This is a genomic window from Mycolicibacterium arcueilense (assembly GCF_058536225.1).
This window is the reverse complement of sequence record NZ_JBZTYL010000020.1, coordinates 1-50,214: the sequence shown is the minus strand read 5'-3', so window position 1 is coordinate 50,214 and position 50,214 is coordinate 1. Positions and strand designations below refer to the sequence as shown.

At 65.4% G+C, this 50,214-nt stretch carries 49 protein-coding genes and 1 pseudogene; 28 read left to right on the top strand and 22 right to left on the bottom strand.

All coding sequences use genetic code 11. The features are described from left to right. The first annotated feature begins 132 nt into the window (after positions 1-132). The 7 genes from eccD (at position 133) to AC4LGL_RS21030 (ending at position 5,949) form a co-directional block, all read left to right on the top strand. A complete protein-coding gene (eccD, locus tag AC4LGL_RS21060) occupies positions 133-1,665 on the top strand; it encodes a type VII secretion integral membrane protein EccD (protein ID WP_491840476.1) in 1,533 nt (510 codons plus the stop codon). A gap of 81 nt (positions 1,666-1,746) precedes the next feature. Further along, positions 1,747-2,529: a hypothetical protein gene (locus AC4LGL_RS21055; protein WP_491840475.1), complete on the top strand. Its 783-nt coding sequence runs from the start codon at positions 1,747-1,749 to the stop codon at positions 2,527-2,529. 201 nt (positions 2,530-2,730) lie between these two features. Continuing rightward, on the top strand, positions 2,731-3,051 hold the full coding sequence (locus tag AC4LGL_RS21050) for a WXG100 family type VII secretion target (protein WP_491840474.1): 321 nt from the start codon (positions 2,731-2,733) through the stop codon (positions 3,049-3,051). A 3-nt stretch (positions 3,052-3,054) separates the two neighbouring features. Beyond that, the gene (locus AC4LGL_RS21045) at positions 3,055-4,314 is read left to right on the top strand and encodes an Rv0964c family protein (protein ID WP_491840473.1); all 1,260 of its coding nucleotides are present in this window, start codon (positions 3,055-3,057) and stop codon (positions 4,312-4,314) included. Between the two features lie 9 nt (positions 4,315-4,323). Then, on the top strand, positions 4,324-5,085 hold the full coding sequence (locus tag AC4LGL_RS21040; protein WP_491840472.1) for a DUF4333 domain-containing protein: 762 nt from the start codon (positions 4,324-4,326) through the stop codon (positions 5,083-5,085). A gap of 30 nt (positions 5,086-5,115) precedes the next feature. Beyond that, positions 5,116-5,454: a DUF4333 domain-containing protein gene (locus tag AC4LGL_RS21035; RefSeq protein ID WP_491840471.1), complete on the top strand. Its 339-nt coding sequence runs from the start codon at positions 5,116-5,118 to the stop codon at positions 5,452-5,454. A gap of 9 nt (positions 5,455-5,463) precedes the next feature. After that, a complete protein-coding gene (locus AC4LGL_RS21030; protein ID WP_491840470.1) occupies positions 5,464-5,949 on the top strand; it encodes a hypothetical protein in 486 nt (161 codons plus the stop codon). Positions 5,950-6,021: 72 nt separating this feature from the next. On the opposite strand, the gene AC4LGL_RS21025 is transcribed toward AC4LGL_RS21030, so the two are convergent. Further along, on the bottom strand, positions 6,022-6,522 hold the full coding sequence (locus tag AC4LGL_RS21025; protein WP_491840469.1) for a hypothetical protein: 501 nt from the start codon (positions 6,520-6,522) through the stop codon (positions 6,022-6,024). Positions 6,523-6,770: 248 nt separating this feature from the next. Further along, positions 6,771-7,217, bottom strand: a complete 447-nt coding sequence (locus tag AC4LGL_RS21020; protein WP_491840468.1) for a DUF4333 domain-containing protein — start codon at positions 7,215-7,217, stop codon at positions 6,771-6,773. Between the two features lie 1,036 nt (positions 7,218-8,253). Here AC4LGL_RS21020 and AC4LGL_RS21015 point away from each other — a divergent pair. Together AC4LGL_RS21015 and AC4LGL_RS21010 are read left to right on the top strand one after the other, a co-directional pair. Next, on the top strand, positions 8,254-9,054 hold the full coding sequence (locus AC4LGL_RS21015; RefSeq protein WP_491840467.1) for a hypothetical protein: 801 nt from the start codon (positions 8,254-8,256) through the stop codon (positions 9,052-9,054). Between the two features lie 301 nt (positions 9,055-9,355). Next, positions 9,356-10,309: an ESX-1 system-associated protein gene (locus tag AC4LGL_RS21010; protein WP_491840466.1), complete on the top strand. Its 954-nt coding sequence runs from the start codon at positions 9,356-9,358 to the stop codon at positions 10,307-10,309. 309 nt (positions 10,310-10,618) lie between these two features. Here AC4LGL_RS21010 and AC4LGL_RS21005 read toward each other — a convergent pair whose 3' ends face one another. Further along, the gene (locus tag AC4LGL_RS21005; RefSeq protein ID WP_491840465.1) at positions 10,619-10,876 is read right to left on the bottom strand and encodes a hypothetical protein; all 258 of its coding nucleotides are present in this window, start codon (positions 10,874-10,876) and stop codon (positions 10,619-10,621) included. 530 nt (positions 10,877-11,406) lie between these two features. Next, positions 11,407-11,889 carry a hypothetical protein gene (locus tag AC4LGL_RS21000; RefSeq protein ID WP_491840464.1) on the bottom strand — a complete coding sequence of 161 codons (483 nt, stop codon included), beginning with the start codon at positions 11,887-11,889 and terminating at the stop codon, positions 11,407-11,409. 16 nt (positions 11,890-11,905) lie between these two features. Between AC4LGL_RS21000 and AC4LGL_RS20995 the strand changes: the two genes are divergently transcribed. Both AC4LGL_RS20995 and AC4LGL_RS20990 read left to right on the top strand, forming a co-directional pair. Next, positions 11,906-12,568, top strand: a complete 663-nt coding sequence (locus AC4LGL_RS20995; RefSeq protein ID WP_491840463.1) for an EspK C-terminal domain-containing protein — start codon at positions 11,906-11,908, stop codon at positions 12,566-12,568. Between the two features lie 132 nt (positions 12,569-12,700). Beyond that, positions 12,701-14,254: a PPE domain-containing protein gene (locus AC4LGL_RS20990; RefSeq protein ID WP_491840462.1), complete on the top strand. Its 1,554-nt coding sequence runs from the start codon at positions 12,701-12,703 to the stop codon at positions 14,252-14,254. A gap of 957 nt (positions 14,255-15,211) precedes the next feature. Here AC4LGL_RS20990 and AC4LGL_RS20985 read toward each other — a convergent pair. The 3 genes from AC4LGL_RS20985 to mycP form a co-directional block, all read right to left on the bottom strand. Continuing rightward, complete coding sequence (locus AC4LGL_RS20985; RefSeq protein WP_491840461.1) at positions 15,212-15,541, bottom strand: YbaB/EbfC family nucleoid-associated protein; 330 nt, start codon at positions 15,539-15,541, stop codon at positions 15,212-15,214. Between the two features lie 100 nt (positions 15,542-15,641). After that, positions 15,642-17,039: a type VII secretion protein EccE gene (eccE, locus tag AC4LGL_RS20980; RefSeq protein WP_491840460.1), complete on the bottom strand. Its 1,398-nt coding sequence runs from the start codon at positions 17,037-17,039 to the stop codon at positions 15,642-15,644. Further along, positions 17,036-18,385: a type VII secretion-associated serine protease mycosin gene (gene mycP / locus AC4LGL_RS20975; protein ID WP_491840459.1), complete on the bottom strand. Its 1,350-nt coding sequence runs from the start codon at positions 18,383-18,385 to the stop codon at positions 17,036-17,038. Before mycP ends, eccE begins: the two co-directional genes overlap by 4 nt. 491 nt (positions 18,386-18,876) lie before the next feature. Here mycP and AC4LGL_RS20970 point away from each other — a divergent pair. After that, positions 18,877-19,149: pseudogene (locus AC4LGL_RS20970) on the top strand (type VII secretion target); the annotation flags it as partial. Positions 19,150-19,200: 51 nt separating this feature from the next. On the opposite strand, the gene AC4LGL_RS20965 reads toward AC4LGL_RS20970, so the two are convergent. After that, positions 19,201-19,398 (bottom strand): hypothetical protein, encoded by a 198-nt coding sequence (locus tag AC4LGL_RS20965; protein ID WP_491840477.1) that lies wholly within the window; start codon positions 19,396-19,398, stop codon positions 19,201-19,203. Between the two features lie 460 nt (positions 19,399-19,858). Here AC4LGL_RS20965 and AC4LGL_RS20960 point away from each other — a divergent pair, with 460 nt between their 5' ends. After that, positions 19,859-22,186 carry a TPR repeat domain-containing protein gene (locus tag AC4LGL_RS20960; RefSeq protein ID WP_491840458.1) on the top strand — a complete coding sequence of 776 codons (2,328 nt, stop codon included), beginning with the start codon at positions 19,859-19,861 and terminating at the stop codon, positions 22,184-22,186. A 982-nt stretch (positions 22,187-23,168) separates the two neighbouring features. Here AC4LGL_RS20960 and AC4LGL_RS20955 read toward each other — a convergent pair. The 4 genes from AC4LGL_RS20955 to AC4LGL_RS20940 are packed head-to-tail and all read right to left on the bottom strand — an operon-like array spanning position 23,169 to position 27,204. Beyond that, the gene (locus tag AC4LGL_RS20955) at positions 23,169-23,426 is read right to left on the bottom strand and encodes an HPr family phosphocarrier protein (RefSeq protein WP_491840457.1); all 258 of its coding nucleotides are present in this window, start codon (positions 23,424-23,426) and stop codon (positions 23,169-23,171) included. 36 nt (positions 23,427-23,462) lie between these two features. Then, a complete protein-coding gene (locus tag AC4LGL_RS20950; RefSeq protein WP_491840456.1) occupies positions 23,463-25,475 on the bottom strand; it encodes a PTS fructose transporter subunit IIABC in 2,013 nt (670 codons plus the stop codon). Continuing rightward, positions 25,472-26,440: a 1-phosphofructokinase family hexose kinase gene (locus AC4LGL_RS20945; protein WP_491840455.1), complete on the bottom strand. Its 969-nt coding sequence runs from the start codon at positions 26,438-26,440 to the stop codon at positions 25,472-25,474. The genes AC4LGL_RS20950 and AC4LGL_RS20945 overlap by 4 nt, the downstream gene beginning before the upstream one ends. Further along, positions 26,437-27,204: a DeoR/GlpR family DNA-binding transcription regulator gene (locus tag AC4LGL_RS20940; protein WP_491840454.1), complete on the bottom strand. Its 768-nt coding sequence runs from the start codon at positions 27,202-27,204 to the stop codon at positions 26,437-26,439. Before AC4LGL_RS20940 ends, AC4LGL_RS20945 begins: the two co-directional genes overlap by 4 nt. A gap of 102 nt (positions 27,205-27,306) precedes the next feature. Between AC4LGL_RS20940 and ptsP the strand changes: the two genes are divergently transcribed. Beyond that, complete coding sequence (gene ptsP / locus AC4LGL_RS20935; protein ID WP_491840453.1) at positions 27,307-28,989, top strand: phosphoenolpyruvate--protein phosphotransferase; 1,683 nt, start codon at positions 27,307-27,309, stop codon at positions 28,987-28,989. A 65-nt stretch (positions 28,990-29,054) separates the two neighbouring features. Continuing rightward, positions 29,055-30,029, top strand: coding sequence for a pirin family protein (locus AC4LGL_RS20930; RefSeq protein ID WP_491840452.1), 975 nt, complete (start codon positions 29,055-29,057; stop codon positions 30,027-30,029). Between the two features lie 4 nt (positions 30,030-30,033). Here AC4LGL_RS20930 and AC4LGL_RS20925 read toward each other — a convergent pair whose 3' ends face one another. Together AC4LGL_RS20925 and AC4LGL_RS20920 are read right to left on the bottom strand one after the other, a co-directional pair. Then, entirely contained in the window at positions 30,034-32,178 is a 2,145-nt protein-coding gene (locus AC4LGL_RS20925; RefSeq protein ID WP_491840451.1) for an FUSC family protein, read from the bottom strand. Positions 32,179-32,189: 11 nt separating this feature from the next. After that, positions 32,190-32,765 carry a TetR/AcrR family transcriptional regulator gene (locus AC4LGL_RS20920; protein ID WP_491840450.1) on the bottom strand — a complete coding sequence of 192 codons (576 nt, stop codon included), beginning with the start codon at positions 32,763-32,765 and terminating at the stop codon, positions 32,190-32,192. Between the two features lie 123 nt (positions 32,766-32,888). Between AC4LGL_RS20920 and AC4LGL_RS20915 the strand changes: the two genes are divergently transcribed. The 3 genes from AC4LGL_RS20915 to AC4LGL_RS20905 all read left to right on the top strand — a co-directional run bounded on the left by AC4LGL_RS20915 (position 32,889) and on the right by AC4LGL_RS20905 (position 35,487). Then, positions 32,889-33,524 carry a TetR/AcrR family transcriptional regulator gene (locus AC4LGL_RS20915; protein WP_491840449.1) on the top strand — a complete coding sequence of 212 codons (636 nt, stop codon included), beginning with the start codon at positions 32,889-32,891 and terminating at the stop codon, positions 33,522-33,524. A gap of 71 nt (positions 33,525-33,595) precedes the next feature. Further along, positions 33,596-34,558, top strand: a complete 963-nt coding sequence (locus AC4LGL_RS20910) for an SAM-dependent methyltransferase (RefSeq protein WP_491840448.1) — start codon at positions 33,596-33,598, stop codon at positions 34,556-34,558. Further along, positions 34,555-35,487: a class I SAM-dependent methyltransferase gene (locus tag AC4LGL_RS20905; RefSeq protein WP_491840447.1), complete on the top strand. Its 933-nt coding sequence runs from the start codon at positions 34,555-34,557 to the stop codon at positions 35,485-35,487. The genes AC4LGL_RS20910 and AC4LGL_RS20905 overlap by 4 nt, the downstream gene beginning before the upstream one ends. A gap of 63 nt (positions 35,488-35,550) precedes the next feature. Here the strand turns inward: AC4LGL_RS20905 and AC4LGL_RS20900 are convergent, their stop codons facing one another. Further along, positions 35,551-35,748 (bottom strand): hypothetical protein, encoded by a 198-nt coding sequence (locus AC4LGL_RS20900; protein WP_055119351.1) that lies wholly within the window; start codon positions 35,746-35,748, stop codon positions 35,551-35,553. A gap of 159 nt (positions 35,749-35,907) precedes the next feature. After that, on the bottom strand, positions 35,908-36,087 hold the full coding sequence (locus AC4LGL_RS20895; protein ID WP_491840446.1) for a hypothetical protein: 180 nt from the start codon (positions 36,085-36,087) through the stop codon (positions 35,908-35,910). Between the two features lie 230 nt (positions 36,088-36,317). Here AC4LGL_RS20895 and AC4LGL_RS20890 point away from each other — a divergent pair, with 230 nt between their 5' ends. The 6 genes from AC4LGL_RS20890 to AC4LGL_RS20865 are packed head-to-tail and all read left to right on the top strand — an operon-like array spanning position 36,318 to position 40,627. Next, the gene (locus AC4LGL_RS20890) at positions 36,318-37,181 is read left to right on the top strand and encodes an SDR family oxidoreductase (RefSeq protein ID WP_055119353.1); all 864 of its coding nucleotides are present in this window, start codon (positions 36,318-36,320) and stop codon (positions 37,179-37,181) included. A gap of 5 nt (positions 37,182-37,186) precedes the next feature. Then, positions 37,187-38,152, top strand: a complete 966-nt coding sequence (locus tag AC4LGL_RS20885; RefSeq protein WP_491840445.1) for an NADPH:quinone oxidoreductase family protein — start codon at positions 37,187-37,189, stop codon at positions 38,150-38,152. 2 nt (positions 38,153-38,154) lie between these two features. Beyond that, complete coding sequence (locus tag AC4LGL_RS20880; RefSeq protein ID WP_491840444.1) at positions 38,155-38,850, top strand: haloacid dehalogenase type II; 696 nt, start codon at positions 38,155-38,157, stop codon at positions 38,848-38,850. 9 nt (positions 38,851-38,859) lie between these two features. Beyond that, entirely contained in the window at positions 38,860-39,582 is a 723-nt protein-coding gene (locus AC4LGL_RS20875) for a class I SAM-dependent methyltransferase (protein ID WP_491840443.1), read from the top strand. Continuing rightward, complete coding sequence (locus AC4LGL_RS20870; protein ID WP_491840442.1) at positions 39,579-40,082, top strand: DUF456 domain-containing protein; 504 nt, start codon at positions 39,579-39,581, stop codon at positions 40,080-40,082. Before AC4LGL_RS20875 ends, AC4LGL_RS20870 begins: the two co-directional genes overlap by 4 nt. Next, positions 40,079-40,627: a YceI family protein gene (locus AC4LGL_RS20865; protein WP_491840441.1), complete on the top strand. Its 549-nt coding sequence runs from the start codon at positions 40,079-40,081 to the stop codon at positions 40,625-40,627. Before AC4LGL_RS20870 ends, AC4LGL_RS20865 begins: the two co-directional genes overlap by 4 nt. A gap of 64 nt (positions 40,628-40,691) precedes the next feature. Here AC4LGL_RS20865 and AC4LGL_RS20860 read toward each other — a convergent pair whose 3' ends face one another. Continuing rightward, entirely contained in the window at positions 40,692-41,492 is an 801-nt protein-coding gene (locus AC4LGL_RS20860; protein WP_491840440.1) for a tyrosine-protein phosphatase, read from the bottom strand. After that, a complete protein-coding gene (locus AC4LGL_RS20855; protein WP_491840439.1) occupies positions 41,492-42,742 on the bottom strand; it encodes an acyl-CoA dehydrogenase family protein in 1,251 nt (416 codons plus the stop codon). The genes AC4LGL_RS20860 and AC4LGL_RS20855 overlap by 1 nt, the downstream gene beginning before the upstream one ends. Before the next feature lie 43 nt (positions 42,743-42,785). On the opposite strand from AC4LGL_RS20855, the gene AC4LGL_RS20850 reads away from it, so the two are divergent. Further along, entirely contained in the window at positions 42,786-43,247 is a 462-nt protein-coding gene (locus AC4LGL_RS20850) for a DUF1348 family protein (RefSeq protein ID WP_491840438.1), read from the top strand. On the opposite strand, the gene AC4LGL_RS20845 is transcribed toward AC4LGL_RS20850, so the two are convergent. Further along, a complete protein-coding gene (locus tag AC4LGL_RS20845; RefSeq protein ID WP_491840437.1) occupies positions 43,193-44,443 on the bottom strand; it encodes an MFS transporter in 1,251 nt (416 codons plus the stop codon). The two genes, AC4LGL_RS20850 and AC4LGL_RS20845, sit on opposite strands and share 55 nt — an antisense overlap. A 46-nt stretch (positions 44,444-44,489) precedes the next feature. Then, positions 44,490-45,371 carry a LysR family transcriptional regulator gene (locus AC4LGL_RS20840; RefSeq protein WP_491840436.1) on the bottom strand — a complete coding sequence of 294 codons (882 nt, stop codon included), beginning with the start codon at positions 45,369-45,371 and terminating at the stop codon, positions 44,490-44,492. A 54-nt stretch (positions 45,372-45,425) separates the two neighbouring features. Here AC4LGL_RS20840 and AC4LGL_RS20835 point away from each other — a divergent pair, with 54 nt between their 5' ends. Both AC4LGL_RS20835 and AC4LGL_RS20830 read left to right on the top strand, forming a co-directional pair. Further along, on the top strand, positions 45,426-46,064 hold the full coding sequence (locus tag AC4LGL_RS20835; protein WP_272868659.1) for a response regulator: 639 nt from the start codon (positions 45,426-45,428) through the stop codon (positions 46,062-46,064). 1 nt (position 46,065) lies between these two features. Next, the gene (locus AC4LGL_RS20830) at positions 46,066-47,232 is read left to right on the top strand and encodes a sensor histidine kinase (protein ID WP_491840435.1); all 1,167 of its coding nucleotides are present in this window, start codon (positions 46,066-46,068) and stop codon (positions 47,230-47,232) included. 6 nt (positions 47,233-47,238) lie between these two features. Here the strand turns inward: AC4LGL_RS20830 and AC4LGL_RS20825 are convergent, their stop codons facing one another. Then, on the bottom strand, positions 47,239-48,852 hold the full coding sequence (locus AC4LGL_RS20825; protein WP_491840434.1) for an LCP family protein: 1,614 nt from the start codon (positions 48,850-48,852) through the stop codon (positions 47,239-47,241). Between the two features lie 91 nt (positions 48,853-48,943). Between AC4LGL_RS20825 and AC4LGL_RS20820 the strand changes: the two genes are divergently transcribed. Beyond that, positions 48,944-49,858, top strand: a complete 915-nt coding sequence (locus AC4LGL_RS20820) for an alpha/beta fold hydrolase (RefSeq protein ID WP_491840433.1) — start codon at positions 48,944-48,946, stop codon at positions 49,856-49,858. On the opposite strand, the gene AC4LGL_RS20815 is transcribed toward AC4LGL_RS20820, so the two are convergent. Then, positions 49,833-50,214: acyl-CoA dehydrogenase family protein (locus AC4LGL_RS20815; RefSeq protein WP_491840432.1), on the bottom strand; the 382-nt coding region annotated here is incomplete at its 5' end. The two genes, AC4LGL_RS20820 and AC4LGL_RS20815, sit on opposite strands and share 26 nt — an antisense overlap.

Genomic DNA, 50,214 nt, shown 5'->3' with positions numbered 1-50,214 from the left:
ACGGTCGCAAACACCATCCCGATCACCGTCAGCGACAGTCGAGGACACCCGCAACCGACCTACAGATAACCAGCGGCGCATCACCGAGCTGGCCGCTGCCCTGTCCGACGATTTCGACAGGCTTGAACGGCGTTGACCGCGACCGCAGCTGCTGCTGACACATCGAGCTCGACGCCCGGCCGGCCGTCCACCACCCGCGTCACCATCCTCACTGGTAAGCGGATGACGGATCTGGTGTTGCCGGCCACGGCGGCGATCGAGACCTACATCGACGAAACCGTGAGTGTTCTGGGCGAATTGCTCGAGGACACCCCCAAAGACACCCTCGCCGGTTTCGATTTCTCCGAGCAGGGCATGTGGGCATTCGCCCGCCCGGGTGCCCCGCCACTGAAGGCCGACGAATCCCTGGATGATGCCGGGGTGGTCGACGGCTCGTTGCTGACCTTGGTTTCGGTCAGCCGCACCGAACGGTACCGCCCGCTCGTCGAGGACGTGATCGATGCGATCGCGGTGCTCGATGAATCACCGGTCTTCGACCGCACGGCACTGAATCGCTTTGTCGGCATTGCCATTCCGGTGGTCGCCACGGTCATCACCGTCATGTCGTTGGTGTCCTGGGACGGGGCCGGCCAGGGCTGGTGGTGGGCGTTGGCGCTGGGGCTGTTCGGTCTGGGTCTGCTCGGCGGAAGCTTCGCCGCGCAGAGCCGCTACCAGAACCTGGATTTGGCCGAGAGCCTGCTGCTCGCAGCGACGATCGTGCTGGGCGGTGCCGCGGCGCTGGCCGTGCCGTTGCCCTACGACGCCGATTCGCTCGGCGCGCCGCAGCTGGCCGGAGCGGGTGCGGTGGTGCTGTTGTTGACTTTGGCGACCCGTGGCGGGCCACGCGGTCGGGCTGACGTGGCCTCATTCGCGGCGGTGATGGCGATCGCCATCACCGGTGCGGCGATCGCCGTCGGTTACGACGGCGGCACTTGGGTACCGGCCGGAGCCATCGCGTTCGGGTTGATCGTGGTGACCAACGCCGCCAAACTCACTGTCGCCGTGGCCCGTATCGCCCTGCCGCCCATCCCGGCGCCCGGTGAGTCGGTGTCCAACGACGAGCTGCTCGACCCGGTCATCACTCCCGACGAGGTCGACGAGGCCTCGCCCACCTGGAAGGCGATCATCGCCTCGGTGCCGGAATCGGCGGCACGGCTGCAGGAGCGCAGCCTCCTTACCCGCCAGCTCTTGATCGGGTTCCTTTCGGCCGGTGCTCTGGTGCTGTCGGTCGGCGCGATTGCCGTTGTGGTGCAAGGACACTTCTTCGTACACAGCATGATCGTGGCCGCCCTGGTGGCTGTGATCTGTGGCTTCCGGTCGCGGCTCTATGCCGAGCGGTGGTGCTCCTGGGCGCTGCTCGCGGCAGCGGTCGCTGTGCCCACTGGTGTGATGGTTCGGTTGTGCCTGTGGAATCCCGGCAGCGCGTGGCTGGTGCTGGCGATCTACACGGCACTCGGGTTGGTCGCGGTGATCACGATCGGTGCCACCGACGGTGTGCGCCGCGTGTCACCGGTGACCAAGCGGATCCTGGAACTGGGTGACGGCCTGGCCATTGCCGCGGTGATTCCGTTGCTGCTGTGGATCGCCGGAGTCTACGACCTGCTGCGAAACCTGCGGTTGCACTGAGGTTACGGATGTGACGGCCGGATCTCGGTGCTACACCGGCGAAGCTCCTGGCTGTTGAAGCCCCGTCATTAGTAAGGACCTGTGACGAAACCGAATATCGGCAGATTTGCCGTGGTGCTTGCGCTTCTGCTGAGTGTCGGGTGCGCGCCAGACAGGTCGGCGCCAGCGCCAGCAGGCTGGCCGCCGGGCTACGAGAACTTCACGATTGTGTGGAGCGGCACGAAAGATGTCGATCTCGTTACTGACCCGGCGGTCGCTGTCCGGGCTTACATCGAGTCGTTTCTGCTCGTCGAGTTGACCGGCGACGAGAAATACTTATACCCGGGTTTCGGCAAGGCAGTTGCGGATGAGTGGTGGCCCGGCACCGGAGTTCCCACCCCGAAAGGGCCATGGATCGGTACGGCCACGAATCACCTACTGTCGCTGTCGCGGAACGAGCTGGGCGCCTCGGCGATCGGTTGTATGTACACCTATGGCTCGGCCTCACAGGCTGACAACGGAGAGTACTCAGCGCATGGTGCCCCTGTGGGTACGCCCGAGGCCGGGATCAGTGCATTCAAGGTGACTCTGGCCGAGAACACGCGGTCGGAGGAGTCACTGCCACCTCAGTTCGGCTCCGCGCGTACACCTTTCAACGATGTATTCGAGGGTTACCGAGTCACCGGCTATTGGGGCGGCTACTACTCAGCGGACAACATGTACAACTGGAACTGGCCTGAGCGACGACAGGCAACCGACGAGTGCATCGCTAAGGCGTCGGTTCCGTTGGAGCGGCGGGACTATGTGTTTGCGAATTACCTGCCGGCAAGCGATTTTCCGACGCTCGCTGCGAAGCCGGGTTGGCCTAGTCCGTCGCACAGCTAAGAGTGAAGAACATCGCACCTTGACCAGAATGCTGAGGGGGCGGTGTGGGCGATGCTGTTTGATAGCTGAGTACTCACCGATGCGAGTCGCGGTTCGTAGGTCCGAAACTTCTGCACCTGAGGCCTGTGACCGCGGGTTAGGCTAGCTACTCGTGAGAGGCCGCGCATGGCGGACTGTTTGAGCATTGGTAGAGGGGGGCCGATGAGCCAACTACGTGTGGATGCGGCGGCTGTGCACGAATCGGGCAAGCAGGTAGGCGAGCTTGCTGCAACGTTGCGGGGTGAACTTGCCTCCTCGAGCCAGCAGCTCGCGGCAGCGCAGTCCGGGTGGATCGGTAAGTCGGCTGCAGCCTTGGCGGCAAAGTTGGCCGAATGGGACGAGGAGGCCGAGATTCATCACCACAATATTTCTGGGCACGGGGAGCGTTTCGTTGCCGCTGCGGCGATGTACGGCCACACCGATGAATCCGAGGCGGAGTCGGTGAAATCAGCCGGCGACGCATTCGATTCCGGCGCGGTTTAATCCGTGGGCCTCAACGTAGCCGATATCGATCGGTGGGATTCTGCTGCAATCAATGCGGTCAGCCAGTCAAGTGCGGTCCGAGCTGAAGCTGCCTCTCGGGTCAGTGGCTCGCTCGGGAGTCTGACTGCGTTCCAAAGCTGGTCGGGCCAGGGGTCCGCGGCGGCGCTGCAACAGACACAGGCTCGCGCAAGCGATCTGCTCACCCATGTCCAGGATTCCACGGGCGTCTCCACCGCCGCGCGGACCGCGGCGAACGAGGTAAGTCAGGTCAAATCCCAACTGGCGGCGCTTCGTTCAACGGCGGGGGCTTACGGGATCGTGATCGACGCGGCGACTAGCAAGGTGATAGCGCCTTCGGTCGAATCGCTTCAGGCGGCGAGCAAAAAGCTCGTAGAGACGATGGTGAAGAACACCCAGTCGGCCGTCGACAAGCTGCTGCAGGCGGCGGATAAGGCGGATGACCTGCTGGCGAAGGCCTTCGAGCCGGGTGAGAAGAAAAAGATCCTGGAGAAGTCGAAGGAATTCGATCCGAAGAATAAGAAAGAGCGTGACTTCGGGTCCCGAAAAGACGAGAAAAAAGATGGCAAAGACAAAGACGGCAAGGATAAAGACGGTAAAGACGGCAAGAACGGCGACGATAAGTCCAAAAAAGGCCCCGGCGTAAAGCTCTACGAGAAAGAAGTCACCAGCGGAAAGGCTTCGGTCTATTCGAAGGAGACTCCCGAGGGCAAGCACACGTTTGACAACGGCGTTGAGGTCAAGGGCACTGCGGGTGTCGATGTCCTCAGTGCTGAGGCGAAGGCCAATGTAGAGGTCACCTCAGACGGTATCTCGGCAGGTGCCAACGCCAATGCGACCTTGGTTGGTGCTGAGGCGAAGGGTTCGGCAACCTACGGCATCGCCGAGGCCGAGGGCGAGGTACGCGCCGCCGTTGAAGCCGACGCCACCGCCAATGCGTCCATCGGCGCTGATGGTGTGAATTTGGAGGCCGAAGCGTTTGCCGGCGCACGTCTGACCGGGGACGCCAGCGTCGATGTGGGCGGCGTGGGTGTCGGGGCCCATGGAGAGTTGCAGGCTGGGATCGGAATCTCGGGCGATCTGGATGCCGGCTTCCACGATGGCAAGCTCAAGATTGGCGGATCGTTCGGTGCTGCACTAGGAATCGGCGGCAAGGTGGGCTTCGACGTCGAGATTGACCCCGGTAAGGTCACCGACACCATCAAGGACGGGGCCAAGAAGGTCGGCAAGTGGTTCGGATTCTAAGGGGGACATGTGGCTACTCAGGGTATTGAGCTGACAGGCGACGTACCCGATGGCTGGGTGTCTGTCGAACCCCAGGTTGTGAACGAGGACGCCGCATCAATCGTCTTACTGCGCAGAGCTGATCTTGATGCGCCATTCACGACGAACATCACGGTCACCGAACAACTCATGGGGCCCACTGGCGACCTCGCTGAGCGCGCTGCTGCGTACCGCCAGAGACTGGCGGGCCGGACCACGGACCTGACATTGGTGCGGGAGGGGATGATGTCGGAATCCCCACCCGACCAGTACGCCCAGGAACTTCAATTCACCGTCAATCTCGACGGCCGAGCCATAGATATCAAGCAGTCCCAGTTTCTTTTCGAAATACCGACTGAAGAACCGTCCAAATTGGTTCTGCTGCAGCTGCTGTACAGCGCGCCGGCAGAGGCCTATGAGTCCGGTCAATCCGCGGTTGTGCAGTTCATGGAATCCATCCAAGCGCGACGTGAGCCCAGTGAAACCGGTGATGCACCTCCCGGTCCTGCGGGGCGTCCTGGATTGGGTAAAGCGCATCTGGAATCGCGGGTTAAGGAACTTCTGGAGCGCTCGGCCGGGAAGAAGGCTGACGCCGTTATCTGTAACGGTGACCTTCCGGCAGAGATTGGCGCTGTCCAGCGATGTGCGTTAGTAGTTGGTGAAACCAAACTGGGCGTCACAGTTACTGTGACCGGCGTCGAAAATGCCGATGTCAAGTTCGATATACAGGTTGATCGTAATCCAATGGTGTAGTTGAGAAGCATTTCAGAAGGGGAATTGACAATGCTAAATACGAAGCTTGATACGCGCCGAATGCTGGCAGCTTCAATGCTCGTGGTGGCTGGACTCCTTGGCGCCTGTTCGGCCAACGTACATGTCGGCAGCACCGGAACGCCGAAAGACCAGTTGGCCAAAACGGTCAAGGAGAAGTTGGAAGCCCAGGCGGGTAAGAAGGCGGATTCGGTGACCTGCGACGGTGACCTTGAAGCCAAGGTGGGGGCGACGCAGCGATGTGTGTTGACCGTCAAGGGCACGAAATTGGGTGTGACTGTCACCGCGACATCGGTGAGTGACGAAAACATCAAGTTCGATGCCAAGGTCGACGACAAGCCGATGTCCTGAGCGGCAATCGTGGGTTTCTCTGATTTCTTCGGCAGCGGGAGCCGCAAGCCGGAGCCAGATGTCATTGCGGTGTCCCCTCAAGAGCTGTGGCAGCGGTTGATGCGGTTGAACAATGCTGCAGCGCCGTGGCGAGTGCGACAAGGCACACCCGAAGAAGGGGTTGACCTTGTTGCGGAGTGGAGGACGGGCGATCCGCGGTGGCAGCCGATCTTCGACGAGATCAACATCAACGAGAGCTTCATGATCCACATGCGGTTGGATCCGGAGAAGTCTGAATTGCGAGCCAAAGACCAGATGTGGGAGTGGCGCCGCGACGACAACGATCGGTTCCGCCAGATCCGGGTCGATTCCAGCGGCAATCTGCAGGTGACGGCGTCCGGCACCGTCAATGGTTACGACTACCGATTCGACACGAACGATATGAAGAATCCGTTGCGAGATACCGTGAGTGCTTCGGGGTGGGCGTACAAAGGACTGCTGTACAGGAGCGTGTGAGACTCGAGTCGGCCGCAGGCCCCTGAAGCTCATCCCAGCGCGGGCAAGGCCTGCATAGGTCGGAACGCAGGTCTACTGGCCGAGGTGTCGTGTTATGAGCGCGCGTTCGGCGTCGTCGGACTGCTCCGGAGTTGCGTACGGCATGTTCGTCTCGACGAAGTAGCGAGCTTCGCGGACGTCCATTCCATGCTCTACAAGCATGTTCACGGCGTCGCTGTGAAGCACGGCGGTCGCGCGTTTAGCGGCCACTCCGGCCACGAAACAGATTTCATCCGCTAGTTGGGCTTCGGTGAGTCTGACGACCTTCGGATCCAGGTCGACCTTGGCGATCGAGCCGTTGAGGTAGGCGCTGACGGCAACGGTGCCAGGCGGATTGATGGCCTGTACCACCGGGATCTGTTCTGTCTCTTCGGGCTCAGCTTCGTCGTTGATGGCACCGAAGCCGTCGACCTCGGTCTCCTCGGGCGCCTGGTAGAGATAGTCGCTTGCCGCGTCGAAGCCCTCGCCGTGGTCAAATTCCTGACCGCTGTGGTGGTCTGGCAAGGCGTCGAGGCCGGAATCGTCATCGAACACCGGGGCTCCGAATTCGAGCGCGTCGAGGACATTGTCGTCGTTGTCATCCCAGTCGTTCGAACCGTAAGGTGCCATGTGCCTGTCATCCCCCTTGGCGGCCGGCTGCTCGGCTGCCAGTTACGTTCACGGCGAATCTCCCGCCCCGAGGTCTGCTCCGCCTGACTATTCATCTGGTCGCCCCACGATGCAAGCGAAGTTCGGATGATCCCCGGTTATTTCTGCTGTTCGGCGCGCTGATTGACGGTGTGTCAGTTCACAGGACTCGGTGACGAGTCGTCAGAGCCCGATGAGTCGCCCGACTTGCCCTGGCCGGGCGGAATCGAAATGTGGAAGTCGACGTTCGTGCCGTTGACCTCCGTGGCCGTCACGGTTGCCTGATAGGTGTCTTCACCGACGGTCACGGTGCACGTCTGGGTCGCATTCACCTTTGCGGGCAGACCACCGTCGCAGTCAACGGAGTCGATTGGGACGTCGATTTTCGGTTGAAGTTGCTTCATTGCGGCGGACTCCAACGCCTTCTTGCTCACCTCGGGCACCGCGGGTGCGCTTGAAGTGGGAGACGACGAAGACGCGGGCGACGAGGATGGAGACGACGACATCGTGCCGACCTCGAAGCTGCCGGAGCATCCGGCCAAAGCTCCGATCACCGGGAATGCCCCAACGGCCATCCAACGCGTCATCGATTGCAAAGCCACATCTGCCCCCTGAATCCACTCCGCCCGCGGCGATCTCCGCAAGCGTTCCGACAGAGTATGGCAGGCTGCCGACTCAGGTCGGATGAATGCCCGCCCTTGCCTGGCGCAAATCACGGTAGCCGGAGCGCTCGAAGAAGAACGACGCTGAAGGCAGTGGTGGACTTGACGTACGTCGTGCCACTGGACGCCCACGTGCGTTTCGCACGCGATGGCCAATGCGGCGACACCTTCGATCACGCCTAGGACCGGTCCGACCGCGGTGACATCACGGCCGAGTTGGAATGGCGATAGCGTGCGCCGGATCGGGGCCGGCCAGATGCCAGGACGCAGCGGGTTGTCGGGGCCTTTTTGATTAGCGTGGTGATTGGGTTGCGGCGCAGGGCGAATCCGGTCATGGCACCGCGGCGACGGGTAGTGCGGGCAGCCAGTCGGGTTCAGACGCCGACCACAGCAACGCACCATATCCCGGCCGGTGCATCCCATTCCGCCAGGCCGGCGCCGCCGGAGCCCAGCTCCTCGGCGGAACACTCGATCTTCGAACAGTCCCCGCGAAGGCAGAGTCTCGCATCGCGGGGAACATCGGTAAACCATCTTGGGAAGGTCTCGTCGGACGCATGAGGTCCTGAGTCATCGTCGGGAATTCCGCACAACCGTCGACGGCCGAGCGGCAGCAAACTGCGCCTCGAAACGTTAGGTCGGACTATCCCGGTGAGATCGGGGCAACGAGTTGGGATTTGGTCACTACCGAACTGGGGCGCGGCCGGTGCGGACCGAGTGGGCGAAGAAGTTGTTCGGCTCCGGTGGAGTTGTCCGGAAGACGTGGCCTCAAGCAGACGGGTTCGCTGCTTCTAGCCCTGGTTGCAAAGCGCGGGCTCGCACCCCGACAGACTTGCCCTGGGTACGGGCTTTGCTTGAAGCTCGGACCGGTGTAGCCGCTGGAGATTGGCGCATACGACGGGAACGAACGGCCGTTAAGCTGGCAGGTGCTATGCCTGCGTTGGTGGGTCTGCCGTGGGTCGTACGAGGGGAATTGCGGATGGGGTATCCCGGTATTCGGGTTGATGAGACGAAGCTTGCCTGGGATCCGGCTGAGGTAACGGTACCGGCAGCCCCTCCGGTTACAGCTGGCAATGACCCGCTCAGCGTTCTGGTGGCAGCAGTGGTTCCGGACTATGAAGCCGACGTGAAACAGCAGGTCGCCGCTACTCGTGCGCGTGAGGAGCGTTTCGCCGCGAATTTGCAGGCTGCCCGAGGTTCGTATCACGCTACCGATGGGGCGGGAGGGGATCAGATCAGCTCTGCAGGGAGCAAGCTGTCGGATCCCGCGGATGCGTTCGGTGCCGGTTCTCCGGGGAGCGCCCCGGCCGCCGCTTCATCGGCTGGTGATGGCGGCGGGAGTCTGTTGAGCCAGTTGATGGGTGTGGCAATGCAGGTCGGGCAGCAGGCGGTGCAGGTACCCATGCAAGCGGCGGGGGCGGCTGGGCAGATGGTGCAGCCGGTAATGCAGGGAGTTCAGGGGATCGTGCAGCAGGCGTCGCAAGGTTCGGAGAAGCCGGGTGAGGGCGCCAAGGGCGATGCTGCTGCCAACGGTGCCCAAGGTACCGCGGCTGGGCAGCCGGGATCTGCGGGCGACAAGCCCGAGGACAAAGACAAGAACGACGAAGTCAAGTCCTCCGACGACAGGTCACCAGAGGACAAGAACAAGGACGCGGCCGCAGCGGATGCCGGCCGCGGTCCGCAGGCACCGGTCGGTGCCCCGCAGACAGAGTCGTCGATTCCTGGTGAAGCACCACGGCATCGGCGAATGACAGAGACGTCACCGGAGGTTGCACTGTGAAGCACGGCAGGGTTATTGAGATGAATGACGTGAATGCTCGTGTGGGGGTGGATCGGTGACTCTGCCGCCTCCTCCTGGTTCGGTGCCTCCCGCAGGGGGTTCTCAGCCGCCGCATGGCGGTTCCCAACCACCACAGCATGGCGGCCAGCCACCGTTTGGCGGGCCGGGTGGGTATCCGGGGGCGAATCCGAACCAGCCGCCGGCGTGGCAGCAGGCGCCTCTGCAACCGGTGCAGGCCCGGAAGCGGGGCAACGGTTTGAAATGGGCGTTGGGCGGCGTGGCGTTGGTGGCGGTGGTCGGTGTGACCGCAGCGGTCACGTTGTCGGTGGCGAACAAGGGCGACGAGGGTGGACCATCGTCGCTCACTGCGTCCCCGCCCAGCGCCTCGGCTAGCAATACGGCGAGCCCCGATATCGCCAGCGCTAATGACACCGGTCCGGTTGCGGTGATTACCGAGGACCCTTCGTGTGCAACTCAGTCTCCGGTGTTGATTGCTCACGCCAATCGAACCAAGAATGGCTGGGAGAAACGAGACCCGGCGGTCCCGGCGACGGAGTGGACCCCAGAGATTCGTGCCCAGCATGACGCCGTTGGGCAGGCGTTCCGAGATACCGCTGATCAACTTATTCCCTCGGCAAAGTTGACTCCGCATCGGGTCATGCGGGAACTGTACGAGCAGTTCATCGCCTACGCACGTGCCTACGCCGACAGTATTCCGAACTATTCTCCAATTGATAATGAATTGGCTCAAGTCGCGATCCGCGCCGCTGATGCAATCGATAGAATATGCGCCGCGGTCGGGTACGGTTCGGCGGCTGCGCGGGGGCCGTTAGTTCCGGCGCTACCGGCGCCATCAAACGTTGCGCCGGTGCGCGATCCCGCCGATGCACAAAAGTTTCTTTCCGAGCCGAATCCAGTTTGCCAAGAATGGATATCGGCGATGGAAGACTTCGGAACCAATAGTGACGCCTGGGCGAAGACAAGTCCGGATACGCCTGGCACCGAATGGTCACCAGAGCAACGAAGGGCCACCGACGAAGTCATTCCAGTCATGAATTTGTTAAATACCCAACTGTCTGCGTTGGGCCGCAGGAGCGAGAATCCGACTGTGCGTGACTTCGCTGACTTATCGGTCCAATACCGGAAGGCCTATCTGGAGGCACTTCCTACTTATACGCCAGCCGACAAGTATCTCGCGTCTGCCTCGATACGGACTGCGGGTCTCGTTGCCTCCGCGTGCCGGTCACTGGGATAACGACGTGGAGACAGGGAGACGCGTCGGGAACTCGAGCGGGGGCTAGCCACGGTGGGGACGAAACAACCCGATACCAGTACATACGGTGGCCAGACAGTGACTGGTGCCGCTTGGCCAATGGCTGATGAAGAGGCTATCGGCGCTGCGGCAGATGCCTTTGGGAGGTTAGCCACAAATTTGCGAGATCAGGTGGTTCCTGAGGCGGGTCGGCAGAGAATGAAGCTGTCCGATCATTGGGAAGGCACCGGAGCCCAAGCGGCCTACGATGAGGCTTCCGGGATCATCACCGATCATGAACACAGTCAGGCGTCAGCCGAGCGCGTCAAAGGCAAACTGAAACTCATCGAGAAAACGATTGCCGACACAAAAGACCTCGTGAATTCTACCGCGCAGCGGGTCCAGAAGGCGTGCGAAGATATTCACAATGAGGGCTTCCCCCAGATTCCCTTCAAAGACACTCGGTCGGATCGAATCGAGGACGAGATACTTAAGGGCTACGACGAAAACGTCGCGCATGTCTCCGATGCGGCCAAGTCTTTGGCCCACCATTTGCATGTGCCAGCTCATACGCCGGGTGCGGACGGTAAAGTGCCAGGACCGGCACAGAAGACGCCGCCAGACGCCCCGGGTGGTCAGGATGTTGAGCAGCCAGCTATTCCTACATCTGCCCCAACGGTGCCAGCTGGGTCGCCTGGGTCAGGCCCTCCAGTTTCGCCGGGTGGACAGGATGTTGAGCAGCCAGCTATTCCTACATCTGCCCCAACGGTGCCAGCTGGGTCGCCTGGGTCAGGCCCTCCAGTTTCGCCGGGTGGACAGGATGTTGAGCAGCCAGCTATTCCTACATCTGCCCCAACGGCGCCAGCTGGATCAGGCAATCCCGATCCCAAACCGAAAACGCCCGGTCCGGTTGCGCCGCCTCCCCCGACAGCGGTACCCGGCACGTCCACGCCACCGTCGACCGGTGGCGGTTCACAGGGACCAAGCGTGTCCCCGATGTCGGCAGGTGGGCCGAATTCGGACGCTGCGTCCGCAGCGGGGGCGACTGGCGCTTCGACCAGTGCCGCTGGCACGGGTGCTCAGCCGACGAATCCGCTGGATCAGTTCCAGAAGGGTATGGCAGACGCTGCCAAGGCCAGTGGGGCCCCGCAGCAGATGTCGTCGGCACCGTCCCAGCCACTTGGCGGACAGCCCACCACGCAGCCACTCAACACCCCATCGGCCGGGACGGGAGCCCCGCCGGCACCAGGAACCATGGCGCAGTCAGCAGGTGGGGCCACTGGCGCTGGTTCTGCTCCGGTGAGTGCTGCTCCGGCCACAGGTGCCGCACCGAGCAGTCCGATGCCGTTGGGCCCACCGCCGGCGGCGCCGCCGGCGGCGCCCGCACCGCCCGGCCCGGGCGCGCTTGGTCCGGCGGTGAACCCGGCACCTACTGCTACCGCCAGTGGCGGTGCACAGGTCGCGCCAATTCCGGTGTCGGCGGCACGTGCCGAGCGCGATGCGGCTGCGAAAGCGTCGCGGCGGTCCAGTTCTGATCCGTTGGAGCTCGCTCGGCGGATCGCGGCGGCGCTGAACGTAGGCACGACTGCACCGCGGTTCATGTGGCTGACCGCATTGACTAACGACGGCACCATCGTGGTGGCCAATAACTATGGGTTGGGTTTTGTACCGGACGGGGTGAATTTGCCCGATCAGGTGAAGTTCGCCAGCGTGGATGAGTCGGTTGCGGCTAAGGAGCGGGGGCGGTCGGCGACGTATCCGATGTTGGCGCTGGAGAGTTGGGCTCAGGCCCACGACACGCAACTACGGGCCGTGATTGCGCTCGAGGATCAACTCAAAGGGTTCGACTCGGGGGCAGCATCCGTTGTACTGCACCCCGACGACTTGCCGGCCAACGGCCAGATGCAGGGGCGGTCGCGGCTGATGTTGATCGCGCCAGAGGTGGCCGAGCGTTTGTCGAAGGTCAGCGATGCGGGGCTGACGGAGTTGTTGCCGCCGGCGCCGGTGGATCCGCAACCGCCGGAGGATCGTCGGGTGAAACTGCTCATGGCGGTGTTCCGTCCCTTGCTCAACAGCGACCCAGGTCGGGTGGCGGTGCAGTTGCAGGCGATGGTGGCCTACGGCCAGCACATGTATGAGGTGGCGATGCACGCCGCGTACACGGCCACCGATGGACCCAGCCAGCGGGAGGCGATCGCCGACGCACTGTATTGGCAGCATGTGAGTGTGCTGAACTCCGATGCGCTCGGAGAACCGAGTTGACGGCGCTTGCTGAGGCGCTCTCGGGAATTGCCGCCACCCCTCGATCAGGTGGATGGGGAGGGCGCGATCAATGTGAACAATCTGGTGGTGGCTCAAGGGTCTTCGTTAAAGACCATGGCATGAGGAGTACGGGTGGTCGAGCACGTTAACGTCGCTGCAGACGAGCTGAACAAGCGGGCGCAGTGGATCGAAGGAAACGCCGGGGATTGGCCATCCGAAGCGCCGAAAGCCACCGCGCCGGACGGGTTGAAATCGACACAGGCAGCGATCGACAACCTGAACGCATACGGCGAGTCGTTGCAGCAGTACACAAAGGCAAGTAAGGACGAAAGCCTGCGAATGGCGGCTATGTTGCGCGATACCGCCACGGCATATACCAACGTCGACAACGCTGGCAAGGTCGGGATCGAGAGGACGCACGCGATAGAGGCCATTCCGGTTCCGAACACTTCCGGACCTGAGGTGCAGCTACCCCCGGCGCCGCCACAACCAGGGATGGTGACCTCGGATGGGTACGCCACCGTGCCCGAAACCGAAGAATTGCTCAACAATCCCGGAAGCACCGCCTCACTGAATGAGGCCATCGGCAAAGCGACGGAGGCACATTTCGGACTGATCGCCAAAATTCCCGAGCCGAACATCCAAAATTGGGAGGGCGAGGCGGCGGACGCGGCGTTCCGCAAGTTCAACCTGTTTCGCGATTGGATCGAGGACCTCTCCGACGCGTGGGGAAAGTATGGTGTTGCGGCCCTGGCAATTATGCAGGCCCACAACAAGGCCGAGGCCGAACACAAACCGATCGCAAAAGCCTACGACGTCCTGGATAAGCAGCTAACAGAGCTCATGGCGAACGGCGGCAGCCAGGCTGAGGTCGACGCTGTCGCCAGCCTTATGGAGGAAGCCGAGCGCCGATCGTTGGGGGTTCGTGATGGGTACGCGCAGTCGGCGCGGCCGGAGATGCCAACGCCGCCGAGTCCGCCATTCGGGAAAGCTGGTGGAAATGGCGCCGGTCCCGGCAACCCCAGTGGCAACGACCGAACCGGCGGCGGGAGCAAGAGCGGCAGCGGTGAGAGCGAGGGTAAGAGTAGCGGTCAGTCGCCCGCCGGCGAACCGTCCATGTCGCCGGCCAGTGCCAGCCAAACAGGGCAGCAATCCGGGGCGCAGTCTGGTGAAGGTAAAGGCGCCGGTGGTGGCTCAGGTTCGGGCGGCGGTTCGCCATCTGGCGGTGGCTCCCCGTCCGGTGGAGGCTCGCCGTCCGGTGGCATGCCCGGCGGCCTGCCGGGCGACAAGCTTGGAGACCTCCCCGGATTGGGCGAGCCTGGCCTGAAGCCGGCGAGCGCCGGAGGCGGCGGAGGCGGTCTCGGCGGAGTTGGCGGTGGCGGCGGAGTGCCGTCGGCCCCATTGGGACCGGCGGTTGGCGCGGATTCCGTTGCGGCCAACCCCGCCGCGGCCGCGCGCGGTGGAGCCGGGCCGGCTGGCGCGGCACCGGGTGGTGCGGGCATGGGCGGCATGGGCGGCGGCATGGGTGGTATGGGTGGCGGCCACGGTCAAGGCAACCAGGGCAAAGAGAAGCGCCGCGATCCCAACCTGACTCCCGACGACGACCTCTACGTCGAAGACCGTGCCCACACCGAAGCCATCATCGGACACCGGCCGCGCCGGGACGGCAAGGAAAACAAGAAGTAGGGGGCGTACGGCTGGCGCAGTGACCTGTGACAACATCACGGGTCATCGTGCTAGCCGACCCCGAACTTTGTTGCATTAGAAGCACTTTGGGTCCTCGACCGCCGGGTGCGGCTAATCCGGCCATCCAGGAGTCGCGGGCGAGGACGCGAAATCTGCAGCGGTGAGTGGGCCGCGAGCCAGCCTATTCCTCTGGTCGAGTGAGTCTGGCGCAGTCGCTACGCAGTCGGCGACCACTTGCTGTTTGGTTGGCCATTCCTGTTGCGGGGCGCCAGAGGTCGTGAGAAAGCCGACGATTTGCCAACCGCCGAACACGTTGACTTTTGGGGCGGCTGCCGGGCCACGCTGTGAGGCAGAGTCCCTGCTGTCTGGTCATCGGGTGGAGCGACAAGGTCCAATCGAATCCCCACGATGCCGCGTTCGACAGACGGACCGCCAGGAACGAGTGGGTCGTAGGCCCCGTCGTAGCGGCGTGCTCCCATCTTGTAGCTGTATTTGCATACCGTCAGGGTCGCGCGGCCAGCCTCAGTCTGTACTGATCGGATATGAAAGCCCAGATTGCCGACATATGTAACTCCAGCCTCGCGAGAATCTCCGTCCGGTCGTCGGTCTCGAGCGGTCCGACTGCCGGAATGGTCGCTAGGTTCATTAGGTGGAACCGCTTCTAGGAATCCTGGATATGCATTATCGATGCTGCCCGTGTTGGTTACGACGTTGTACGACTCGAGGTAGGCCCGCACTGGCACCGCAATTCCCTTGGCGAGGTCAACTTCCGGTTCGGCAGTCCACTGCACCCGGATGCCGCTCATTCCGTCGGGCCATAGGAGAGCCTGTTCCGTGCCGCGGTGGAGAAAGCCGCAACCACTGAACAGCGGCACCGCAAGAGCGACCAAGAGCGGTACCACCGTCACTCGTATCGAGATCATTCAACCCTGGTACGCCACGTGGCTTTTCGTCGCTCTAAGCGTCCTCGGCCGTGATCCGGGCGGCTACCTCGTCGAGGCGTTCGCGGTCGGCCTCGATAGAAGCCGACGCAAGCGCAGTAGCCTTCTGCAGCGCCTCGTTGAGGCGTTGCTGCACCACCTGTGCGCCGAGCCGCAATAAACCATCCTCGATGAAGATCGATTTCAGGTTGTGGTGACCGTCGAGGGTCACATCAACTGTGTCGGTTTCGTCGCTGGCAGTGAAGGTTTCATTGGCCATCTTGTGCAGCTGATCGTCCATCAGCGACTGGAGGCGTTGCGCCTGACGTAGAACCGCGGCCACTTCCGGGTGCATATCGTCGTTCACTTCGAACCCTGTCCCGCTTGGCCGGACTGAATTACCCATGTCCTCGTCATTTCGGTATCCTCCCGACCTTTCTGGGACCCCTCTCCCAGGAAGCTTGATGTCACTGCTCCAGCGCCATCTGGTAGCGGCTCTCTTCACGTGGGTTGATCAACGTGATGGGGAGCTGACGGTGCCGTGGCGTGTCAATAAAGTTGGGCCGCATGATCACTCGGCCGACGCCCTGATGCGGACCCAGATACGTCGTCGAGTGCGGCCAGGCCACGCGCGGCACGCGGCCGACGCGGCCGTTGATCATCGTAGCGAATTCGCGGAACTGTGGGCCGAGGGTCACCACGGCGCCGGATGCGGCGGAGCGGATGACGAACTGGGTGAACAGGCGCGCGTCCCCGAGGTTGATGCTGACGTCGACGTTGTCGAACGGCATGTACACCGGATAACGGTCCGAGGTCTCACCGACGAGCACGCCCGCTGAGCCGATCGGGAGCTCATGATGCTTGTCGGTCACCGGGGTGAGGCCTTGAAGGGCCGCCCGCTGCCCGCCGTACAGGCAGGAAAAACCGCGCGGCGTCGTCGGATTGGACAACGTCGTCAACAGCACCGTCGTCGTCGGGGCGGCCCCGGGGCGCACCCGCACACACGTAGTGGTGTGGTCGGCGCGCGCCGACCACCAGACATCCGGACCGCCGGGAGCGTTGTAGGCCGCGGTAAAGGTGCTGCGGCCCTTGATCACTGACCAGGTCTCCTTCTCAAAGGAGATCTCGGTGGCCTTGTCGAAATCATCGAAGCTGCGCGAGCATCGTGCATCAACTCCGTTGCTGGCCAACTGGTCTGCGATACGGGTGGCGGACGCCACCAGGTACCGCGCCAGCCCGGATACCCCGCTGTCGCGTCGCTGGGCTGAGCGTCGGGTCTCCTCCGGGTTCGCACGGATCACAATCCAGGTCCGACGGTTGGCCGGTGCCGGATACGGGCCCACCACCTGCTCGTAAAGGGCCACGAGGCTCGCGGGGGCGGTCTTGCCGACTCGATAGCCGGCTGAGACGATGTCGGCTTCCAGATCGGGGCAGTGCGCCTCCAGCAGCTTCTCGACCAGCTTCGTGCTCACGGTGTCGTCGGAGACAGCGCCTCCGTTGACGATCACAGTCGGGGTGAAAGGCCTTGGCACCAGCTCGATCACCGCGACTAGGTAGTCACCCTGCCAGCGGACCGCAACGTGGTCGCCCGGCATCACGGTGGCGCCCACCGCAGGCTCCGACGGCACGTCGGGGGTACTGCGGTGGCGGCGCCGCCACGAGAAGATCGCCCGGACCCAACCGGTGAGCCGGTAACCGCGGATGGTGAGTACCGAGAAGATCGCGGTCAGCACCGACAGCGTGATTCCCAGCCACAGCAGGTTGAAGTGCATGCATATCGCGATGTACGCCGGGATCAGCGTGGCCGCCCAGATGGCGTGCCCCGTGGTGAAGCGGAAGCCGAAATGCCGCTGCAAGAAGCTCATTGGCGCCGCCGCAATGCGCGCCGGGTCATCGCGGCGATCCCGAGAATCAGTGCGAGTGCAACTCCGGCAACCACCACTCCGGTGATCGGGCCGCGGTCTGGCGGCGGAATGTACACCGGCGGCGGAACTTCCTTGACGCGGAACGGCGCCTTCTTCGGGCCTTCGGGGACCTCCCACGTCAGCGCGGCCACCGGATCGACCACGCCGGCGCCGACATAATTGTCCACACCGCCGCCGGGATGGCGCGCGGTGGCGGTGATCCGGTTGATCACCTGGGCCGGGGTCAGATCCGGGAAGCGCTGCTTGACGAGCGCCGCCAGACCGGAGACGAACGCGGCCGAGAACGACGTGCCGTTCAGCGGTACCGGGCCGTCCTCACCGGGGGTGGCATTGATGGGTTGGCCCTCATAGCCGAGTGCAGTGAGGTTCTCTCCCGGTGCTGCCGCGCCCAACCATGGGCCCGACATCGAGAAGTTGCTCGGCTGACCGTTCTGGCCGACGCTGCCGACGGTCAGCACCAGCGGGTCGTACCAGGCTGGGCTGACGATCGTCTGCACGCCCTTCCAACCGCGGGCGTCGGCCGGAAGCGACTGATCCGGCGGCGGGTTCTGGGTGCAGTCCTGGCCGGTGTTGCCGGCGGCCACCACGATCACCGCGCCCTTGACGTTCACCGCGTAGTTGATAGCCGCGCCCAGGCTGGACTCGTCGATCCGGCGGGTCACCTTATAGCAGGCGGCCTCACTGATGTTGATCACCTGCGCGCCCAGGTTGGCCGCGTGCACCACCGAGCGGGCCAGGCTACGGATCGAGCCGGCGGTCTGGGTGGTGTTCGGGTCGTTGGGGTCCTGCCGCGAACCCTTGGGCTGGAACGCCACCGACGTCTGACGCAGCGAAATCAGTCGCGCTTCGGGGGCCACACCGACGAATCCGTCAGTGGGGGACGGGCGCCCGGCGATGATCGATGCCGTCAGGGTCCCGTGGGCGTCGCAGTCGGACATTCCGTTGCCGCCGGCGTCGACAAAGTCGCCGCCCGGCTCGGCCGGAACCCGAGGTGAACCGTTGACCCCGGTGTCGATCACCGCGACAGTTACTCCCGCGCCGGTTGCGAACTTCTGCGCCTCGGCCAGCTTCAGGTAGTCCGCGGCCCAGGGTTTGTCGGCGAAGTTCGAGTTCGGCATGACCGTCGGCGTCGCGCAGATCTTGCGCTGCTCCGTCGGCTGATCGGGACCGGTCTCATCAGGCGGAACGGCCGCGGCGTCGATCGCCGGCGGATCGATCGCGAACGCCGGCGGCGCACTGAATAGGGCCAGCAAAACTGCCAGCAGCATCACGGCTAAGCGCTGCACGCCTCACACTCCCCCAAAGACATCGGACATGTCTGCAGTGTGCTGATGCACTTTCAGCAAACAATATCCGGCCTGCTCGACAACGCATCTTCTCACTTCAAGCCGTCCGGCTATTTGCACGCAGGCAATCATAAGGGTGCCCAGGTGAGGCTGATAACGCTTTGTGCCCGCAGTGAGTGTTGCACCCGGCAAGTCGGGGGTGTAAGTGGGTATATCCGGAGCAGTCGAGCCGATCGCGTAGGGCGCAGCAGTCGGCCTGCCGTAGCCGCTTCACTGCGGCGAGCAGACGGATGGGCCCATGTCGCGGCGGCGCCGAGGTAAAGCCAACTGGTGGTGGAGTGTCTCCAACGTCATTGCTCCAATGACTAGTGGCTTCGGCCGGACGTCTTAGTGGAAGGCGGTCCTGTGGGACAGAAATGTTCTGTCACCGACGTTTCGGACCCCCGCCTAGAATTGTCACAACGGCAAACGCCCCTTAAGGAGGGACGGCGATGACGGAGATGAGAGCTTCCACCGGCGCAGTCACGGCTTTGGGGGGACAACTCGACAACGTTGCTGCGGATGTGGGTGCGGCGATCCATGGTGCCCCCGCACTATCAGATGTGGCCAATAGCCACGGAACCATCGGCTTCCCGGCCGATTTCGCCGGCGCCGCTGAAGCACGTAGTGCGGCAGTCGGTGCCACGAAGGCGGTCTCCGAGAGAATGGCTGAGACTCTCCGGCAGGCTGCCAAAGCGTATGAACGCGGTGATCTGGACGCCGCCGAACAGCTGAAGGCGCAAGCCGATCGGTTGGCAGGTGGGCGTAGCTCTGGCTCATCGAATGCCGGAGGTGGCCCCAGCGGCAGTGGTGGTCAGGATGGCGGTTTGCAGGCCGGAGGCCAGATGATGGGCCAGTTCTCTCAGATGGCCGGCCAGATAATGCAGGGAATCACGCAGCCGGTCCAGGGGATAGTGCAGGGGCTGTCGCAGGTGCCACAGCAAGTCATGCAGGGCGTGCAGGGCATCGTCCAAGCGGCGACCCAAGGTGCCGCTGGCGGCGCAGGTGGTCTCGAGGCAACACTGGCAGCAGCTGGCCAACCCGACGGAGCGGGAGCGCCTACGGAGGGTGAGAAGGCGCCTGCTCAAACCGGCATTATGAGCGAGGAGCGGGCGCGAGAGTTGCAGGGTTTACCGTCGCTGCACCGCGACGAGGCTCCGCATCAACCCCCGCCAGAGTCATCGCTGCGGGTTCACCCGCGAACCGCTCGCGACATGTAACACCGACGGAACCCACCAGTCGTGTTCACGCGGCACAGGTCTCAATGTGCGGATCTTGAGTGTGAACGTGGTGGATGGGGTCTGTTTCGGCGGGGCCATGCACGGATTGGCTTGTGCGTTCGGCGGACTCACATCTGCGGGATTTGCCGCCTCTGCGGAGCTGGCAATGCTGAGATACTGAGTCGTCACCGTCGGTATTCTGGGGGAGGTTCCAATGGGTGCGTTGGATGCGTTCTATTCGACGTGGTCGAAAGCGCGGGAAACGTTCGGCCAGGGCACCCCTCAGGATGGGACTCAGTTCGACGCAAGCTCAAAGTTCCAGCAGGCGAAGTCGGCAGTGGAGGCTGCTACAGCCGGGCCGAGTTGGCAGGGCCCGGCGTCCGAGGCATATGCCGCTAAGAACAAAGAGCATGCGGGCGTGTACGGCAAGTTGGCCAGCTTGGACCAGCGGATGGCGACTGAAGTTACCAACGCCGCCAATGTGGTTGCCGCGGGCCGGCGGAACCTCGACCAGATCAAAAGTTGGGTGACCAGCGCAGTGAACTCGATCCCTAGCGGCACCAGCGCTGCGTACAGGGACGCAAAGCTGCTGCAGATAGCCAACGCGGGTATTTCCAAGGTGAGCAACATCGTCCAGACGTCGACCGGCGAGATGAACGCCATCGGCGGACGGGTCAGCGGTATCAAAGGTGAACTCCACGCTTTCGGTAACGAGAAGCTAGCACCTGGTGCAGAACAGCCAGGTGACAAGAAGGATGCGAAAAATGGCGAAGAAGCCGACGCTTTGTCCGCATGGCAAGAGCGTGAGGATGATGAACTAAAGCCGGAAGACATGGAGAGCCTTGTTCACGATGCGCTCGGCGGCGATGAAGATGCAGCAACCCATGTTGACAAGATCCTCGACAGTATCGACGAAGAGCAGTTGGGGCCAAACAGTGTTGCCCATCCGCTTAGTCCGCTACAGGCGGAACTCGTTGGCCAGATGCAGGCGCAGATGAAACCGATGTCGATCAGCGATTTGAACACGGCTCGCGATAAGTTGGGCTCGCACAAGGACATTTTGAGCAACGCAATGCAGGTCATGAGTGACAAGGACGTAAGCTATCCGAGGCACGACGGAGATGGCCCACAAATTGTTACCCCAGGCGGGCTGCCGAACGACGGCGTCCTGCCTGGCGACAGCGGAGCACTACCCGACGCCGTCCAACGTGCACTCAATAATGCGGATAGCATCCAACTGGCGGGAATGGCAGGACCGGACGGCTCCAGCGCACCAGTAAGTCTTCGCCACGCCGATGACCTCAAAGCAATCGCCGAAATTGTCAAGGATGGCGATCCCAAGTTCCAGAGTGGAACCGAGCTCGACCGGCAAATGTTGCTTGCGGCGGACCGCATCATGGACACCCAGGGACACCCAATGGGAAATCCTCCGCTAGATCTTGAGGATACGACGCAGAATCTATTTCAGGCAATCGATGACGACCATCAGATCATCAACGACCACCTTATGGGTCGGAATGGGGTCGACGCCAAGGATTTCCTCAATGATGTCAACACAATCGACTGGACCGACAATGGCAGGTCTGCAGGTCATCTGTTTAGTTGGACTGGCGAGCACGGCAGTGGGCCGGAGGCGCAGATCGCCGCTGAGACGGCCGATAAGTATGCAGAATATCTTGGAGAGAAGCGCCCTCAGTTGATGGATATCAATGGCCAGACGCTGGGTCAACTCAATCCAGAACTGGTCCAAGGGTACGCGCGTGGACTCGTTCCCTTCGTAGATGACATGGCCGGGAGTTCAGCTTCGCCGTTTTTTGAGATCGATGACGAAACAGAAAGGCGCACAGGTTTGATGCCCGACGCCAAGGGGGTATTCGCGGTCCTTAATACGGACGCGGGGGCGGCGGGTTTAATAAATCAGGCTGCGTATTCGGAAGCTATGAAGCATGAGACAGCATTTGCGAACAATCCTGGCGACCCGCTAGCTCATCAGTACTTAACCACTGCAGCCACTATGCGCGGTCTCGTTGATGTAGGTGCGCATGAGGCGTTCCAGGCATTCCAACATAACGGCTATGAGGCGGACAAGACGGAGACTCAATGGAAGAAGAGCGGTTTCGACGCCGCTGTCGCTGGGTTGAGCACCGGCGGCGCAATGGTGCCTGGCGTCGGGTTCGTCGCCGGCCCCGTGATCAGCCAGGTGGGTGCTGTCTTCAGTCAACAAATGTTCGATACTCCGCCTGGGCCGGTCGAACGCCCACTTCCGCAGATGGCGGAGCCAATTGCGAGCACCGTTCTCCTTGATGCGATGCTCGCGGCTGGCCATCAACTAGACCTTCCGAACGGCTATATCGAGGGAGGTCATGTAGTTCATCCGAAGGGTGTCGACGACGGTCTTTTCGAGGCTGAAATCAACCAAGAGATTGGCCAGCGGACGGTCGTGGTCGCCGGCAATGGACCTGACGAGGTCTACACCAATCGCTATAACCTCGTGATTCAGGATCCGGATATTCAGCAGGCCAAGCCCGAGGGGGTTGGTTGATGGCTCGATTTCGACACCAGTCGCTAGCGTGCATCGGGATCATTCTTCTGATCGTAGGGATTGGTTGCACTCCGCAGGGCTCGAAGGAAACCGCTGTACCACCAGAATCACAGCCTGCTGGTTGGCCAGAGGCGTTGAACGATTTCTCGGTGGTCTGGACCGCCGAGTCGGCCATCGACTTAACCACGGGCGCTGCTGTGGTGGTGCGCGCGTACATGGAGTCGTATTACCTTGCGTACCTCACTGACGATGAGAAGTACCTGTATCCGGGGTTCCAGCAGTCAGTTGACGCCAACGACCCCGATGGACCTGACGGCACGGAGGAACTCTGGCCGAAGCCCAATGGATCGGAGACGTGGGTCGGTACTGCTCGCCATCATCTACTTCGGCTAGAGCGGTCGGATCGAGACGTCGCCGTTGTCGGGTGTGTGTACTCGTACAGTAGTGGCGTCCTGACAGAGGACGGGGTGCAGGCGAACATCGGCGGAATGGGGCCGTACGCGGGCATCAACGCGATCAGGATCAGTTTGCAGGCCCCGGATAGCGAAGAAGTAAACCTTCCTCCTCAGCGTGGGCCGTCGCGGGCACCTTTCGAAAATGTTTTCGGTGGGTGGCGGGTGACCAATCACCAGGGTGGATTTCTCTTGCAAGCAAACTGGGATGGGGCGGGCAATGACAAACAGCAATGTTTGTCGCGGGCCGAAGGGACACCTGAGAGCCGCGGATCCCAATCCGACTTTCCGGCCCTACCCGCGACTCCAGGATGGCCAGCTAAATCAAGCTAATCCTCTATCGAGTCGGACGAAGGAGCTTGGGGCCGTGGAACACACTCGTATCGGGCCGCGAATAATTGAAGAAAGCTGTGAATGCATTCACTGTCTTGGACGAGCCTTACGCAGTGAATCTCGATTGACACGCAGTGTCCCGGCCATGGACGCAAGTCCATGATTGCTGGCAATGGCCCCACGCACTACTTTCGCCTTCACACATCCAAATCCTGCTCCACCAACCCGGCCACGGTGGCCAACGCATCGGCGTCGTCGGAGTCAACGGTCACCTGAGCCCCGTTACCGGCACCGAGCGCCATGATCATCAGGGCCGAACCGGCGTCGACGGGCTCGCCGCCGTCCATGGACAGCGTGACGGGAACTCCGGCATTGACCACCGCCTCGGCGATGATCGCGGCAGGGCGGGCGTGCAGGCCGATGGCCGAACCGACGGTGACAGTCTTGCTGGGCATTGTTTCTCCTTAGGGTTGTGACGAGAGAGTTGTGACTCAGGTGGTGGCCAGCGCCGGAGAATCCGGCGTGGTGACAGCTGGTTTTACGAACTGTTTGGCCGCTACTACCGCCAGGGCGCTGACGACGGTGCCGGCAGCCAGGGCGATCAGGAACCACAGCAGGTTGCCGATCGCGAAGAACACGAAGATGCCGCCGTGCGGAGCCTTGAGCGTGACGTCGAACGCCATGATCAGCCCGCCGGTCACGGCGCCGCCGAGCATCATCGACGGGATGACCCGCAGGGGATCCGCGGCGGCGAACGGGATGGCGCCTTCGGAGATGAAGGATGCACCCAACAGCCATGCGGCGCGGCCGTTTTCACGTTCGGGTTCGGTGAACAGCCGTGGCCGCAGCGTCGAGGCCAGCGCCATCGCGAGCGGCGGCACCATGCCGGCGGCCATCACCGCGGCCATGATGCGCAGTGTGGCGGGGTCGGCGACGTTGAGGCCCGCGGTCGCAAATGCATAGGCCGCCTTGTTGACCGGGCCGCCGAGGTCGAAGCACATCATCAAACCGAGAATGACACCGAGGATGACGACCGAAGTCCCGGTCATGCCGCTGAGCCAGTTCGTCAGGCCGGTGGTCAATGCGGCCAGCGGCCGGCCGAGCAGCAGGAACATCAACAGGCCGACGATCAGTGACGCACCGAGCGGGATCACCACCACCGGCATCAGTCCCCGGAACCACTGCGGCACCTTGAACGAGCTGATCCACTGCGCGGCGAACCCGGCAATCAGACCGCCGACGATGCCACCGATGAACCCGCCGCCGACGAACACGGCCACCGCTCCGGCGGTGAAACCCGGTGCGATGCCGGGTCGGTCGGCGATCGCGAACGAGATGTATCCGGCGAGTGCGGGCACCAGGAACATGAAGGCCAGCCCGCCGAGCGTGAACAGCACCGCCCCGAGGTACTGCGTCAGACCACCGGGTGGCAGGTCGGCCAGGGTGTTGGTGACGGCGATGTGGTGGCCGAGCGAGTTCATTCCGTAGGACAGAGGTTCGGCACCGTCCGGGGTGTTGCCGATGTCGTAGCCGGCGAAGAGGAAGCCCAGGGCGATGAGCAGACCGCCCGCCGCGACGAACGGGATCATGTAGCTCACGCCGGTGAGCAGGATCTGCCGGGTGCGGGTGCCCCAGCCCACGTCCCCTGACGCGGCCGGAGCCGCCTCGTCGACCGAGCCCGCCACTCGTGGGGCGTTGGGATTACCTGCGGCGCCGATGGCTTCGGAGATCATGACCCCGGGTTCGTTGATGGCGCGTTTGACGCCGGAGGCGACGACGGGCTTGCCGGCGAAGCGTTGCTTGTCCTTGACCCCGACATCGGTGGCGAAGATGACGGCATCGGCCGCAGCGATCGTCGCCGCGGGCAGCGGTGTGCTCCCGGATGAGCCCTGGGTTTCGACGGTCAATGCGACCCCGGCATCGACAGCGGCCTGCTTGAGTGCGTCGGCCGCCATGTAGGTGTGGGCAATGCCGGTGGGGCAGGCGGTGATCGCGACGATCGACATCGCCTTGGCCGGTTCAGGCTCAGTGACCGGGGCAGGAGCAGGTGCCGGATTCACCACGTCGTCGACGAGCGCCACCACCTCGTCGACGCTCGCGGCATCCCGTAGTGAGGCCACGAAGTCCTTGCGGACCAGGGCGCGGGCCAGGCTGGACAGCAGCTTCATGTGTTCGGCCCCACCGGATTCCGGGGCGGCGATCAGGAACACCAGATCCGCCGGTCCGTCGGGAGCCCCGAAGTCGACCTTGGGGGACAGTCGGGCGAAGCCGATCGTGGGCGTCTCGACGTAGGGCGAGCGGCAGTGGGGGATCGCGATGCCGCCGGGCAGTCCGGTGGCGGACTGAGCCTCACGGGCCATTGCGGCACCCACCAGACCGTCGGTGTCGCCGGTGCGACCCGCCTCGGCGAGCGCTCCGACCAGTCGCGTGATGACGGCTTCCTTGTCGGCGCCCGCGTCGATGTCGAGCAAGACCAGCTCGGAGGTGATGATCGGTTGGGTCATGGCGACACCTTCATGGGGTGGGTACGGACTGCGTCGAGGTCGAGCTGGGCAGGCGTGGGCAGGGCGGATCCGGGGAGTGCCGCGGCGGCGCTGCCGTAGGCGACGGCCATCTGCAGTCGTTGCGGGGCTTCGGCGCCGGCGTCGGCGGCGCGCAGGTAGCCGGCCAACGAGGCGTCGCCCGCGCCGACGGTGCTGCGCGGAACGATCGGCGGCGGTGTGGCCAGCCAGGAACCCGCGCTGTCCACGAGGACCGCGCCGGCTGCCCCCAATGTGGCGAGCACCGCGCCGACGCCCCGCTCCACGAGCCGGCCGGCGGCCGCCACCACCGATGACACGTCACCCTGGGCCGCAGCGCTTTCCAGGGCGTTAGCCGATACCCCGGCCAGGTCGGCCAGCTCCTCGGCGTTGGGCTTGATCAGATCGGGCGCGGCCACTTCGAACGCGGCGGCCAGCGCGGCCAGCGGCGCTTCGGAGGTATCGACGGCCACCCGGCAGTCGAGCGGCGCCAGCAGCCTCACCACGTGGGCGTACCAGCCGTCCCGAATCCCGGGCGGCAACGACCCGGACAACACCAACCACGATGCTTCTTGGGCCTTGGCCAGCAGACAGCTGGTGAGCGCCGACAGCGTGTCAGCGTTCACCCTGGCGCCGCGCTCGTTGAGTTTGGTTGTGGTGCCATCGGATTCGGTGATGGCGACGTTGGTGCGGACCGGCTCCGCGATCGGAACGGCGGTGAACGGCACACCGTGCGCCCGTAACGCCGCGAGTAGGGGATCAGTGTCAGCGGCGGGCAGCACCGCTTCGGCGGCCACGCCGGCCAGGGTCAGAGCCCGGGCCACGTTGATGCCCTTGCCGCCGGGTTCGACGGTGACGGAGTCGACGCGCTGTACAGCTCCGCGCGCCAACGGCGCCCTCAAAGTGACGGTGCGGTCCAGGCTGGGGTTCGGGGTGACGGTGATGATCATGCGATCACCACCTCGACGCCGTGTGCGGTGAGCTGTGCGCGGTCGGCATCCGAGATCTCACTGTCGGTGATCAGGGTGTCGACGCTGTCGATGGGGGCGAAGCTGACGAAGTCCTCTTGGCCGACCTTTGATGAGTCTGCGACCACTACAACGTAATTCGCGGCCTGCACCATGGCCCGCTTGACGGCTGCCTCGTCGGTGTCGGGCGTCGAGAGTCCGTGCCGCACGCTGATGGCGTTGGTGCCGATGAACGCGATGTCCACCCGTAGCGTTTCGAGTACCCGCAGCACCTGCTCGCCGACGGCGGCCTGGGTGAGGCCGCGGACCCGTCCACCCAGTAATTGCAGGGTGACGGTCGGCATGGTGGCCAGGAGGCCGGCGATCGGCACCGAGTTGGTCACCGCGGTGAGCTCCCGGTCTGTCGGCACCTGCGAGGCGACGCGGGCGGTGGTGGTCCCCGCGTCCAGCAGGACGCTGGCACCGGTGAGGGGGAAGAAGTCGACTGCAGCCGCGGCGATGGCATCCTTTTGCGCGGCGCGGGTGGTGTCGCGTTCGCCGACTCCGGCTTCCACGAGGTGAAGGGTCCGGGCGGGGACGGCTCCGCCGTGCACCCGGCGGACGACGCCGGCTTTGTCGAGCACCGCCAGATCTCGACGGACGGTTTCGGTGGTGACGTCGTATGTCTGCGCGAGTTCGGCGACTGAGGCGCGGCCCCTGCTCATGACCAGCGCGGCGATGGCCTGCTGGCGCTCCTCGGCGTACATGAGCCTCCGTTTGTGTGGGTTCGAGCCTGACGAGATGTTGATATGTGTTGTTTTACGCCTGACTGTGTTGACTTGTCAACGTTTTCTTGTAATGTGGCTCACATGGGCACTACAGCATCGGTTGCGTCACCCATCGTCTTGCGCGGGGTTCCGGTGGTCCCGGGGGTGCAGTACGCACCCGTGATCCGGGTCAGCAGACTCCCGCAGATCGAGGTGCCGGCCGGCGACATCGCTGAGGCGGACCGGCCGGCCGAAGCGGGGCGTTTCGCGGCTGCGGCGACGGAGGTCGCCACCCGGCTGCGGGACCGGGCCGCGCACGCCACGGGTGCCGCCTCAGAGGTGCTCGCCGCCACCGCGACGCTGGCCCAGGACCGGGCCTGGCTCGGGGCTGCTGACAAGAGGATCGCCGCAGGCGCTCCGGCGGTCCGCGCCGTGACCGAGGCCGTGGACCAGTTCGTGGAGTTGTTCACCCAGCTCGGCGGGCTGATGGCCGAACGAGTCACCGACCTGCGGGATATTCGCGACCGGGTCCTCGCCGAGCTTTCCGGACTACCGGAACCCGGTGTGCCGCTGCCGGATACCCCGTCGATCCTGTGTGCCGAGGATCTGGCACCTGCCGACACCGCCGGACTGGACCCGCAGTTGGTGGTCGGCTTGGCCACCACGCTCGGTGGGCCGACCAGCCACACCGCGATCATCGCCCGCCAGCTGGGAATTCCCTGCGTCGTGGCGGTCGGTGGTCTCGACGCCGTCGCCGCCGGCGCGATGGTTCTTCTTGATGGCACGGCGGGCACCGTCACCGCTGACCCCGACGCCTCGGAGGCCGCCGCGGCAGTGGCCGCTGCGCAACGGGAGGCGCTGGCGGCCCGGCAGTGGGCCGGCCCGGGCGCGACGGCGGATGGCCATACCGTCGCCATCTTGGCGAATGTCCAGGACGGTGCCGCCGCTCGCGCTGCCCGCGAAACCCCTGCCGAGGGCGTCGGGCTGTTCCGCACCGAACTGTGCTTCCTCAACCGCGACACCGAGCCCACCGTCGACGAACAGGCGAAGATCTACGGCGAGGTGCTCGAGGCGTTCGCCGGGCACAAAGTGGTGGTCCGGACCCTCGACGCAGGTTCGGACAAGCCGTTGAAGTTCGCAGGTCATCCGGAGGAGGTCAACCCGGCGCTGGGCGTGCGTGGCATCCGCATCGCCGAGGGCAATCCTGGCCTGCTGGACCGTCAGCTCGAATCGGTCGGCGCGGCGGCCGAGCAGACCGGCAACCCACCATGGGTTATGGCACCGATGATCGCCACCGCTGCGGAGGCGAAAAGCTTTGCCACCAAGGCGCGTTCGTACGGGCTGACGCCGGGGGTGATGATCGAGGTGCCCGCCGCGGCACTGTTGGCCGACAAGATCCTCGAGCACGTCGAGTTCCTGTCGATCGGCACCAACGACCTCGCGCAGTACACGATGGCCGCCGACCGGATGTCGGCCGATCTGGCCGCCCTCACCGATCCGTGGCAGCCCGCGGTTTTGGCTCTGGTGGCGATGGCGGCCCGCGCCGGAGCGGTGGCGGGCAAGCCGGTCGGTGTGTGTGGTGAGGCCGCGGCCGATCCGCTGCTGGCCGCCGTGTTGGTGGGCCTGGGTGTGACGTCGTTGTCGATGGCGCCGGCCGCGATCGCTGCGGTGGGCGCGAAGCTCGCGCAGGTGACGCTGCAGCAGTGCCGCGCCGCCGCGGAGGCGGTGCTCGACACCGCGACAGCTGCCGAGGCGCGCGCTGCCGCCGCGGCGGCTCTCGCCTGACCTCTGGGAATAATCGGACCGCAGTCCGGTTATAGCTGGCATAAGACTACAAACAGGAGGTAGGAATGCCAGCCATCACCGCAGACACCTTGACCCTGCCCCGTATCGCGGCAGCTCAGGCGTCGGAGACCGAACGCCCGGTCCGCTCGATCACCACCGGCCCGCGCGGATACGAGGGCGAGGGATTCCCCGTCGTCCGCGCATTCGGTGGAGTCAGCGCCGCCGACCTCGACCCGTTCGTCCACATGGACCAGATGGGTGAGGTGGAATACCAGCCCGGTGAACCGCGGGGCACCGACTGGCACCCGCACCGCGGCTTCGAAACCGTCACCTACATGATCGACGGCCGGTTCGCGCACCAGGATTCCCACGGCGGCGGCGGTCTGATCACCGACGGCGCCACTCAGTGGATGACCGCCGGGTCCGGGATCCTGCACATCGAAACCCCGCCGGCCGAACTGGTCGAGAGCGGCGGCACGTTCCACGGCATCCAGCTGTGGGTGAACCTGCCGAAGAAGGACAAGTTCGCGACGCCGCGTTACCAGGCCATCGAAGGTCCCGACGCCAAGTTGCTGTCCTCTCAGGACGGCGGGGCGTTGGTCCGCATCATTGCCGGCGAGATCGACGGGGCGCAGGGGCCGGGTAACACCCACACCCCGATCACCCTGGCGCACGCCACGATCGAGCCGGGTGCGCAGCTCAATCTGCCGTGGAACCGCGACTTCAACTCGCTGGTGTACGTACTGAGCGGGCGCGGCAGCGTCGGCCCCGTCGGCCACCCGATCCACCAGGGCCAACTGGCCGTGCTGGGCCCGGGCGACCGGATCACGGTGTCTGCTGAGGGAACTCAGGACTCGAACCGGCCGGCGATGGAGGTTCTGCTGTTGGGCGGCAAACCGATTCGCGAACCGGTCTTCCACTACGGTCCGTTCGTGATGAACTCGAAGTCCGAGCTCATCCAGGCGCTGGAGGACTACCAGGCGGGCAAGTTCGGCCAGATTCCGCCGAATGCGCTGATGCCGCATCGGCCCCTGAACTGACCGACTAACCTACCGACTCGGCGGGCTGCGGGTACAACAACTCCAGCTCGCCGAGATGCGCTGCAGCCGTGACCAGCGGCAGGGCCGCCGAGACCGCCAGATCGGTTCCGGTGGCCTCGGCGCGTAACGACACCACGAAGCTCTCGCCGATCGGTATCAGTTCCGACGTGGTGTCCGTGCCGGTGAGCCGGGTGCAGATCGCCGCGGCATGCTCCTCGATCACCGAACGGGTCTGCGGATAGACGCCCAGCGGCGGGGGCACGACGTCGGCGATCAGCTCTGCCACCGCCCGTACCCGGATCACCCGATTGGCCGCCCGAACCGCCGGGGCACGTTGGTCGGTGGGCCCGCCGGTCTCCGAAAGATACTGGCGGACAGCGTCATCCAGTGTCCGCGTGGCGGTGAGGGTGTCATGCCCGAGTGCGATCACGCGATCGGTGGCGGCCTCTGAGGCGCCACGTGTCACCCGCAGCACGGCGGCGTCGAGGAACTGTGCGCCCACCGCCCTGGCCCGATCGATCGCCTTGGACACCGAGGCCGTCGCACCCCGCGGCCACAACAGCACCGACGCCACGATCCCCACGAGTGCGCCGACCACGACGTCTTCCACCCGGACCAACCCGACTCGCCAACCGGTCGGTGCGATCAGGTTGAAGTTGATCAGCACCATCATGGTGAACGCCGCCTGCCCGGCGATGAACGATCCGACCTTGGGCACATAGGCCGATCCGAATGCCACCAGAGGCAACAAGATCCACATCACGATCGGATCCACCCCGACGAACTCGATGAGCACGGCGCCGAGGATGAAGCCGATCGTCGTGCCGGCCACGGCACGCAGCACCCGGGTCCCGGTGTCCAGCGCGCTACTGCGCAGCACCGACATCACGCCCAGCACCACCCAGAACCCGTGCTGCACCGGAAACAGGTGGGTGACGGCCACCGCGAGGGCCAACCCCAGACCGGTGCGCAGGCTGTTGCGCAGCACCACCGCGCGGGAGGCGACCAGGCCGCGGGTGATGGCGGCGACGGCGACGGTCTCGGGCATCACCCAGTCCGCGGCCCCGGTTTCGGGTAGTCGCCGGCCCAGCACCCGGGCCCACACCGGTCGGGCGTCGGCCAGTGCCGCATTGCCGATCACGCGTCCGGTGACGGCGATGGTGGCCGAGATGGTGCGCCGGTTCAGCAGGACCCCGCCGACCTTGGCGGCGGATGCGTCGTCGGCCATGCTCAGGATCTGGGTGATGTCCTCGCGGTAACTGCTCTGGGCCACGGTGCGCTGCTCGGCGAGAGCCGCGCGCAGATCGGCTTCGCGGGCGGCGCGCTCGGCGCGATCATGAATCTTCAGCAGGGCGGCGCTGTCGCGCAGTACCCGCACCGTGGGCTCGCGCGTGGCACCCAGCAGTTCGCCCGTCTGGTCGGTGACCTGGTCGCAGATCCAGCCAAGATCGTCGACGACGCGCACCAGTGCGCGGCTGCCCGCGCTGAGGGCGACGGGCCGGTAGTCGGCGCCGAGGAAGCTGGCGTACAGCGCGTTCATCGCGCGGGTGACGTCGCGGTCCGAGGCCTGGCCCTCCAGCCGGTCGGCCAATAGTCGGCATACCCGCGCGGCGTCGCGGCGCAGCTCATCGTGGTGGCGGGGCGCAAACAGGTACAGCGCGGCAGGCACGCACACCACCAGGGCGATCAACCAGCCCAGCAGCCGGTCGGGAATCGGGCCCACGGGTGTACACAGCGGCAGCACGAACAGCAGCAGCGTGGCGCGTTGCCCGGCGGCGACGATCTCGCTGAGCACCCCGGAGAACGTCACCACCAGTCCGACGACGAACATCGCCGCCACGCTCGGCCACGGGTAGGGAGCCAGGACCGTGCCCAGCACGATCAGTACGAACCCGTTGAGGGCCAGGCCGCCGTAGGCCAGGGCGCGGGCCGGCCGGTTGCCCGGGAAGTCGGCCGTGATGAGCAGGGAGACCGCTCCGAAGATCGCGAACAGCGGAGTCTGCGAGTCGCCCCCGACGGCGAAGCCGACGGCTGCGGCGACGGGTAGGACGATGGCGGCCCGCACGGCACGGCGCAGCGCGTCGTAATCCGGGTCCTTATCCCGCAGGCGGTCAGCTGCCCGGTGCCAGATCTCGGCCGGGGTCAGCATGATCGCCGATGTTAGACCGGTTGGTCCGATCCCGGCGTGGGAGTGAAGCGGCCTGATTCCAGCGCGTCGCGCATTTGCAAGGAGATCCACTCCAGGGCGTCGGGGTCCCGGGTCAGGGTGGCCTGCTCAAAGCCGATCACCAGATACAGGCTCCAGGCCGCGTAGTACCGGGCATTGCGTTCGTGGCCGATGATCTCGTAGGCGGATTCGAAGACGATGTCGAAGCGCAGTTGGTCCACCTCAGCCTGAACGGCGTAGACGTCGGGGTCCAGCGAGCTCCACACCCGGATGGCGGCCTCGGCGCCGTGCGGCAGGGCCAGTGCCTCCTGAATGATGGAAAGGATCCGGTGGTGGGGGTCGTGATCGGCGCGCAGTGCTTCGACCACCCGTCGGGTCCGTGCTTCACGCCAGTGCGCGATCAGTTCCCGCGTGTAGGAAGCCCAGTTGGGGAAGTAGTGATAGAACGATCCGGTTGTGACGCCGAGTCGGTTGCACACCTCGGCAAGTTTGAGCCCGCCGTACCCGAGATCGGACAACACATCCAGACCGGTTTCGAAGTACGCCTCCCGCGACACCACCCCCGCCATCCGGCTAACGCTAGTTCGTCGTCAACATTTTCGGCGCGGCGGGGCTTTGCTGGTCAGCCGCATATAACGCACACGAAGATGACGGCGTCGGGGCTCTCAGGTGACGTGTGGCACAATTTGAGTGTGGCCCACATGGCGAGTCGAGGACCTGGACGTCCTCCCGCAGCAAAGGCAGCGGAGACACGCGAGCGCATCGTGCGCGCTGCCCGCGAAGTTTTCAGCGAACTTGGCTACGACGCAGCTACATTTCAGGCAATCGCGATCCGCGCGGATCTGACCCGTCCGGCAATCAACCATTACTTCAGCAGCAAACGTGTTCTGTACCGCGATGTGGTCGAACAGACCAATGCGAAAGTGATCGCCGCAGGCATTGCCAAGGCGCGGGAAGCCACCACCCTGCTCAACCGTATTTCGGCGTTTTTCGCCGCGGCCATGGATGCGGAGTCCACCGACCGGTCGGCGGCGGCATTCCTGGTGACGTCGGTGCTGGAGGCGCAGCGCCATCCCGAGCTCGTCTCCGAGGAGCACGACGCGTTGCGCAGCTCGCGGGAGTTCGTCAAGTGGGCAGTCGACGAGGCGATCGCGGGCGGCGAATTGACCACCGACACCGACATCCCGGCCATCGTGGAGATGCTGGTGGCGGTGATGTGGGGAATGGGCTTTTACGCCGGTTACGTGGGTCATCGTGACGACGTGGCGGTCATCGTCGACAAGTTCGAACTGCTGATGGCGAACAAGCTCTGGCAACTGCGCGATTGATGCTGCGGTGCCGTGAGGTGCCCCACAGCACCGCATAGATCGACTAAGTATTCGGTAGCATTGCTTGGCAAATGACTGATCTGAGCGATGTACGGCCGGGTCGGGCCGAAGGCGACAGTTGGGACATCACCGAGAGCGTCGGGGCGACTGCGCTGGCGGTGGCTGCTTCCCGTGCTGCCGAGACCGTGCAGCCCGAACCCCTGATTCGCGACGAGTTCGCCTTCCTCCTGGTGGCCGCCGCAGGTCCGGCGTGGGCGCAGCTGGCCGGTAGCGAACCGCACTGGATCGGTGACGATCCGGAGGCTCACCGCATTCACGACATGGCCCGCAACTACCAGGCTGTGCGCACCCACTACTTCGATGACTACTTCACCGAGGTCACCCATGACGGCATCCGTCAGGTCGTGATCCTGGCCGCGGGCCTGGACTCCCGGGCGTTCCGGCTGGACTGGCCGGCGGGCACCATCGTCTACGAGATCGATCAGCCCAAGGTGCTGCACTACAAGACCGAGACATTGCAGGCGCACGGGGCGCTGGCCCGGGCCGAGCACGTGCCGGTGCCGGTCGACCTGCGTGAAGATTGGCCCACGGCACTGATCGACGCGGGCTTCGACCCCGGGCAGCCGACCGCATGGCTGGCCGAGGGGCTGCTGCCGTACCTGCCTGCCGAGGCGCAGGACCGGCTGTTCGAACTCGTCGGCGCCCACAGCGCGCCGGGCAGCCGCGTCGCGGTCGAGGACTTCGCCATGGATCCGGCGCGCTTCACGCCGGAGAAGCGGGCCGAACGTCGGGCCCGCGGTGAGAACATGCGCGCCTCGCTGGGGCTCGACATCGATGCCGATGCGCTGATGTACGCGTGTGACGGGCGCGACGACGCGGCGGAATGGCTCGCTGCACACGGCTGGGACGTCGACGCGGTGTCCAGCGCCGACGAGATGGCCCGGTTGGGTCGCGCGGCCGACGTCGACGAGCTGGCGGAATTCGGTTTGGACAGCGTGCTGTTGCGCGCCCGATTGGACGGAGAATCCCGATGAGCTCACTGCGCAGCCACGACGACACCTGGGACATCGCCACCAGCGTCGGGTCGACGGCCGTGATGGTCGCCGCCGCCAGGGCCGGGGAGACCGGACGCGAGAACCCACTGATCCGTGATCCGTACGCCGCGATCCTGGTGGCCGGTGCCGGAACCGGCTTCTGGGAGACGCTGCTGGACCAGGATGTCGCCGCCAAGATCGCCGAGGTCGATGACGAGGCCGCGAAGATCTTCGAGCACATGGGCAGCTACCAGGCGGTGCGCACGCACTTCTTCGATGCGTACTTCACCGAGGCCGCGAACGCCGGTATCCGCCAGGTGGTCATCCTGGCGTCGGGCCTGGATTCTCGCGCGTACCGGTTGGCGTGGCCGGCCGGCACCACGGTGTTCGAGATCGATCAGCCGAAGGTGCTGGAGTACAAGGCCGAGACGTTGGCCGCCCATGGCGCGCAGCCGTCGGCGCAGCGCCGGGAGGTGGCTATCGATCTGCGCCAGGATTGGCCCAAGGCATTGCGGGACACGGGATTTGACGATTCCCAGCCGACCGCGTGGCTCGCCGAGGGCCTGCTGATGTATCTGCCTGCCGACGCCCAGGATCGACTCTTCGAGCTCGTCACCGAGTTGTCAGCGCCAGGAAGCCGGATCGCCGCCGAGACCGCCGGGGTTTCGGCCGGTGAGCGTCGCGAGGAGATGCGTGAGCGTTTCGAGCGCTTCGCCGCGCAGTTCAACATGGAGCAGGCGCTCAACATCCAGGACCTGATCTACGAGGATCCCGACCGCGCCGATGTGGCGGAGTGGCTGGGCGCCCACGGTTGGCGGGCCGGCGGTGTGCATTCGCTCGACGAGATGCGCCGGCTGGGCCGTTACGTGGAGATCGAGCACGACGACACGCGGGCGTTCTCCACATTCGTCACTGCCGAGAAGCTCTGAGCCCTCTGACATGACGAAAGGGGCGCCCCGATTACGGGGCGCCCCTTTTGTTTTCGTTGTCGATCAGTGGTTCGACATCGCCTTGGTGCGATTCACATTGGTGTGCTTGACCGTGGTGTCGACCTGAGGAACCGTGGCCTTCTGATGCATCTGGTGCACCCAGAGGTGGTGGTCCACCCCGGCTGAGGCGGGTGCGGACAGGCCCAGAAGGGCGGTGGCCACTCCGCTGACGAGCACTGCGGGAATTCCGAACTTTTTCATCTATTTCTATCCTTTTTGCGAACACATTCCGCACTGAACAACCGCCGGACCTGGGCGTTTATTCCTACTAAACACTCACGGACGTGGTGATGGTGGTCACCAGATGGTTCGGTTCATCGCGACGTGTCGGCGAGCCGCATCTGCCGGCGCGTCGGAGCCTCAGTGGCTCTGGTGCACGGTGGTGTCGACGTGGGGCACGGTTACGTGCGGGCCGATCTGATCCAGCCAATCGTGGTGGGACACATCGGCGGAAGCCGGGCCCGCCAGGCCCAGAACTGCGGCGGCCAGGCCGCTGGCGACAATCGTGCTGATCCCAGTCCCAATTCCGAACTTCTTCATTTCCTCTGCCTCTTTCCAACTCTTTACTTTCCTGATTGGTTCAACTAAAGGGGCGCAGCGTTGATTTCCGGATCGGCGACGTTGGCGGCAATTGACTCCCGGCTGGCAGAAACACGTCAGCCGCGCCGCGGATGAGCACTGACCGACCCGGTTAACCGGGAGTTATCCGCCCGCCGTATACAGGAGGGGAGCTGAGCCGTTTCCCGGCCCGTTATCGAGGAGGAATCCCCATGCCAGGAGTGCAGGATCGCGTTGTCGTCGTCACCGGAGCCGGCGGAGGTCTGGGCCGTGAATACGCCCTGACGCTCGCACGTGAGGGCGCCAGCGTCGTCGTCAACGACCTGGGCGGCGCCCGTGACGGGTCCGGCGCCGGACACAACATGGCCGACGAGGTGGTGGCCGAGATCAAGGCCGCCGGTGGCCGTGCCGTCGCCAACTACGACAGTGTCGCCGAGCAGGCCGGCGCCGAGAACATCATCAAGACCGCGATCGACGAGTTCGGCAAGGTCGACGGTGTGGTGAGCAACGCGGGCATCCTGCGTGACGGCACCTTCCACAAGATGACGTTCGAGCAGTGGGACGCCGTGCTCAAGGTGCACCTCTACGGCGGGTACAACGTGATCCGCGCCGCGTGGCCGCACTTCCGCGAGCAGAGCTTCGGCCGCGTCGTCGTCGCCACCTCCACCAGCGGCCTGTTCGGCAACTTCGGGCAGGCCAACTACGGTGCTGCCAAGCTCGGCCTGGTCGGCCTGATCAACACGCTGGCCCAGGAAGGCGCCAAGTACAACATCAAGACCAACGCGGTCGCGCCGATCGCCGCCACCCGCATGACGCAGGACATCCTGCCGCCCGAGGTGTTCGAGAAGCTCACCCCCGAGTACGTCGCCCCGGTGGTGGCCTACCTGATGACCGAGGAACTGCCCGACACCGACTCGGTGTTCATCGTGGGCGGCGGCAAAGTGCAGCGCACCGCGCTGTTCCAGAATGACGGCATCACCTTCAGCGAGGTGCCTTCGGTCGACGAGATCGCCGCCAAGTGGGGCGAGATCACCGATCTGTCCGCCGCTCAGCAGGCCAGCTTCAAGCTGGGCTGAAATACGTGAAGGCGCTTGTAGCGCAGGCACTTACCGGCACGTCTGGGCTGGTGTTCGCCGACGTCCCTGATCCTGTGTCGCCGGACATGGTGGTCATCGACGTCGGCGCCGCCGGCGTCTGCTTCCCCGATCTGCTGCTGCTCCGCGGCGAGTACCAGCTGCGGCTGGAACCGCCGTTCACACCGGGCATGGAGGTGGCCGGAACGGTGCGCTCGGCACCGGAGGGCTCGGGATTCACCCCGGGCCAGCGGGTGTCCGCGATGACCATGCTCGGCGGGTACGCCGAGCAGGTGGCGGCCCTGCCGGCGAATGTGATCCCCACCGCGGACGGTCTCGACGACGGCCAGGCCGCATCGCTGCTCGGTAACTACTACACGATGCAGTTCGCGTTGGCCCGCCGCGGCGGGCTGGTGCCCGGGGAGACCGTTCTCGTGCTCGGCTCGGCCGGCGGTATCGGTGTCGCCTCGATCCAGCTGGCCAAAGCCATGGGCGCCAAGGTGATTGCGATGGTGCACCGGTCCGGGGCCGAGGAGTTCGTCTCGTCAGTGGGCGCCGATGTGGTGCTGCCGCTGACCGACGGCTGGCGCCAGGCCGTCATGGATGCTACTGACGGCCAGGGGGTCGACCTGGTCGTGGACCCGATCGGCGGCGAGGCCTTCGACGACGCCATCCGGGTGCTGGCGCCCGAAGGCCGGCTGCTGGTCATCGGGTTTGCCGCAGGCGGTGGCATTCCGACGGTCAAGGTCAACCGGTTGCTGCTGCGCAACGTCAGCGTGGTGGGCGTGGGTTGGGGCGAGTTCGTCCGCCGTCACCCCGCCGCTCAAGCCCAGGTGGGAGCAGAGCTCAACAAACTGGTGGCCGGCGGGCTGCGTCCGCCTGCGCCGGTGCGGTTCCCGCTGTCCGAGGGCGCGGCTGCGCTCGATGCGCTGGCCAGTGGGCAGGTGCGCGGGAAGCTTGTCCTGGAGCCGTAGCAGTGAAAGCCCTGGCCTTCGATGTGTTCGGCACCGTCGTCGACTGGCGGTCCAGCATCATCGGTGAGCTGCAAGCCTTCGGTGAAGGCCGTGGGCTGCAACGGGATTGGTCGGTCTTCGCCGACAATTGGCGAGCCGGCTATGCCCCGGCGATGGACCGGGTGCGACGTGGTGAGCTGCCGTGGACCAGGATCGACGATCTGCATCGCGCGATCCTGGTCTCACTGCTCGAGCAGGCAGGTGTCGGGGCCGGCCCGGACGAGATCGACCACCTCAACCGGGCCTGGCGCCGGCTGAATCCGTGGCCGGACTCGGTGGCGGGGTTGAGCCGGCTCAAGCGGCAGTACGTCATCACGACGTTGTCGAACGGCAACGTCTCACTGCTGACCAACATGGCCAAACATGCTGGGCTGCCGTGGGATTGCGTGATCTCAGCCGAGCTGTTCCGGCACTACAAGCCCGATGTCGAGGCCTACCGCGGGTGCGCAGACCTGCTGGACATCGCACCCGAAGAGCTGACGCTGGTCGCGGCCCATCCTTCCGACCTGCGGGCCGCCCGCGCCGCCGGGCTCGGGACCGCATTCGTGGCCCGGCCCTTGGAGTACGGCCCGGACGCGACTCCGTACGACGTCAGGGCCGATGGTTTCGACATCGTCGCGACCGATTTTGTCGACCTTGCCGACCAACTTGGTGCGTAGCGTAGGGGTGTGGACACCGCATCGAGTCAGGCACTACGCAAGGCGCTCGAGCTTCTCGCCGATCCGCCGGCCGAGCCGGACATCAGCAAGGGGTACCTCGACCTGTTGGGCGACGGCAGTGACGCCCCGAAGAACGCGGGATTCATCCAGAAGGTGTGGGCGTCCCCGCTCGGGTCGAAGCTGTACGACAACGCCCAGGGGATCGGCCGCAAGCTGATGACGGCGTGGCAGGAACCCACCGAATGGCTGAACATCCCGCCCGGCGGCCTCGCACTCGATGTCGGCAGCGGTCCGGGCAATGTGACGGCTGCGCTGGCGCGGTCCGCCGGGCTCGACGGGTTCGCGTTCGGTGTGGACATCTCCGAGCCGATGTTGGCCCGCGCGGTCGAGGCCGAAGCGGGCCGCCAGGTCGGTTTCCTGCGTGCCGACGCCCAGAAGCTCCCGTTCCGGGACGACGTCTTCGATGCGGTGACGTCGATCGCGGTGTTGCAGTTGATCCCCGACGCGGAGGCCGCACTGGCCGAGATGGTGCGGGTGCTGCGCCCGGGCGGACGGATGGCGATCATGGTGCCCACGGCGACGAGCCGGGGACCTGCGCAGCTGTTGTCGAAGGGTGGCGCCCGCTTCTTCGCCGAAGATGAGCTCGCCGACCGGTTCGAGGGGCTGGGTCTGGAGCGGGTGCGGTCGAAGACCATGGGCACCATGCAGTGGGTGCGCGGGCAGAAACCGTGAGCACTCTCGGCGTTGTTCTCGTCGCATTGGTGATTGCCGTCGGACTTCTCGGCATCGTGCTGCCCGTGCTGCCCGGTGGTGGGTTTCTGGTCTTCGCCGCGATCGCGGTGTGGGCAGTCTGGGAGGCCAAGGCCGGGACCAACGCCACGGTTGCGTGGGTGACGCTCGGGGTTGCGGCGGTGTTCTTCGTGACGGCTGAGGTGATCAAGTACGTCTGGCCGGTACGCCGGATGCGGGCCGCGGAGGTGGGGATCTGGAGCCTGGCAGCCGGTGGGGTGCTCGGCCTGATCGGGTTCTTCGTCATCCCCGTGATCGGGTTGGTGATCGGCTTCGTCGCGGGGGTGTATCTGGCCGAGCTGGCCTCGCGTCGCGACTACCGGCGGGCCTGGACGTCAACGGTGCACGCGCTCAAAGGTGTTGCGCTGTCAGTCGGCGTCGAGCTGACCGGAGCCTTACTCGCGACGATCACCTGGGTGACGGGTCTGGTGATCGCCGCGTGACGCACTGGGACCTGGGCCCCGACTCGGGCGAGTTGCTGCTCCACACCGGGGTGACCGGCAGCGCGTCGCGGATGGGCCATCGGTTGACCATCGCGATGCGCTCGTGGCACGCGACCGTGGAATGGGATGGCGACACACCTTCGGCGGTGGAGGTGACGGTGGACCTCGACTCCCTGGACGTGCTCCGGGGCGAGGGCGGTATGACTCCGTTGTCGGGGGCCGAGAAGCTGCTGATCCGATCGAACGCATTGAAGGCGTTGCGGGCGAAGAAGTTTCCTCAGGCCCGGTTCCGGTCCACATCGATCGAGCGCTCCGGTTCTCTGGTGCGGATCGCGGGGGTTCTCGAGCTTGCCGGCCATTCCGGCGACCAGACCGTCGAGGTTGAGGTGTCCGACGATTCTGTGCTCGGCACGGCTTGCGTGCGGCACGGTGATTTCGGAATCAAGCAGTATTCGATGCTGATGGGGGCGATGAAGGTGGCCGACGAGGTCGGCGTGAGTCTGACCGCCAACCGTCCCCGACCGGCGGGTGGCGGTGCCCGTTGACTTTGACACCACGCACACCGTTACCCGCACGAATGCAGCGTCAGTTCAAAGTCAACAAGCAGCTTCAGCCGAGGAGGTTGGTCCGTAACGCGGCGAGGTCGTCGGGCGAGACCCCGGCTGCCTCGACGAAACCCGCCACCGAGCCGTAGGCCTCCTCGAGTTTGCGCCAGGCCGCGTCGAGATACTCCTCGCGCACCCCGAGCACTTCGTCGGTCAGTCTGGCCTCGGCGTAGGTGATCATCTCCGGTGCCTCCTGTGCCCGCGCCCGCACCGACTCCATGATCCGGTTCCGCAGGGACGGGATCGCGCCGTTGCTGGCGAGGAAGTCGGTAATGATGCGGTCTCGATCGACACCGACGGTTTCCAGCACGGTGGCCACGGTGAAGCCGGTCCGGTCCTTGCCGGCGAAGCAATGCGCGATCACCGGACGCTCCTGTGCCAGCAGCGAAATCACCTCGCGCACCGCGCCGTGCGCACCCGGCAGTGTCGGAAACTCCTCGTATACCTCGGTCATGTACCGCCGGGCCGCGGTGGCCACGTCCTCACCTTCGACGGATTCGGACATCACCCGCTGGAAGGTGTTCTCGTGCGGAGCATCCTGAGTCGAACCGCTGTCGGGGTGGAACGGCAGCAGGTGGACCGCGACCCCGTCGGGCACCTGCCCGGTGCCCTGCCGTTGCACCTCCTGGTGCGACCGGAGGTCGGCGACGTCGGTGATGCCGAGCCGGCGGAACACTGCCCGGCCGGCATCGGAGAGCTGGCTGAGCTGACTCGAGCGGTAGAGCAGCCCAGGCCGGATCGCGGTCTCCTCCGCGACATCCCGAAAGTTCCACGCCCCCGACAGTTCCCCCAGCTCGGTGGTCACTACGCAGTCACCGCCGAACCCGTATGGCCACACGCCGCCGCGGCCAGCGGGGACTTCTCCCGGCCGAGCTCGGCCCGGGCGATCGTGCGCATGTGGACCTCGTCGGGTCCGTCGAACAACCGCATGGCGCGGTGCCAGCTGTAGAGCCGGGCCAGTGGGAAGTCGTCGCTGACGCCCGCGGCGCCATGCACCTGGATGGCGCGGTCGATCACGTCGCAGGCAACCTGCGGGGCCACCGACTTGATCTGGGAGACCAGCACGTGTGCGGCCTTGTTGCCCTCCTGGTCGATCATCCACGCGGCCTTCTCACACAACAGCCGGGCCTGATCGATCTCGTTGCGGGACTTGGCAATCGACTCCCGCACCACGCCCTGCTCGGCCAACGGCTTGCCGAACGCGACCCGCTTCTGCACCCGGTCGATCATCAATGCCAGCGCCCGCTCGGCCGCACCGAGGGCACGCATGCAGTGGTGGATACGGCCCGGGCCCAGCCGGGCCTGAGCGATCGCGAAGCCGCTGCCCTCTTCATGTAGCAGGTTTTCCGCGGGCACCCGCACGTTGTCGAACACGATCTCGCAGTGCCCGTGCTGGTCCTGCCAGCCGAACACCGGCAGGGACCGCTGAATGTCCACCCCGGGGGTGTCCACCGGCACCAGGATCATCGACTGCTGGGCGTGGCTGGCCGCATCAGGGTTGGTGCGGCCCATCACGATCAGGATCTTGCAGCGCGGATCGGCCGCCCCGGTGATCCACCACTTGCGGCCGTTGATCACGTAGTCGGACCCGTCGCGCAGCATCGTGGTCTCGATGTTGCGGGCATCCGAGGACGCCACGGCCGGCTCGGTCATCGCGAACGCACTTCGGATGTCGCCGGCCAACAGCGGCTCCAGCCACTGCTTGCGCTGGGCCTCGTCGGCGAACAGGTGCAGGGTCTCCATGTTGCCGGTGTCCGGTGCGGCGCAGTTGAGTGCCTCGGGGGCGATCTCGAGGCTCCACCCGGACAGTTCGGCCAGCGGCGCGTAGTCCAGATTGGTCAGACCGGACTCCGACGGCAGGAACAGGTTCCACAGGCCTGCGGCCTTCGCCTTGACCTTGAGCTCCTCGACCACCGGCGGCACCGTGTGATCCTTCGGGCCCTTCTCCTCGCGATAGGCGTGGTAGGAAGCTTCTGCGGGGAGAACGTGCTCCACCATGAAGTCGGTCAACCGGGAGTGGTAATCAGCCGCTTTGGCCGACAGAGCGAAGTCCATGGCAGCCACGATAGCCACATGGTTAGACAGGTAGAAAGGTGGCATGACCGACAGCCGCCCGCCATTCCCGCCCTTCACTCTCGAAACAGCTCTCCAGAAGGTCCAAGCAGCCGAGGATGCCTGGAACACGCGTGACCCGGAGCGGGTCAGCCTGGCCTATACGCCGGACTCGCACTGGCGCAATCGCGACCTGCACATCGTCGGACGTGAACAGATCGTGGAGTTCCTGACCGCCAAATGGGAGCGCGAGCTGGATTACGTGCTGCGCAAGAGCTTGTGGGGGTTCCGGGAGAACAGGATGGCGGTGCGGTTCCAGTACGAGTGGCACGACGCGCAGGGCCAGTGGTACCGCAGTTACGGAAATGAGTTGTGGCAGTTCACACCCGAGGGTCTGATGGCCCGGCGGGAGGCCAGCATCAACGATGTCGTGATCGAGGAGTCGCAGCGGCGCTACTTCGGTCCGCGACCGGAAGCGGAGCACGGCCGCGACATCGAGCTCTGGTAATTGCGCGGGGTAAGTGTCGAGGCCAGCACCCCCGCCACCACCGCGAGGCCGATCACGGTGCCGGCCACGGCGCGCCATCCCGCGGCGTCGAACGCCAGCCCGCCGACCCAGCCGATGACGCTGGATCCCGCGTAGTAGAAGAGGTTGTACAGCGAGGACGCCTGGGCCTTGCCGTCGCCGGCGGCGGCGCCCACCCAACCTGACGCGATCGCGTGCGCACCGAAGAAACCGGCGGTGGCGATCACCAGCCCGATCAGCACCACGAAGACATTGCCGGCCAGCGTGATCGCGACCCCGGCGATCATCGTGGCGATCGAGCCGAGCAGCACGGTCTTGCGGCCGAACCGACTGGCCTCGGCGCCGGCCCGGGCGGAGGCCCAGGTGCCCGACAGGTAGGCCAGGAACACCAGGCTGACGACGGTCTGCGGCAGGTTGAACGGTGCGGCCATCAGCCGGAAACCGAGGAAGTTGTACATCGCCACGAAGCCGCCCATCAGCAGGAAGCCCTGGCTGTAGAGCACGAGCTGACGCGGTGAGCGCAGGTTCTCGGCCAGCCGCCGGGCCAGGTTGCGGGTGCGGGCCGGGGTGAAGCCCCGCGCAGGCGGGGCGAGTTTGACGAACGCGAACGCCGACAGACCGCACAACACCGCGACCACGAGGACGCCGACGCGCCATCCGGCGAACTCGGCGATCGGCCCGGTCACGAGCCGGCCGGCCAATCCGCCGATGGTGGTGCCCGCGACGTAGGTGCCTGCCGCGCGGGCGGCGTGCCCGGCATCGATCTCCTCGGTGAGGTAGGCGATGGCCACCGCGGGCACCCCGCCCAGCATCAGTCCCTCGAGCAGCCGACCGGACAGCAGCAGTGCGGCACCTGGGGCCAACGGCACGATCAGGCCGAGAACCGTTGCTGCAGTGATGGATATCGTCATGGCCTGGACCCGGCCGATGCGATCTGCCAGAGCGGACCACGGGATCACACCCAGTGCCAGTCCGACGGTGGCCGCCGAGATCGTCAAGGCGGCGTGCGCGGCGCCGGTGCCCAGGTCGTGGGCGATCAGCGGGAGTACGGCTTGTGGCGAGTACAGCTGGGCGAAGGTCGCGACACCGGCACAGAACAAGGCGGCCAGCAGCCTCCGGTACTCGGTCGAGCCGCGGGAATGCCCGCGCCATTCAACGGAGGTCAGGGAGGTGGACACTCAGCCGACGGTAGGACGCCGGCAAAGATGTGTCCAATGCATGGGTTTACTCAAGCTCATGAATATTCTGCATGATGAATTCGGCGAGGCGTGCCGCCGCGGGGGGCAGCGGGCGATCGGCGGTCCACGTCAGCCCGATCTGGCGTTTGGCCGAACTCTCCGACAGCGGCACGTACGCGGCCCCGGGTTCGGCCCGCTCGGGCCGGGGCACCGGGACCACCGCCACCCCGAAACCCGCGGCCACCAGCCCCTCCATGGTCGGGATCTCCATCGCCTCGAACACCACCGGTGGCGAGATGCCGGCCTCGGCGCACAGTTCGTCGGTGAGTTGACGCAACCCGAAGTCCGGCGCCAGGGCAACGAAGGGCTCGGCACCGGCGTCGGCCAACCGGATCCTGGACCGGCGGGCGAAACGGTGCTCGCGCGGCACTGCCAGGCACAGCCGCTCCATGTACAGCCCGCGCCAGCGAAAGCCCTCGGGTCGCGGCGAGGTGATCGCCAGGTCGGCTTGACCGCCGGCCAGGCGTTCGATGATTTCGTGGGCGGCACCCTGGAACAGCTCGAATCGCACCCGCGGAGCCTCGGTGCGGAACCGCCGCAACAGATCCGGCACGTACCAGCCGGCCTGCGAATGCAGGAAGGCCAGCCGCACCGTCCCGGTGTCCGGGTCCCGTAGCTCGGCGATTCTCTCAGTGGCTGTGCGGATTTCGCTGATACTGCGGCGGGCGTGCTCCAAGAGGATGTGCCCGTAGGCGTTGAGCCGCAGCCGCCGGTTCACCCGATCGAACAGCGGAACGCCGACCTGCTCCTCGAGCCGGGCCAGTGCGCGCGACAGGGTGGGTTGGCTGATGCCGAGTTCGGCTGCGGCGTCGGTGACATGCTCGGTTTCGGCGAGCACCACGAACCACTGCAGCTCGTCCAGATGCATACCGCCGACTCTAAACGCGCTGATCACCGGTCCGCCTGTGCCATGCTGTGTCGCATGGTCGCCAAGGTGCGGGTGGTCGTGGGTGATGACCACCCGATGTTCCGCGAGGGTGTCGTGCGCGCCTTGACCTCCAGCGGCGAGATCGACGTGGTGGCCGAGGCCGACAACGGCGCCGACGCACTGGAATTGATCCGGACCCACCAGCCGCAGGTCGCCCTGCTCGATTACCGCATGCCACAACTCGACGGGGCCCAGGTGGCGGCCGCGGTCAGCCGTGACGAGTTGCCCACCCGGGTGTTGCTGGTCTCCGCGCACGACGAGTCGGCGATCGTCTACACCGCGTTGCAGCAGGGGGCCGCCGGATTCCTGTCCAAGGAGTCCACCCGCAGCGAGCTGGTGAACGCCGTGCTGTCGTGCGCCAAGGGCCGCGACGTCCTCGACCCCAACCTGGCGGCCGGGCTGGCCGGCGAGATCCGTCGTCGCAACGAACCCGACGTTCCCGTGCTCAGCCCACGGGAACGTGAGGTGCTCGACCTGATCGCCAAGGGCCTTTCCATCCCGGCCATGGCCAAGCAGCTGTTCCTGGCCCCGTCGACCGTGAAAACCCACGTGCAGCGCCTCTACGAGAAGCTGGGCGTCAGTGATCGGGGCGCGGCAGTCGCGGAGGCGATGCGCCGCCGGCTGCTGGACTGACATGGAAGGCGGGCGCGTCGTCGAATTCTTCACCACCCAGCCCGTGCGGGTCTCGGCGCTGCTGCGGCTGCCGCTGATCGGTCTGATCGTGGTGCTGGTCTCGGTGTGGGACGTCGACCACTGGTTGCCTGTCCTGTACGCGGTGATCCTGAGCGTCTACGCCGCCGTGGCGGTGCTGTGGCTGGTGGTGGTGTTCCGCGGGCCCATGCCGCCGTGGGCCGAATGGGCCTCGACCGCAGTGGACGTACTGGTGCTGGTCGCCCTGTGCGCGGTCTCGGGCGGGGCCACCGCGGCGCTGCTGCCGGTGTTCTTCCTGTTGCCCATATCCGTTGCGTTCCAGGACCGTCCATGGCTGACCGCACTGCTCGGCGGCAGTACCGCAGTGGGATATCTCGCGGTGTGGATCCTGTATTCCGAGCGCGACGACAACGTCGGCCTGCCCGACATCGTGTACATGCACGTGGGCTTTCTGGCCTGGCTGGCGGTCGCGTCGGCGGCGTTGTCATTCGTGCTGGCGCGCCGCTCGGCGCGGGTACGGACCTTGATGGAGGTGCGTCGCCAGTTGGTTTCGGAATCCACCCGGGCCGACGATCTGCGCAATGCCGAACTGGCCGAGCACCTTCACGACGGGCCACTGCAGACCCTGCTCGCCGCGCGCCTCGACCTCGACGAGATCCGCGAACGCATCCCGGATCCCGGGCTGGACCGCGTCCATGCCGCGCTGCAGGAGACCGCCGTCGGGCTGCGCTCCACGGTCACCGCACTGCATCCGCAGGTCCTGGCTCAGCTGGGACTCACCCCGGCGGTGCGGGAACTGTTGCGTCAGTATGAGACTCGGCCGGATATCACGGTGCGGGCGGATCTGGAGGACGTCGGGCGCCCCGTTGGGCAGGCATTGCTGTATCGCGCCGCGCGCGAACTGCTGGCCAACATCAACAAACATGCCGGGGCGACCACGATTTCCGTCGGCCTCTACCGTTCGGGGGAGCGCGTCGTGCTGACCATGGCCGACAACGGCAAGGGATTCGCCCCGGCGATACTGGCCCAGTCCGTCGCCGAGGGACACATCGGGCTGGCCTCACTGCAGGTGCGCATCGATGCCATGGGCGGCTCGATGGCGATCAGCTCGGAGCCCGGGTTCGGCACCCAGGTCCGGGTCACGCTGTAGCCGCGGCTATTTCACGCAGGGGATGCCGGACACCTTCATCTGGCTCAGGTCGGTGGGGGCCGGGGTGTAGGTACCGGTCGCGGTGGCGGCCACCGTCGTCACCGGCGTGCTGGGCGTGGTCTCCTCCGTCGTCTCGCTGCTCGAGTCCCAGGTGGAGTCCGAACCGGACTCCGATGTCGCATCGCTGGATCCCGTCAGGTATTCGTCGCCGGGAAAATCGGTCCCCAGCGTCAGCTGAACGGTGCCGGCCAGCACTTCGGCCGACGGGTTCGCGATCACGCCGAGCTCGTCGGCCAACGATTGAGCAGCGGCCTCGGCGCCGGTCCCGTAGTCGATCGTGGTGGTGGCAGCCAGCGATTCGCCGTCACCGATCTGACCCTCGGTGAATCCGTGTGCGCCGAAGGTGGTTTCGAGCTGGGCGGCCAGGCCGCTATACGTGGACGCGTTGACCACGTCGAGCACCGCACCATGGCCATTGAGCGTCTGTGCCTTGCTGGTGGGTGCCGACGATGACGTGGCGTCATCCTTGGAGACGAGGTCGTGCACGATCTTGCGGATCGTGGGCACATCGACGAGGTTGATGTCCTCGCCGTTGGAATTCTGGCTGAACTCCTTGATCGGCAGGGTGTAGAGCGTCGGCGGCTTGTCGGTCAGCGCCGACGCGCGCCGGGCAAAACTGGCCAGGTCGAATCCCGCATCGAGCGCGACGTTCTGCTTGACCACGCCCAGCAGGCTGCGCAATCCGGCCGGGCTGTTCAGCGTTCCGCTCTTGCCCAGCGCCGATACCAGTGCGGCGATGAACGCCTGCTGGCGGCGGGTGCGGTCGAGGTCGGTGAAGTTCTCGTCGTTGACGTCGCGACGCTGACGCACGAAGGCCATCGCCTGGGCCGCGTCGATCTCCTGGACACCCTGGCGAAAGTCTGCCCCGGAGTATGGATCTGAGGTGTCGGCGTTGAGGCAGACGGTGATCGGTGCCACCGCCTTGGCGATTTCGAAGAATGCGCCGAGGGTGACCTCGACGAAATGGTCGATCGGAATGCCGAGCAGGTTGCGGACCGTGGCGATTTCTGCCTTGCGGCCCGCCTCACGGGCCTGCTGCTCATTGGCCGACGGATCGTCGGAGTCGGCCTCCAGCGAGTCCATCTCGCGCTGATAGGCCCAACCGTAGGCCTGCTTGACCTTGCCCTTGCACGGCGAGACGTCGCAGCCGGCCAGGTCCACGTAGTCGTCGCGGGGAATCGAGAACGCGGTGGCCGGGCCGCCGTCACCGGGCAGGTGCACCACGATCAGCACGTTGGCGTTGTAGCCGCCGACGGTCTCGTCGCCGGCGTGCAGGGCCTGGTAGACATCCTCGGGCAGCGGGTTGCCGTGCTGATCGAGCCGGCTGTCCAGCCCCATGATCAGGATGTTCTCGGTGTCGCCGGCCGACATCGGCCCACCCTCGAGGGCGTTGGACGTGGTGATGCCGTCCAGGGCCCCGTGGTAGGTCACCCAGCCCGCACCGGTACCGGCCACCACTGATGCCGCGACCAGGCCGACTGCGGCGCGGCGGGCGGCCCGCACGCCCCGATGCGGCATACGGTGCCGGGGGACGCTGGCGGCGTGGGCAGGTGTGTTCATTGCCCTGTCATTATGGGGCCGTTAGCTGAGACTCGTTCCACCGGGGAAATCTGCTGGTCAACGCCGACGTCTTGGCATTAGCGTGCGCAGGATGAAATTGCGCATCGCCGTCGTCGTGCTGCTGTTGGCTGTGGTGGTGTTGCTGCTGAATGAACTGGTGGCGAACAAGGAGCACCATCAGGCCGAGCCGTTCGCGGGCGGGCACGTGCTGGAACTGGACGGTCCCGACCTCAACGTGCGTGAGTACGGGCCGCCGGGGGAACGCGCGGTGGTGTTGCTGCACGGGTACTCGGCCTCCAGGGAGTGGTGGGAGAAGGTGGCTCCGCAGCTGGCCCGAGACCAGCGGGTGATCGCGATCGATCTGGTCGGTCACGGCGGTTCGGAGGCGCCCGCCGACGGTGCCGCGTACCGCTCTGATGCGCAGGCTACGGCGGTGCACAACGCGCTCGTGGCACTCGGCGTGCGTCACGCGGTGCTGATCGGGCATTCGATGGGCGGAGCGGTCTCGGCCGAACTGGCCCGGCAGTATCCCGACCTGGTGGAGCGGGTCGTGGTCTCCGACACCCCAGGAGCCGACGATCTGGTCAGCATGCCGCTACTCGGAAAAATGGTGTGCTGGCCGGTGATCGGGCCGGCGATGGATCTTGTCCGCGGCGTCGACGCGATCAGCGAGAGTTCACTTCAGACCGGGTTCGCCGCCGACTATCCGGTGCCCGACTACGCCCACCGTTCGTTGGAGCGACTCACCTACACCGGGTTGTGCGATTCCACCGAAGGCCCGCACCCGACCGTGGAAACGCTTGCCGCACTGCACAAGCCGGTGCTCGTGCTGTGGGGCGACGAGGATGTACTGACCCCGACGGCGCCCAATGTGGAGCGCTACACCGCGGCCGGGCTGACGCCTGTGGTGATCAAAGGGTCCGGACACACCCCGATGGTCGAGCAGCCCGATCAGTTCCTGGCCGCGGTGACGCCGTTCGTCACGACCCCAGGCCGCGCGAGATGACCAGGCGCTGAATCTGATTGGTGCCTTCGAAGATCTGGGTGATCTTGGCCTCCCGCATGTACCGCTCGACCCGGAAATCGCGGGTGTAGCCGACGCCGCCGAACACCTGCACGGCGTCGGTGGTGACCTTCATGGCGGCGTCGGTGGCGATCAGTTTGGCGACGCTGGCCTGGGTTGAGTAGGGCAGGCCGAGGTCGCGGCGGCGCGCGGCGTCCAGGTAGGTGGCGCGGGCGCTGACCACCGCGGCGGCCATGTCGGCCAACAGGAACCCGAGGCCCTGATGGTCGTTATCTGTAGGTCGGTTGCGGGTGTCCTCGACTGTCGCTGACGGTGATCGGGATGGTGTTTGCGACCGT

What these genes read in the sequence shown, in the direction of transcription:
- AC4LGL_RS21050 (WP_491840474.1), top strand. Translation starts at nt 2,731, where the DNA reads ATGAGCCAACTACGTGTGGATGCGGCGGCTGTGCACGAATCGGGCAAG.
- AC4LGL_RS21035 (WP_491840471.1), top strand. Translation starts at nt 5,116, where the DNA reads ATGCTAAATACGAAGCTTGATACGCGCCGAATGCTGGCAGCTTCAATG.
- AC4LGL_RS21015 (WP_491840467.1), top strand. Translation starts at nt 8,254, where the DNA reads ATGGGGTATCCCGGTATTCGGGTTGATGAGACGAAGCTTGCCTGGGAT.
- AC4LGL_RS21005 (WP_491840465.1), bottom strand. Translation starts at nt 10,876, where the DNA reads ATGAGCTGGCACATGCAAATGGTGGGCCAAAGACTTGGCCGCATCGGA.
- AC4LGL_RS20995 (WP_491840463.1), top strand. Translation starts at nt 11,906, where the DNA reads ATGTGGCTGACCGCATTGACTAACGACGGCACCATCGTGGTGGCCAAT.
- eccE (WP_491840460.1), bottom strand. Translation starts at nt 17,039, where the DNA reads ATGAGCTTCTTGCAGCGGCATTTCGGCTTCCGCTTCACCACGGGGCAC.
- AC4LGL_RS20960 (WP_491840458.1), top strand. Translation starts at nt 19,859, where the DNA reads ATGGGTGCGTTGGATGCGTTCTATTCGACGTGGTCGAAAGCGCGGGAA.
- AC4LGL_RS20955 (WP_491840457.1), bottom strand. Translation starts at nt 23,426, where the DNA reads ATGCCCAGCAAGACTGTCACCGTCGGTTCGGCCATCGGCCTGCACGCC.
- AC4LGL_RS20950 (WP_491840456.1), bottom strand. Translation starts at nt 25,475, where the DNA reads ATGACCCAACCGATCATCACCTCCGAGCTGGTCTTGCTCGACATCGAC.
- AC4LGL_RS20945 (WP_491840455.1), bottom strand. Translation starts at nt 26,440, where the DNA reads ATGATCATCACCGTCACCCCGAACCCCAGCCTGGACCGCACCGTCACT.
- AC4LGL_RS20940 (WP_491840454.1), bottom strand. Translation starts at nt 27,204, where the DNA reads ATGTACGCCGAGGAGCGCCAGCAGGCCATCGCCGCGCTGGTCATGAGC.
- ptsP (WP_491840453.1), top strand. Translation starts at nt 27,307, where the DNA reads ATGGGCACTACAGCATCGGTTGCGTCACCCATCGTCTTGCGCGGGGTT.
- AC4LGL_RS20930 (WP_491840452.1), top strand. Translation starts at nt 29,055, where the DNA reads ATGCCAGCCATCACCGCAGACACCTTGACCCTGCCCCGTATCGCGGCA.
- AC4LGL_RS20925 (WP_491840451.1), bottom strand. Translation starts at nt 32,178, where the DNA reads ATGCTGACCCCGGCCGAGATCTGGCACCGGGCAGCTGACCGCCTGCGG.
- AC4LGL_RS20920 (WP_491840450.1), bottom strand. Translation starts at nt 32,765, where the DNA reads ATGGCGGGGGTGGTGTCGCGGGAGGCGTACTTCGAAACCGGTCTGGAT.
- AC4LGL_RS20910 (WP_491840448.1), top strand. Translation starts at nt 33,596, where the DNA reads ATGACTGATCTGAGCGATGTACGGCCGGGTCGGGCCGAAGGCGACAGT.
- AC4LGL_RS20905 (WP_491840447.1), top strand. Translation starts at nt 34,555, where the DNA reads ATGAGCTCACTGCGCAGCCACGACGACACCTGGGACATCGCCACCAGC.
- AC4LGL_RS20900 (WP_055119351.1), bottom strand. Translation starts at nt 35,748, where the DNA reads ATGAAAAAGTTCGGAATTCCCGCAGTGCTCGTCAGCGGAGTGGCCACC.
- AC4LGL_RS20895 (WP_491840446.1), bottom strand. Translation starts at nt 36,087, where the DNA reads ATGAAGAAGTTCGGAATTGGGACTGGGATCAGCACGATTGTCGCCAGC.
- AC4LGL_RS20890 (WP_055119353.1), top strand. Translation starts at nt 36,318, where the DNA reads ATGCCAGGAGTGCAGGATCGCGTTGTCGTCGTCACCGGAGCCGGCGGA.
- AC4LGL_RS20855 (WP_491840439.1), bottom strand. Translation starts at nt 42,742, where the DNA reads ATGGACTTCGCTCTGTCGGCCAAAGCGGCTGATTACCACTCCCGGTTG.
- AC4LGL_RS20850 (WP_491840438.1), top strand. Translation starts at nt 42,786, where the DNA reads ATGACCGACAGCCGCCCGCCATTCCCGCCCTTCACTCTCGAAACAGCT.
- AC4LGL_RS20840 (WP_491840436.1), bottom strand. Translation starts at nt 45,371, where the DNA reads ATGCATCTGGACGAGCTGCAGTGGTTCGTGGTGCTCGCCGAAACCGAG.
- AC4LGL_RS20835 (WP_272868659.1), top strand. Translation starts at nt 45,426, where the DNA reads ATGGTCGCCAAGGTGCGGGTGGTCGTGGGTGATGACCACCCGATGTTC.
- AC4LGL_RS20830 (WP_491840435.1), top strand. Translation starts at nt 46,066, where the DNA reads ATGGAAGGCGGGCGCGTCGTCGAATTCTTCACCACCCAGCCCGTGCGG.
- AC4LGL_RS20825 (WP_491840434.1), bottom strand. Translation starts at nt 48,852, where the DNA reads ATGAACACACCTGCCCACGCCGCCAGCGTCCCCCGGCACCGTATGCCG.
- AC4LGL_RS20820 (WP_491840433.1), top strand. Translation starts at nt 48,944, where the DNA reads ATGAAATTGCGCATCGCCGTCGTCGTGCTGCTGTTGGCTGTGGTGGTG.